The organism is Curtobacterium sp. MCPF17_021 (assembly GCF_003234605.2).
GTDB lineage: Bacteria > Actinomycetota > Actinomycetes > Actinomycetales > Microbacteriaceae > Curtobacterium > Curtobacterium flaccumfaciens.
Genome location: NZ_CP126252.1, coordinates 2,465,589 through 2,523,259, shown reverse-complemented (window position 1 = coordinate 2,523,259; position 57,671 = coordinate 2,465,589). Strand labels below are relative to the sequence as shown.

The 57,671-nt window shown below is 72.0% G+C and carries 47 protein-coding genes (2 of these 47 cut by a window edge); 26 read left to right on the top strand and 21 right to left on the bottom strand.

Annotation, left to right across the window (positions count from 1 at the left end):
• Positions 1-949, top strand: the 3' portion of a protein-coding gene (locus tag DEJ29_RS11795; protein WP_071406459.1) for a DUF8320 family protein. 101 nt of this gene lie to the left of the window's left edge; only the last 949 of its 1,050 coding nucleotides appear in the window; its start codon lies off the left edge, out of view; its stop codon occupies positions 947-949.
• A gap of 638 nt (positions 950-1,587) precedes the next feature.
• On the opposite strand, the gene DEJ29_RS11790 is transcribed toward DEJ29_RS11795, so the two are convergent.
• Both DEJ29_RS11790 and DEJ29_RS11785 read right to left on the bottom strand, forming a co-directional pair.
• Positions 1,588-1,797: an acyl-CoA carboxylase subunit epsilon gene (locus DEJ29_RS11790; protein ID WP_258366690.1), complete on the bottom strand. Its 210-nt coding sequence runs from the start codon at positions 1,795-1,797 to the stop codon at positions 1,588-1,590.
• Positions 1,798-1,841: 44 nt separating this feature from the next.
• The gene (locus DEJ29_RS11785; protein ID WP_071406413.1) at positions 1,842-3,437 is read right to left on the bottom strand and encodes an acyl-CoA carboxylase subunit beta; all 1,596 of its coding nucleotides are present in this window, start codon (positions 3,435-3,437) and stop codon (positions 1,842-1,844) included.
• Positions 3,438-3,511: 74 nt separating this feature from the next.
• Between DEJ29_RS11785 and DEJ29_RS11780 the strand changes: the two genes are divergently transcribed.
• From DEJ29_RS11780 to DEJ29_RS11770, 3 genes are all read left to right on the top strand, one after another.
• Entirely contained in the window at positions 3,512-4,312 is an 801-nt protein-coding gene (locus DEJ29_RS11780) for a biotin--[acetyl-CoA-carboxylase] ligase (RefSeq protein WP_111095378.1), read from the top strand.
• Between the two features lie 4 nt (positions 4,313-4,316).
• Positions 4,317-4,865: a PH domain-containing protein gene (locus DEJ29_RS11775; RefSeq protein ID WP_071244247.1), complete on the top strand. Its 549-nt coding sequence runs from the start codon at positions 4,317-4,319 to the stop codon at positions 4,863-4,865.
• 82 nt (positions 4,866-4,947) lie between these two features.
• On the top strand, positions 4,948-6,255 hold the full coding sequence (locus DEJ29_RS11770) for a UDP-glucose dehydrogenase family protein (RefSeq protein ID WP_071406414.1): 1,308 nt from the start codon (positions 4,948-4,950) through the stop codon (positions 6,253-6,255).
• A gap of 71 nt (positions 6,256-6,326) precedes the next feature.
• On the opposite strand, the gene DEJ29_RS11765 is transcribed toward DEJ29_RS11770, so the two are convergent.
• A complete protein-coding gene (locus tag DEJ29_RS11765; RefSeq protein WP_146248364.1) occupies positions 6,327-7,529 on the bottom strand; it encodes a glycosyltransferase in 1,203 nt (400 codons plus the stop codon).
• A gap of 48 nt (positions 7,530-7,577) precedes the next feature.
• Between DEJ29_RS11765 and DEJ29_RS11760 the strand changes: the two genes are divergently transcribed.
• Together DEJ29_RS11760 and DEJ29_RS11755 are read left to right on the top strand one after the other, a co-directional pair.
• Positions 7,578-8,801, top strand: coding sequence for a polysaccharide pyruvyl transferase family protein (locus DEJ29_RS11760; RefSeq protein ID WP_181438230.1), 1,224 nt, complete (start codon positions 7,578-7,580; stop codon positions 8,799-8,801).
• 128 nt (positions 8,802-8,929) lie between these two features.
• Positions 8,930-9,157: a hypothetical protein gene (locus tag DEJ29_RS11755; RefSeq protein WP_111095380.1), complete on the top strand. Its 228-nt coding sequence runs from the start codon at positions 8,930-8,932 to the stop codon at positions 9,155-9,157.
• Between the two features lie 6 nt (positions 9,158-9,163).
• Here DEJ29_RS11755 and DEJ29_RS11750 read toward each other — a convergent pair whose 3' ends face one another.
• Positions 9,164-10,132, bottom strand: a complete 969-nt coding sequence (locus DEJ29_RS11750) for a GH25 family lysozyme (RefSeq protein WP_111095381.1) — start codon at positions 10,130-10,132, stop codon at positions 9,164-9,166.
• Between the two features lie 136 nt (positions 10,133-10,268).
• On the bottom strand, positions 10,269-11,546 hold the full coding sequence (locus tag DEJ29_RS11745) for an acyltransferase family protein (protein WP_181438231.1): 1,278 nt from the start codon (positions 11,544-11,546) through the stop codon (positions 10,269-10,271).
• 106 nt (positions 11,547-11,652) lie between these two features.
• Here DEJ29_RS11745 and DEJ29_RS11740 point away from each other — a divergent pair, with 106 nt between their 5' ends.
• Positions 11,653-13,524, top strand: coding sequence for an ArnT family glycosyltransferase (locus DEJ29_RS11740; protein ID WP_111233383.1), 1,872 nt, complete (start codon positions 11,653-11,655; stop codon positions 13,522-13,524).
• 110 nt (positions 13,525-13,634) lie between these two features.
• Positions 13,635-14,666, top strand: a complete 1,032-nt coding sequence (locus tag DEJ29_RS11735) for a lysylphosphatidylglycerol synthase domain-containing protein (RefSeq protein WP_111029461.1) — start codon at positions 13,635-13,637, stop codon at positions 14,664-14,666.
• A 290-nt stretch (positions 14,667-14,956) separates the two neighbouring features.
• Here the strand turns inward: DEJ29_RS11735 and DEJ29_RS11730 are convergent, their stop codons facing one another.
• Both DEJ29_RS11730 and DEJ29_RS11725 read right to left on the bottom strand, forming a co-directional pair.
• Positions 14,957-16,513 carry a DUF2142 domain-containing protein gene (locus DEJ29_RS11730; RefSeq protein WP_111095383.1) on the bottom strand — a complete coding sequence of 519 codons (1,557 nt, stop codon included), beginning with the start codon at positions 16,511-16,513 and terminating at the stop codon, positions 14,957-14,959.
• A 15-nt stretch (positions 16,514-16,528) separates the two neighbouring features.
• Positions 16,529-17,017, bottom strand: a complete 489-nt coding sequence (locus DEJ29_RS11725; protein ID WP_071406423.1) for a GtrA family protein — start codon at positions 17,015-17,017, stop codon at positions 16,529-16,531.
• A 113-nt stretch (positions 17,018-17,130) separates the two neighbouring features.
• On the opposite strand from DEJ29_RS11725, the gene DEJ29_RS11720 reads away from it, so the two are divergent.
• From DEJ29_RS11720 to DEJ29_RS11695, 6 genes are all read left to right on the top strand, one after another.
• Complete coding sequence (locus DEJ29_RS11720) at positions 17,131-18,267, top strand: 5-(carboxyamino)imidazole ribonucleotide synthase (RefSeq protein WP_111022330.1); 1,137 nt, start codon at positions 17,131-17,133, stop codon at positions 18,265-18,267.
• A gap of 222 nt (positions 18,268-18,489) precedes the next feature.
• Entirely contained in the window at positions 18,490-20,145 is a 1,656-nt protein-coding gene (locus DEJ29_RS11715; protein ID WP_111095384.1) for a glycoside hydrolase family 6 protein, read from the top strand.
• A 217-nt stretch (positions 20,146-20,362) separates the two neighbouring features.
• Positions 20,363-21,460 carry a glycosyltransferase family protein gene (locus DEJ29_RS11710; RefSeq protein ID WP_111095385.1) on the top strand — a complete coding sequence of 366 codons (1,098 nt, stop codon included), beginning with the start codon at positions 20,363-20,365 and terminating at the stop codon, positions 21,458-21,460.
• A 54-nt stretch (positions 21,461-21,514) separates the two neighbouring features.
• A complete protein-coding gene (gene purE / locus DEJ29_RS11705; protein ID WP_111093363.1) occupies positions 21,515-21,982 on the top strand; it encodes a 5-(carboxyamino)imidazole ribonucleotide mutase in 468 nt (155 codons plus the stop codon).
• A gap of 40 nt (positions 21,983-22,022) precedes the next feature.
• On the top strand, positions 22,023-22,295 hold the full coding sequence (locus tag DEJ29_RS11700) for a hypothetical protein (protein ID WP_111095386.1): 273 nt from the start codon (positions 22,023-22,025) through the stop codon (positions 22,293-22,295).
• A 236-nt stretch (positions 22,296-22,531) separates the two neighbouring features.
• Positions 22,532-23,299, top strand: a complete 768-nt coding sequence (locus DEJ29_RS11695) for a family 16 glycosylhydrolase (RefSeq protein ID WP_110863316.1) — start codon at positions 22,532-22,534, stop codon at positions 23,297-23,299.
• A gap of 13 nt (positions 23,300-23,312) precedes the next feature.
• Here DEJ29_RS11695 and DEJ29_RS11690 read toward each other — a convergent pair whose 3' ends face one another.
• From DEJ29_RS11690 to DEJ29_RS11665, 6 genes are all read right to left on the bottom strand, one after another.
• Entirely contained in the window at positions 23,313-24,455 is a 1,143-nt protein-coding gene (locus tag DEJ29_RS11690; protein ID WP_111095387.1) for a glycosyltransferase family 4 protein, read from the bottom strand.
• A 190-nt stretch (positions 24,456-24,645) separates the two neighbouring features.
• Entirely contained in the window at positions 24,646-25,497 is an 852-nt protein-coding gene (gene rfbD / locus DEJ29_RS11685; RefSeq protein WP_111046857.1) for a dTDP-4-dehydrorhamnose reductase, read from the bottom strand.
• A gap of 11 nt (positions 25,498-25,508) precedes the next feature.
• On the bottom strand, positions 25,509-26,495 hold the full coding sequence (rfbB, locus tag DEJ29_RS11680) for a dTDP-glucose 4,6-dehydratase (RefSeq protein WP_071406432.1): 987 nt from the start codon (positions 26,493-26,495) through the stop codon (positions 25,509-25,511).
• The gene (locus tag DEJ29_RS11675) at positions 26,492-28,102 is read right to left on the bottom strand and encodes a glycosyltransferase family 39 protein (RefSeq protein WP_111095388.1); all 1,611 of its coding nucleotides are present in this window, start codon (positions 28,100-28,102) and stop codon (positions 26,492-26,494) included. Before DEJ29_RS11675 ends, rfbB begins: the two co-directional genes overlap by 4 nt.
• Positions 28,099-29,658 carry an ArnT family glycosyltransferase gene (locus tag DEJ29_RS11670; protein ID WP_111095389.1) on the bottom strand — a complete coding sequence of 520 codons (1,560 nt, stop codon included), beginning with the start codon at positions 29,656-29,658 and terminating at the stop codon, positions 28,099-28,101. Before DEJ29_RS11670 ends, DEJ29_RS11675 begins: the two co-directional genes overlap by 4 nt.
• The gene (locus DEJ29_RS11665; RefSeq protein WP_071406435.1) at positions 29,648-30,589 is read right to left on the bottom strand and encodes a glycosyltransferase family 2 protein; all 942 of its coding nucleotides are present in this window, start codon (positions 30,587-30,589) and stop codon (positions 29,648-29,650) included. The genes DEJ29_RS11670 and DEJ29_RS11665 overlap by 11 nt, the downstream gene beginning before the upstream one ends.
• Positions 30,590-30,674: 85 nt before the next feature.
• Between DEJ29_RS11665 and DEJ29_RS11660 the strand changes: the two genes are divergently transcribed.
• The 3 genes from DEJ29_RS11660 to DEJ29_RS11650 all read left to right on the top strand — a co-directional run bounded on the left by DEJ29_RS11660 (position 30,675) and on the right by DEJ29_RS11650 (position 33,983).
• On the top strand, positions 30,675-31,283 hold the full coding sequence (locus tag DEJ29_RS11660) for a dTDP-4-dehydrorhamnose 3,5-epimerase family protein (protein WP_111095390.1): 609 nt from the start codon (positions 30,675-30,677) through the stop codon (positions 31,281-31,283).
• A 10-nt stretch (positions 31,284-31,293) separates the two neighbouring features.
• Complete coding sequence (rfbA, locus tag DEJ29_RS11655) at positions 31,294-32,157, top strand: glucose-1-phosphate thymidylyltransferase RfbA (protein WP_111095391.1); 864 nt, start codon at positions 31,294-31,296, stop codon at positions 32,155-32,157.
• A gap of 122 nt (positions 32,158-32,279) precedes the next feature.
• Positions 32,280-33,983, top strand: coding sequence for a glycosyltransferase (locus DEJ29_RS11650; protein WP_146248367.1), 1,704 nt, complete (start codon positions 32,280-32,282; stop codon positions 33,981-33,983).
• A gap of 257 nt (positions 33,984-34,240) precedes the next feature.
• Here the strand turns inward: DEJ29_RS11650 and DEJ29_RS11645 are convergent, their stop codons facing one another.
• The 5 genes from DEJ29_RS11645 to DEJ29_RS11625 form a co-directional block, all read right to left on the bottom strand.
• Complete coding sequence (locus tag DEJ29_RS11645) at positions 34,241-35,095, bottom strand: glycosyltransferase family 2 protein (protein WP_071406439.1); 855 nt, start codon at positions 35,093-35,095, stop codon at positions 34,241-34,243.
• The gene (locus DEJ29_RS11640; RefSeq protein WP_220037348.1) at positions 35,092-36,261 is read right to left on the bottom strand and encodes a glycosyltransferase family 4 protein; all 1,170 of its coding nucleotides are present in this window, start codon (positions 36,259-36,261) and stop codon (positions 35,092-35,094) included. The genes DEJ29_RS11645 and DEJ29_RS11640 overlap by 4 nt, the downstream gene beginning before the upstream one ends.
• Before the next feature lie 74 nt (positions 36,262-36,335).
• Complete coding sequence (locus tag DEJ29_RS11635) at positions 36,336-37,511, bottom strand: glycosyltransferase family 2 protein (RefSeq protein WP_220037349.1); 1,176 nt, start codon at positions 37,509-37,511, stop codon at positions 36,336-36,338.
• Positions 37,430-38,659, bottom strand: coding sequence for an ABC transporter ATP-binding protein (locus DEJ29_RS11630; RefSeq protein WP_111095394.1), 1,230 nt, complete (start codon positions 38,657-38,659; stop codon positions 37,430-37,432). The genes DEJ29_RS11635 and DEJ29_RS11630 overlap by 82 nt, the downstream gene beginning before the upstream one ends.
• 3 nt (positions 38,660-38,662) lie before the next feature.
• Positions 38,663-39,565, bottom strand: a complete 903-nt coding sequence (locus DEJ29_RS11625; protein WP_111022341.1) for an ABC transporter permease — start codon at positions 39,563-39,565, stop codon at positions 38,663-38,665.
• A 189-nt stretch (positions 39,566-39,754) separates the two neighbouring features.
• On the opposite strand from DEJ29_RS11625, the gene DEJ29_RS11620 reads away from it, so the two are divergent.
• Complete coding sequence (locus tag DEJ29_RS11620) at positions 39,755-40,363, top strand: hypothetical protein (RefSeq protein ID WP_111038004.1); 609 nt, start codon at positions 39,755-39,757, stop codon at positions 40,361-40,363.
• A gap of 92 nt (positions 40,364-40,455) precedes the next feature.
• The gene (locus tag DEJ29_RS11615) at positions 40,456-42,948 is read left to right on the top strand and encodes a hypothetical protein (protein WP_111095527.1); all 2,493 of its coding nucleotides are present in this window, start codon (positions 40,456-40,458) and stop codon (positions 42,946-42,948) included.
• A 99-nt stretch (positions 42,949-43,047) separates the two neighbouring features.
• Here the strand turns inward: DEJ29_RS11615 and DEJ29_RS11610 are convergent, their stop codons facing one another.
• On the bottom strand, positions 43,048-44,334 hold the full coding sequence (locus DEJ29_RS11610; protein ID WP_181438245.1) for a glycosyltransferase family protein: 1,287 nt from the start codon (positions 44,332-44,334) through the stop codon (positions 43,048-43,050).
• Between the two features lie 138 nt (positions 44,335-44,472).
• Between DEJ29_RS11610 and DEJ29_RS11605 the strand changes: the two genes are divergently transcribed.
• Complete coding sequence (locus DEJ29_RS11605) at positions 44,473-46,959, top strand: glycosyltransferase (protein WP_071405761.1); 2,487 nt, start codon at positions 44,473-44,475, stop codon at positions 46,957-46,959.
• Positions 46,956-47,702: a polyprenol monophosphomannose synthase gene (locus DEJ29_RS11600; protein ID WP_111031898.1), complete on the top strand. Its 747-nt coding sequence runs from the start codon at positions 46,956-46,958 to the stop codon at positions 47,700-47,702. The genes DEJ29_RS11605 and DEJ29_RS11600 overlap by 4 nt, the downstream gene beginning before the upstream one ends.
• A 250-nt stretch (positions 47,703-47,952) precedes the next feature.
• Here the strand turns inward: DEJ29_RS11600 and DEJ29_RS11595 are convergent, their stop codons facing one another.
• Positions 47,953-49,239 carry an O-antigen ligase family protein gene (locus tag DEJ29_RS11595; protein WP_146248371.1) on the bottom strand — a complete coding sequence of 429 codons (1,287 nt, stop codon included), beginning with the start codon at positions 49,237-49,239 and terminating at the stop codon, positions 47,953-47,955.
• A 107-nt stretch (positions 49,240-49,346) separates the two neighbouring features.
• On the opposite strand from DEJ29_RS11595, the gene DEJ29_RS11590 reads away from it, so the two are divergent.
• Positions 49,347-50,699 (top strand): hypothetical protein, encoded by a 1,353-nt coding sequence (locus tag DEJ29_RS11590; protein WP_111095530.1) that lies wholly within the window; start codon positions 49,347-49,349, stop codon positions 50,697-50,699.
• Between the two features lie 13 nt (positions 50,700-50,712).
• On the opposite strand, the gene DEJ29_RS11585 is transcribed toward DEJ29_RS11590, so the two are convergent.
• Complete coding sequence (locus tag DEJ29_RS11585) at positions 50,713-52,092, bottom strand: O-antigen ligase family protein (protein WP_111095531.1); 1,380 nt, start codon at positions 52,090-52,092, stop codon at positions 50,713-50,715.
• 66 nt (positions 52,093-52,158) lie between these two features.
• Here DEJ29_RS11585 and manA point away from each other — a divergent pair, with 66 nt between their 5' ends.
• The 4 genes from manA to DEJ29_RS11565 all read left to right on the top strand — a co-directional run.
• The gene (manA, locus tag DEJ29_RS11580) at positions 52,159-53,367 is read left to right on the top strand and encodes a mannose-6-phosphate isomerase, class I (RefSeq protein ID WP_111095532.1); all 1,209 of its coding nucleotides are present in this window, start codon (positions 52,159-52,161) and stop codon (positions 53,365-53,367) included.
• A gap of 100 nt (positions 53,368-53,467) precedes the next feature.
• Positions 53,468-54,430 (top strand): UDP-glucose 4-epimerase GalE, encoded by a 963-nt coding sequence (gene galE / locus DEJ29_RS11575; RefSeq protein ID WP_110861386.1) that lies wholly within the window; start codon positions 53,468-53,470, stop codon positions 54,428-54,430.
• Between the two features lie 188 nt (positions 54,431-54,618).
• Positions 54,619-54,951 (top strand): WhiB family transcriptional regulator, encoded by a 333-nt coding sequence (locus DEJ29_RS11570; RefSeq protein ID WP_081827389.1) that lies wholly within the window; start codon positions 54,619-54,621, stop codon positions 54,949-54,951.
• Positions 54,952-55,129: 178 nt separating this feature from the next.
• A protein-coding gene (locus tag DEJ29_RS11565; protein WP_111095533.1) for a glycosyltransferase crosses the window boundary here: on the top strand, positions 55,130-57,671 show its 5' portion. The gene runs 296 nt beyond the window's last position; only the first 2,542 of its 2,838 coding nucleotides appear in the window; the start codon lies at positions 55,130-55,132; its stop codon lies beyond the right edge, outside the window.

Sequence of the window (57,671 nt, the reverse complement as noted above, 5' to 3'; positions counted from 1 at the left end):
GGTCGCCCCGATCATCGCCTGCATGGTCCTGTACGCCGCGGCCACCGGCCTCGCACTGTTCGTCCCCGGCAGGGTCCTGCCGGTCTGGACGGCCTGCTTCTCCCTCGCCACCGCCATCGTGATGCCGGTGATCGCCGCCCCCGTCCTCGTCGATGGTCGTGGTCCGGGCTCCGCCACCTGGTGGATAGCGGCCATCGGCACGCTCATGGTGGTGCTCGTCGTGCGCGGCCGGGGCCCCTTCGCGTGGGCCGGCGTGCTGTTCCTGACCGTGTACACCGTCGCCTGGGCCGGCCTCGGCTCGCTCGGTGGGCTCGGCGTGGTCGGCAGCGTCGCCTGGGTCGCGATCGCCACGGTCTTCGCCGCCGCGATGAGCCGCGCCATCCGGAACACCCGGGAACTCGTCCTCGCCGAGCAGGAGACCGCCGACTGGCAGGCCGCGCAGGACGCCCACGTGTTCGAGCGGCAGTTCCGCCTGAGTCAGACCACCCGGATGGCCCTGCCGATGCTGCAGCGCATCATCGACTCCTGCGGCGACCTCGACGACGCCGACCGCGCCGAGTGCCTGCACCTCGAGCAGGCCATCCGCGACGAGATCCGGGGCCGGTCCCTGTTGTCCGACGACGTCCGCGACGAGGTGATGCGCCTGCGTCGCCGCGGAGCGACCGTCCAGCTGCACGACGACGGCGGGCTCGACGACCTGGACGCCCCGGACATCCGGCGCATCCACGCCCGTGTCGCCGAGGCGCTCCGGCAGGCCCGCGATGCCGACAACGTCATCGTACGGACGGTCGGCGAGGGCTCCGACTCCGCGGTGACCGTCGTCGGACTCCGCCTCGACGGCGCGGCCAGCGAGTCCGCGGCGCTCGGAGCGGGGATGGACGACGACGACGGGGACGAGGACGACTCCGTCGCGCTCTGGCTGGAGATCCCGCGGCACGAGCCCGCGTAGCGCGCGGCGCGCTCGGTACAGCGCGCGGCACGCGCGTCGCGACGATGCACCACGTGATCGACGCGTGGATCGTCGCGGACGTGGTGGGGACGCGGTGCGGACGCGCGTGGAGCGCCGGGCGTGCGGGCGGCGGTGGACGCGATGGGGGACAGCCGGGAGGCCCGTGGCGGCCCCGCCACGGGCCTCCCGGCCGTCACGTGGGTGCGCCGGGCTGGCGCGCGCACGGAAGCGACCATGTCGTTGTCGTACGACGTCGACGGTGTCGTTCCGCATCGCCCGCGCCAACCGCACCGACGCCCGCCCGCACGCGCCACACGCCCCGGAAACGGGGAACGGGCCGGTCGGATACCGACCGGCCCGTTCACGACCCGAGGCTGAGCGACAACCCGAATGTCGCCCTGCCTCGCAGCGGGCGGTGGCTTCGTACCCTAGTCGGCCACCGTCCTGCGATGTCTTTCGTTGAAGGACACCGAACACCAACTACTATGCCCACGCACGAGCTGCATGTCAGTCGTCATTATGGGGGACAATTCCGGCATTTCCGGTCCGTATCCGCTGAACGTGTCCCCCGAGTGAGGGGATGCCGACCGGGAAGTGCGCCCTGCAACCGTCCCGGCCGCCCGCGCACCAGGGGTACATCAGCGGAGCGATCGGCCCCAGGCGCCCGGTCCGTGATCGAGCGGGCGGCGGAGTCCGCGGGCCGCGGCGTCCCACCCGGTGCGGGGCTCGACGACCACGGCGGCGCGTCCGGCGGCAGCGGCCTCGTCGGCCTGGCGCTGCAGCACGGCCACGACGGCGGCGAGTTCCTCGGGCGTGGGGTCGCCGGAGACCACCCGGACGTCCGCCACTGAAGCGGGCTCGTCCGAGGGTACGGCTGCTGCGTGGCGACCCATCAGAGGGGGATGTTCCCGTGCTTCTTCGGGGGCAGCGTGGCGCGCTTGCCCCGCAACGACCGGAGGGCCTTGATGACCGACACGCGCGTGGCGTGCGGCTGGATGATGCCGTCGAGCTCACCGCGCTCGGCCGCCAGGTACGGCGACGCGACGTTGTACGTGTACTCGTTCGCGAGCTTCGTGCGGACCGCGGCGACGTCCTCGCCGGACTCCTCGGCGCGCTTGATCTCGGCGCGGTACAGGATGTTGACGGCACCCTGACCGCCCATGACGGCGATCTCGGCGGTCGGCCACGCCAGGTTGATGTCGGCGCCGAGCTGCTTGGAACCCATCACGATGTACGCGCCGCCGTAGGCCTTGCGGGTGATGACGGTGACGAGCGGGACGGTGGCCTCGGCGTAGGCGTACAGCAGCTTCGCGCCGCGGCGGATGACGCCGGTCCACTCCTGGTCGGTGCCGGGCAGGTAGCCGGGCACGTCCACCAGGGTCAGGATCGGGATGCCGAACGCGTCGCAGAACCGCACGAAGCGGGCGGCCTTCTCGCCGGCGTCGATGTTCAGCGTGCCGGCCATCGCCTGCGGCTGGTTCGCGATGATGCCGACCGTGCGGCCCTCGACCCGGCCGAAGCCGATCAGGATGTTCGGCGCGAAGAGCGGCTGGACCTCGAGGAACTCACCGTCGTCGACGATGTGCTCGATGATCGTGGTGACGTCGTACGGCTGGTTCGTCGAGTCCGGGATCACGAGGTCGAGCTCGTGGTCGGCGTCGGTGGTCTCGAGCTCCGGGGCGACGTCGTAGGCCGGCGGGTCGGACAGGTTGTTGTCCGGCAGGAACCCGATGAGCGAGCGCGCGTAGTCGAGCGCGTCGGTCTCGTCCTCGGCCAGGTAGTGGGCCACGCCGGAGACCGCGTTGTGCGTCTGGGCGCCGCCGAGCTCCTCGAAGCCGACGTCCTCGCCCGTGACGGTCTTGATGACGTCGGGGCCGGTGACGAACATGTGGCTGGTCTTGTCGACCATGATGACGAAGTCGGTCAGGGCGGGGGAGTACACCGCACCGCCGGCCGCCGGGCCCATCACGATGGACAGCTGCGGGATGACGCCGGAGGCCTGGGTGTTCAGGCGGAAGATCTCGCCGTACTTGCCGAGCGCGACGACGCCTTCCTGGATGCGGGCGCCGCCGGAGTCGAGGATGCCGATGATCGGCACGCCCGTCTTCAGCGCGTGCTGCATGACCTTGATGATCTTCTCGCCGGCGACCTCGCCGAGCGACCCGCCGAAGACCGTGAAGTCCTGCGCGTAGACGGCGACGTTGCGGCCGTGGATCGTGCCGACGCCGGTGACGACCGCGTCACCGTAGGGGCGCTTGGCGTCCATGCCGAACGACGTGGTGCGGTGCCGCACGAACTCGTCGAACTCCACGAAGGAGTTCTCGTCGAGCAGCTGCTCGATGCGTTCGCGCGCGGTGCCCTTGCCCTTCGCGTGCTGCTTGGCGATGGCGGATTCGCCCGCGGCGGTCACGGCCTCGTGGTACCGGTCGCGGAGGTCGGCCAGTCGGCCGGCCGTCGTCGACAGATCGGGGGTGTCTCCTGAAGTCACCCGCTCACCCTACCGGCGGGTGCCACGCTGCCGGTTGGAGGACCCCCACGGTTCCTGCCCGTACATTTGCGTGCATGTCCACATCCCCGTCGCCGTCGTTCCCCGCCACCAGCGAGGCTGTCCGGTCGGCGGGCGCGACGATCACCACCCCCGCCGAGACCGGGTCCACGAACGCGGACCTGCTCGCCGCCGCCCCCGGGCAGCAGCACGGCAGCGTCGTCGCGACCCTGCACCAGACCGCGGGCCGGGGTCGGCTCGACCGCACCTGGACCGCTCCGGCCGGTGAGACGCTGGCCGCCAGCGTGCTCGTCCGTGCGGACCTGGACGACCACGACCGCGGCTGGCTGCCGCTGGTCGCCGGGGCGGCGATGCGCGACGCGATCGCGTCGGCGCTCCCCGCCGGCGCGGACGTCGTCGTGAAGTGGCCGAACGACGTGCAGGTCGCCGGGGACAAGGTGTGCGGGATCCTCTGCCAGGTCGCCGCCGACGGCAGCGTCGTGGTCGGGGCCGGCGTGAACCTGACGATCCCGGCTGATCGGCTGCCCACCCCGACGTCCACCTCGCTCCTGCTCGCCGGCGCGGTCGACGACGCACCCGCCCTGGCCGACGCGGTCCTGTCCGCCTTCCTGCGGTCCGTCCTGGAGGCGGTGGCCGGCCTGGTCACCGGGGGTCCCGCCGCCGAGACGGTCCGGTCCCACGTCCGCGCCGCGTGCGGCACGATCGGTCGCCGCATCCGCCTCGAGCTGCCGGACGGCACCGTCGAGGAGGCCGACGCCACCGGCATCGACGACGCCGGTCGCATCACGATCCGGGACCAGGCGGGCGGCACCAGGGGCGTCGCGGTGGGGGACGTCACCCACCTGCGGTATGCATGACGGCATGACCGCCGAGCCCCCGCCCGAACGTGTCGTCGCACGCCTGCGACCACACGCCCGTCGGCTGGTGCGCCCGGCGGTGTTCGTCGTGCTCGTCACCGCGGCCGGCGGGTTCGGCTTCGGCGTGTTCCAGGCGCAGCTGGCGTGGCTGAACGCCGTCGTCGCGCTCGTCGTCGTGGTGCTCGTCGTGTTCGGCGGCGCCGTCCCGCTGTTCCGCTGGATGTCGGAGCGGTACGTCGTCACCACGCGTCGCCTGGTCGTGGTCAACGGACTCGGCACGCGGACCCGGCGGGAGCTCCTGCACTCCCGCGGCTACGACGTGACCGTGCGGCGCCGCGGGCTGCAGGGGCTGTTCCGCTCCGGCGACGTGCTCGTGTTCCCCGGCGACGACCCCGCCGTCGTCCTCGCCGACGTGCCGCACGCCGACCTCGTCGTCGCCGTCCTGCACGACCTGGTGGAGGCCTACGAGGCCAGACGCCGGCACCGTGAGCCGGACTGGGACGAGATCGTCGGCGGTCCGGACCGTCCGCCGTGGGGCGACGTGCGGGCCTGACCCGGCCGCTGTGACCGTCGCCGCGGGCGCCGCTGCGGGTGCCGTGATGAGAGTTCGGCGAGAAACCGGTACCTTCTTCGACGTGCGTATCTCTGTGATCGGCTGCGGCTACCTCGGTGCCGTGCACGCCGCCTCCATGGCCAAACTCGGACACGAGGTCGTCGCCGTGGACGTCGACCCCACCAAGATCGAGCGGCTCGCCGCGGGCGAGGCCCCCTTCTTCGAGCCCGGCCTGCCCGAGATCCTGACCGAGGCCCTCGAGTCCGGTCGGATCCGCTTCACCACCGACATGGCCGAGGTCGCCGGTGCCCGCGTGCACTTCCTCGCCGTCGGCACCCCGCAGGGCCCCACCGGTGCCGCGGACCTGACCTACGTCAACGCCGCCGTCGCCGCGCTCACCCCGCACCTGTCCGCCGGCGAGTTCGTCGTCGGCAAGTCGACGGTGCCCGTCGGCACCGCCGCACGCCTGGCCGCCGAGGTCAGCGAGGCCGTCCCCGGTGCCACGCTCGTCTGGAACCCCGAGTTCCTGCGTGAGGGCTTCGCCGTGCAGGACACCATCGCGCCGGACCGCTTCGTCTACGGCGTGCCGGACGGCGAGGCCGGCGAACAGGCCGTCGCCGCCCTCGACGAGGTCTACGCCGAGGCGCTGTCCACCGGCACGCCCCGACTCGTCGTCAACCTGCCCACCGCCGAGCTCGTGAAGATCAGCGCCAACGCGTTCCTCGCCACCAAGATCTCGTTCATCAACTCGATGGCCGAGATCGCCGAGGTCGCCGGTGCCGACGTGACGGCGCTCGCCGACGCGATCGGCCACGACGCCCGCATCGGCCGGAAGTTCCTGAACGCCGGCCTCGGCTTCGGTGGCGGTTGCCTGCCGAAGGACATCCGCGCGTTCCAGGCGCGGGCGAACGAGCTGGGCGTCGGGGAGTCCCTGGCGTTCCTCGCTGACGTCGACGCCACGAACCTGCGCCGTCGCGCGCACGTCGTCGAGCTGGCGCAGGAGCTGCTCGGCGGGGTCGTCAGCGGCAAGCGCGTCGCGGTGCTCGGCCTGGCCTTCAAGCCGAACTCCGACGACGTCCGCGACTCGCCGGCCCTGGACATCGCAGCCCGCCTGCAGGAACTCGGCGCCGTCGTCTCGGCGTACGACCCCGAGGCCGTCGTCACCGCACGCCGCGTGCACCCCGAGCTCGACTACGTCGAGAGTGCGGCCGAGGCGCTGGGCGGGGCGGAGCTCGTGCTCGTGCTCACCGAGTGGACCGAGTTCCGGGAGCTCGACGCCACCGCCGCTGCCGCACTCGTGGCGTCGCCGGTCGTCATCGACGGCCGCAACTGCCTCGATCGTGACGCGTGGACCGCCGCCGGCTTCACGTACCGCGGCATGGGGCGCTAGCCGCGACCGACAGGAGGCCCGGTGCCGGTCCGTGGGACCGGCACCGGGCCTCCGGTGTGTTCGCCGCGTCGTCAGCCGATGGCTGCGCGCAGCACCGCCCGGTAGCGCTCGCCGATCCGTTCGGTGGAGAACTCCGCCGCCGAGACGACGGCCTGCTCCTGGTATCGCGAGCGTGCTGCGTCGTCGGTGAGGACGCGCTGCAGTGCTGCGCGGAGCGCCGGGACGTCGCCCGGGGGCACGAGCACGCCGGACACGTCGTCCTGCACGACGTCCCGGATGCCCGGCAGGTCGCTCGCCACGATCGCGGCCCCGACCGCCGCGGCCTCGAGCAGGGTGACCGGCAGGCCTTCCTGGTCGCCGTTCGCCGCGGGGATCGACGGCACCGCGACGACGGTGGCCGACGCGAGGGTCTCGAGCACCTCGGTGCGGCCCCGCTGGCCCAGGAACGTCACCGGCAGACCCGCCGCCTGCTGCTCGAGCTGGGCGCGGTACGGGCCGTCGCCGACCACGGTGAGCCGCCAGGGCACGTCGTCGCCCAGGCCACGGAGTGCCTCGATCAGGTTGCCGAAGCCCTTCTTCTCGACCAGACGACCGACGGCGACGACGTGGTGCTCCTGCGGCGCGACGCGGGCACGGGTGTCGCGGGCCGGGCCGAGGTCGACACCCATCGGGATCACGGTCGCGCGCGACTCGGGGACGCCCCACTCGGTCAGGCGCTCGCGCATCTCGGAGTTCACGGTGGTGACGTGCGCCGACCGTCCGAAGATCCAGCGCTTGAGCCGGACGAGGGGAGCCGCGCGGAGCGCGTAGATGTCCCCGCCGTGGGTCGTCACGACGACGGGTACACCCGGGGCGGCCAGGGTCGCGACGAGGGCCTGCGGGATGGCCCAGTGCGCGTGGATGACGTCGGGCTTCGCGGAGCGCACCACGCGCCGCACGGCCAGGTACTGCGCGAGCACCAGCGCGGGCACCTGCACGATGCGGGAGCGCCGCTCCTTGAGGTTGTCGAGGATCGCGCCGTCGGCCAGGTCCTCGAAGCGACGCGGGAAGTACGGGTAGCGGCGCACCGCGACCTCGCCGATGCGCTCCTTCGCGGCACCGCCCGGCACGCGGGGGGTGAGCACGAGGGTGTCGAACTCGGTGGCCTCCTGGTGGGCGAGGTCGAGCACGAACGCCGGCACGCCGTCGTCCGGACGGGCCGGGAACGTCGAGCCCAGGACGAGCAAGCGGGGGCGGTCCTGGCGGGAGCGGGCGGAGCGAGTGGTGCGGGACATCGTGCCTTTCCGGGGCTGGCGGGGGACTGTCCGGTAGGCTCTCACCCCGTGCGCGTACTGATCCACAATAGCGATTCGCCCCACAACCGCGGGGACCGGGCGATCCTCGCCGGCAACGTCGAGCTCGTCCGTCGCCGGTGGCCGGACGCCGAGATCGTGTCCCTGTCCCAGTACCCCGAGCGGGACGCCGCGTGGTTCGGGATCCGGTTCCTGCCGGTCTCGCCGTACAGCACCGGCATCGGCGACCTGTTCGCCCTGCTCCGTGCCGCCCGCGGCGCCGACGTGGTGCTCTGGGGTGGCGGCGAGATCCTGAAGGACTACACGAACAAGCTCGGCCTCGTGTACTGGTTCGGCAAGATGCTGCTCGTCCGTGCGGTCAACAAAAACCTCGTCGGGGCGTTCCAGGGCATCGGCCCGACCACCGCCGGGGTCAGCAAGCGCCTGATCCGCGCCACCGTCGACCTGTGCAGCGCGTTCGCCGTCCGCGACGACGAGTCCCGCGAGAAGCTCCTGTCCTGGGGCGTGACGACGCCGATCGTGTCGTCCTTCGACCCCGCGGTCGTCGGGACGGTCACCCCGCCCGACGCGGACGTGCTCGAACGGCTCGAGCGCACCACCGGCCTGACCGCCGAGCAGCTCGAGGGCTCGATCGGCTTCGGCGTCCGTCGCTGGTTCCACTACAAGCGCAGCGGCTGGATCCCGTTCCGGTTCCTGCCGAAGCGCTTCCGCCAGACCGGTGTCGACAGCGACAAGCTCGTGACCTACCGGCAGGCCGTCGCCGACCTCGCCGACCGTGTGATCGACCGCTGGGACGCCGACGTGGTGTTCTACCCGATGCACATGGAGGCGTCCGAGGGTGACGCCGCCTTCGCCCGCGAGGTCATCGCCCTGATGCGGCACGCCGACCGCACCCACGTGGTCGAGGCCGACGAGTTCTCGCCGTCCGAGTACGCCGGGCTGATGTCGCGCAGCCGCCTGTTCCTGGCGAGCCGCCTGCACTCGGCGATCGTCGCGACGATCGCCGGGGTCCCCGCCGCGGTGCTCTACTACGTCGACAAGGGCCGGCTGTTCTTCGAGCAGATGGGCCAGCAGGCGTACTCGAAGCCGATCGAGGCCGCGCTCGAGTCCACCTTCGTCGACGACGTGACGGCGCAGCTCGAGGCGCTCGACGCGGACCGCGAGGCGGTCCGCACGCAGCTCGCCGCGGGTGTGTCCCGGATGGCGACCGCCCTCGACGCCGACTTCGCCGAGGCGACGCGCGACGTCCGCTGACACCGTGCGCTGACACTGCGGGCGCGAACGCGCGCCCGTGACGGACAGGAGGCCCGTGGCGACACCGCCACGGGCCTCCTGTCCGTTCGTGGTGGCCGAGCGCCGGGGGCGCGCCCTAGGCTGACGACGTGACCGAGCGCCGACCCCTCACCATCACCGGCGGCGTCACCGCAGCCATCGGCGGAGCCGTCTCCGGAACCGGCGCGCTGATCCTCACCGTGTCCGCCGCGACCGGCGGGAGCTTCCCGTTCGGTGCGGCGTTCCTCGTCTTCGCGGGTGGGCCGTTCCTGCTCGTCGGCGCGGTGCTGCTCGCCGTCGCCTGGTGGCAGGGCCGTCGGTCGCAGCGACGTCCCTGACGGGCGTCAGCTCGCCCGGGAGGCGAAGCGCTTCAGGTACGTGATGTCGTTGCGGTAGACGTCCTGGTCGCCGGGAAGGGTGCCGCTGGCCGCCCACTGCCAGAAGGTCCACTTCGACCAGCTGCGTCCGAGCGTGCCGGGGGTGGTGAAGTTCTGCACCGGGTAGATCGCGACGAACAACGGGTTCTTCGAGAACTGGTTGCTGTTGTTCGTGCAGCGCTTCCACCAGTCGGTCGTGGTGTAGATCGCGGGGTACCGACCCGTCTTGGCGACGACGGTCCGGTTGAAGTCCTTGATCCAGGTGCGCATCGCGCCCCACGACTTGCCGTAGCAGGTGCCCTGGGCGGCGCTGCCGTACTCGATGTCGAGCAGCGGCGGCAGGGTCTTGCCGTCCTTGCTCCACTGGCCGCCGTGGGCGAAGAAGTAGTTCGCGGTCGCGGCGCCGCTCGCCTGGCTCGGCTGGGCGTACACGTAGCCGCCGCGGTACAGGTTGCGCTGCTTGGCGGTGGCGTACTGCTGCTTGTAGGTGGAGCTGACGTACGAGGTGCCCTCGGTCGCCTTCACGTACACGAACCGGGCGCCGTTGCGGTACGCCTGCAGGAAGTTGACGCTCGGCTGCCAGGCGCTGATGTCGAAGCCCTGCACCCGGCCGGGGGGTGGCCCGCCGGCGGTGGCGGCAGCGGCCGACGAGCTGAGGGACTGTGCGCTCACCCCGCCGCCCGAGGTCGCGTCGGGCGAGGCCGTCACGTGGGTCTCACCGGCGTGGGCGGCGATGCCGGCGCCCATGGTGTGGTTGCCGGTGCGGTCCATCTCGGCGATGGAGAGCTGCTGGGCTGCCGTGCTGGCGGCGGGGGCCGGTGTCGCTGCGGGGTCGGTCGCGGTCGCGCCGACCGCCGGGCCGCTGCCGAAGGTGATGGCCCCGGCGACGGCGGCAGCGGTGCCGAGTCCGAGGAGTCTGCTGATCGGTGCGCGCATGTGGTCTCGTCTTCCCTGTCGAGATGCCGTGGGCCTGATCTCCCACGCCGCGGTCCGAGCGATGCTACCCGGACTCGGCGACACCTGTCCGTGAGACGCACCCGGGCGGTGTCCGCTGCGGTGTCCGCTTTCGGGGTCAGCGGGCGGTGCGGGTGCCCTCGTCGTCCGTCTCGACCTCGGGCAGGCGCCCGCGCGAGGAGACCTCGCGGGTGGCGTGCTTCTGCCGGCGGTTCAGGAAGTTGCGCTCCACGAGCCACCACATCCCGACGCAGATCGCCAGGGTGATCGGGATCACCACGAAGACCATCATCAGGAACTGCCACTTCGGGTACAGGCCCATCGGCAGGAGCAGCAGGTTGCCGAGTCCGAGCAACGGGCTGTGGAAGAGGTAGATCGTGTACGACACGAGGCCGGCGAGCACGAACGGCTTCCACGCGAAGAAGCGTGCGAGCCAGGTGTGCTGCCCGGTGACCGCCTTGCGGCCCATCCAGGTCAGCAGGATGCCGGCGAAGATGCCGAGGACGACCTCGGACGGCCAGGTCTGGTGCTGCCAGTAGTCGCGGTTGCGGAAGAAGACGAGGAGCATGCCGACGAACATCGCGGCCACGAACACGCCGCTCTGCCACCGCGGACCGCCGAGCTTCGAGGCGTTCAGCTTGCCGGTCAGGTGCTCGTCACGGGCCTTGACGGTGAGCTCGGCGGCGAGCATGCCGACCGCGAAGAGGCCGACGAACCACGGGTGCATCCACGAGTAACGGCTCTCGGCGCCCATCCACATGCCGATGAGGACCAGCGAGGACGCGGTCGCCCACCCGCCGAAGACCTTCCAGAGCGGCAGGATCAGCAGCGGCATGAGGAAGTAGATCTGCCACTCGACGGCGACCGTCCACATCGGGCCGTTGATCTTGCCGATGTACTGCGGGAAGAAGTCGTGCACCAGGAAGAAGTGCGTGAGGAACGTGCCCCAGCCCATCGGCAGCTTCGTGTCCCACTGGGTGCCGCCGGGCTGCCCCATCACCGGGACGAACAGGATGATGAGCGCGAAGACGACGAGCGACGCCCAGTACGGCGGGATGATCCGTCGGGCGCGGCGCCAGATGAACTTCCAGAAGCCACCGGGCAACCGGTAGCGGTCGAACCGGGTCACGACGGGCAGCATCAGGACGTAGCCGGACAGGACGATGAACAGCGGGACGCCGAGGTAGCCCCACCCGATGAACGGTCGGAGCCACGGCAGTTCGGTCGGCCCGGTGCCGGTCGTCCCGGTGAAGAGGTACGCGTGGTAGAACACCACGGCCAGGGCGGCGAGACCGCGGAGCCCGTCCAGGTACGGGAACTCGAGCCGGCCCCCTGCGCGGGGAGCGGCCGCCGTCGGTTCGGCTGCGGATTCGGCTGCGCGGGTTTCGGTGGCCAACGAACGTCCTCGAGGTGGTCGGAGCGGGGTCCCCGGCAGTCTCCCACACGCCGAGCGGGGCCCGCGATCCGCCTCGGTGCGGTCCGACAAGCGAACGGATGTCATGATGAAGCACGTGACCGTGACGACGACCGCAGCACCGCAGAGCACCCACGAGCCCGCACGACGGCGTTCGGGGGCGGGTGCGCGACGGTACCGGCACGTCGTCGCACCCCTGATCCTCGGCGTCCTCGTGGTGATCGGGGTCGCCCTGAGCGCCGCCGTGGCGTACCACAACCGCCTCGGCGTGACGAACGTCGACGGCATCTCCTACATGGGCATCGCGCGCGAGTACGCGAACGGCTGGCTGCCCGACGCGATCAACGCGTACTGGTCGCCGCTGGTCTCGTGGATGATGGCGCCGTTCATCGCCCTCGGCCTCGGCATGCAGACGGCCTTCGCGATCGTGAACTGCTTCGCCGTGGCCGTCGTGCTCGGCATCGGCGGGTGGCTCGTCTGGTCGCAGAACCACCGCATCGTCCCCGCCGTGCTCTTCATGGTCACCGCGATTCCCGCCCTGATGAGCGCCGTGTCGGTGCAGACCCCGGACCTGCTCGTCGTCGCGTGGATCGTCGGGTTCCTCTGGGCACTCCGGTGGGCCGACCAGGCACTGCACGGTTCGACGCGTGCGCGGGTCGCCTCCGGCGCGGTGCTCGGCGTCGTGGCCGCGCTCGGGTACTTCACCAAGCTCTTCCTGCTGCCCGTGGCCGTCGGCGCCGTGATCCTCTGGCTGCTGCTGCGCGTCTGGTCCGCCCGCCGCCGCCGCGAGCCCGTCCGGCACTGGTGGACGGCCCCGGTGGCCACGATCGTCGTGTTCGCCGTCGTCATCGCCCCGTGGGTCGGCGCACTGACCCTCAAGTACGGCACGGTGACGCTCGGATCGTCGCTGTCGGTCAACATCGGTTCGAAGTTCGACGACGGCGGCCGTGCCACGGACTGGCCGTTCCTGCCGGTCCCGCCCAACGACCACGCCTTCTCGCCCAACGAGGACTTCACCCCGTCGGTCTACAAGCAGGGCCCGATGGACAACCCGGACCCCGCCGTGGTACCGCCGCCCACGCAGTCGACCACCGAGGACACCGCGCCGAAGGTCACGAAGGAGTCGGGCATCGCGGCCCGCGCCGGGTACTACCTGCACGAGCGCATGCTCGCCCTGCCGTACTACCTGCAGAAGATCAGCACCTTCGCCCCGTTCGCGGCACCCATCGCCCTGCTCTTCGCGGCCGCCCTCGTCATCGGTGTCGTGCGGTTCCGCCGCTACGCGTTCACCTGCATCGTCGCGGCGACGACGCTGGTGTACTTCGTCGGCTACGGCATGATCACCTCGTCGTCGAGCGGCGGCGGCAACGCCCGGTACTACTGGCCGCTGTTCTACCTGACGGCGATGATCGGGGCGCTCATGCTGCCGGCCGTCTGGCGGCTGGTGCGCCGTCGGGGCGTGGTCCGCACGATCGTGGCGTGCGTCGCGATCGCCGTGGTGCCGATCGCCTCGTACACGCAGAACTGGTTCGGGTCCCCGGCGCCGTTCTACCCGTCGGTCAACCGCACCGAGGCGCTGCGCGTCTTCGGGCCGACCGATGTGCCGGAGATCGTCCGGCTCGCCGACCAGATCCGGGCGAGCGGCGCGCTGCCCGAGGACGCCACCGTCATCGGCTCGAACTACCGCTCGCTCTCCTCGCTCGCGTTCCTGACCGACACGCGTGTGTACGGTCGCTCAGGTCAGGGCTACACGTACCACTCGGACGCGATGCGCAACCTGTTCATCGACGAGGGCGTGCAGTACTTCGTGCAGTTCGACCCGGCGACCGCCCCGGCCCGCGACTACTCGGTGGCCGGCAAGCTGGTCGGCACGTACAACGCGACGATCTCGTGCAGCGCGGACCGCTCCACCGACCCGGAGATCCCCTGCCGCGTGCAGATCGTCAAGCTCGCCCGGTGACGCTCGACCGGTGACGTCCCCGGCACCCGCTCCCTGCGGCAGCACCGCAGGGAGCGGCCCGCCCCAGCGTCTACCATGACCTGAGCCCGTGACCTGAGCAGGAGACCCGTTTGTCCGCAAGCACCAGCGACACCCCCGCGCCCGAGGGGAAGCGTCCGTCGAAGCGACGACGGTTCCTCGGCAAGGCGATCCCCATCGCCTTCTACGTCCTGCTCGCGGTGTTCCTCGTGCTGTACGTCCGGAGCGTCGACTGGGGACAGCTCGCCGGGCTCGACTGGCAGTGGTCGTGGGTGATCCTCGCGACGGTGATCAGCCTCGGCTTCCGGTACTGGGGCGTCGGCATCTGGTTCTACCTGCTGCGACGGCTCGGCGCGACCGGGCTCAAGGGCAGCGGCGTCACCCTGACCTACGTGTACGCGAAGTCCTGGATGGGCCGCTACATCCCCGGTGCCGCGACCTGGATCATCGGCAAGGTCTACTTCGCCTCGAAGCACGGCGTCTCGAAGGCCCGCCTCGGCGTCAGCGGCCTGCTGGAAGGTGCGCTGCAGATCGCCGCCACCCTGGCCCTGGCGCTCGTGCTGCTGCTCATCGACCCGCGGACGCACAACCTCGACCCGTGGCTCATCGTCCTGATGATCGCGGCGTTCGTGGGCTGCGTCGTCTGCCTGATCCCGCGCGTGTTCGTGTTCCTGATCGGGATCGCGCTGAAGATCCTGCGTCGCAAGCCGCTCGAGGCCGACGTCCGTCCGAACCTCGGCACGGTCCTCGGCGGAGCCGGGCTCTACGTCGCGGGTGCGGTGTTGTCCGGCACGGCGTACTACTTCATCACCCTCGGCGTGTACCCGTCGCTGAAGCTCACCGACGCGGCCTTCGTGATCGGTGCCGCGAGCATGGCCTCGGCGATCAGCATGCTGGCCGTCTTCGCCCCCGGCGGGCTCGGCGTCCGCGAGGGCGTGCAGGCCCTCCTGCTCGCGCTCGTCATGCCGGCGCCCATCGCACTGGTCGTGGTCGTCGTCACCCGTGTCTGGAGCCTCGCGGTCGACGGACTCTTCCTGCTCTGCGCCGCGGCCCCGACGTGGTTCCGGCGCAACCGCCCGACCGACGACCCCTCCGCGGTCGAGGGCGGCGTCCCCGCCGCCTGACGCGCGTCGCGCGCGTCGCTTCGTGAGCAGCAATGGTCGGGTCCGGATGACGGACCCGACCATTCCTGCTCACGGAGTGGGGCACCGGTCGCGCGTGACGACGGACGGGAGGCCCGTGCCAGCTGGCACCGGGCCTCCCGTCCGTCTCGTGGGTGCGCCCACCGCACGCCGCGCGCCGTCCGCCGAGGGGTCACGAAGTGTCGTCTGCGGCCTCGCCTGCCGACAGTTCGCGACCCCTCGGCGCCGCCTGCGGCACGTCGTGCCACCGCGGCGCTCCGCAGCCGGGCGTGTCAGCGGACGGGAACCGTCGTCGCCAGGGTCCGACGGTCGGCGCGCGCGACCTGCACGACCGACGCGACGAGCCCCACCGCGACCAGGGCCACGACGACGACGAGCACCGCGGGTGGCACCGGCCCGATCTCGGAGTACCGCAGCAGCCCGCGGCCGGTCACCGGGAACAGCGCCGCGTTCCAGAACCAGGCCGACGCCACCGCGAAGCCGTACACGCCCACCGCGGGCAGCACGACGGCCAGCGCCACCGCGGCCCAGGTGCGTGCCCGGCCGGCCGGCACCAGTCGTCGCCACGCGAGCGCGCTCAGCACGATCAGGCAGACGATCGCGGGGAAGTAGTACCGGCCCTGGGTGGCGGCGACCTCGGTGGTGGTGAGGTACGAGTGCGCGCTCGTGCGGTTCTGGATGCCGATCAGGAGCGCCGGGAACACCGCGAGGCACAGGGCCACCCGCAGGTCCGGGCCCCGGCGGAACGCCCAGCCGACGAGCACCACGAGGGCGACGAGGGTCAGGACGGCGGTGAACAGGTCGCCGATGGTCACCTGGGCCCGACCGCCGAAGCTGCCCCAGAACGTGCGCGACAGGGTGCCCCAGCTGACGTCGAGGAAGTGTCCGAGCGTGGGGCTCTCGCCCGGCGGGAAGTCCTTCGGGGGCCGCATGGCCGTGTAGCCGTTCGGCTGGATCCGGCCGTACGACACGAGGTTGTGCAGCCACCACCAGGCACCGATGCCTCCGGAGACCGCCATCGTGACGACCGTGCGGACGATCCGTTGCCGCAGGGACAGCACCCCGGCGCCGGCGAACAGCACCACCACCGCGACGAACGGCACCGCCGGCAACCCGGTGCCCTTGATCCAGACCAGGGCCCCGAGCACGACAGCCAGTGCGATCGTGGTGCGCCAGCGGGTGTCGCCGGTGAGCAGACGGGTGGCGAGCCAGACGACGATCCCGGCGACGAGCAGCACCGGGGCGTCGTTCGAGAACGACGAGCCGATCGACGCGAGCTCGGGCGTCGCGAACACGGCGAGGGCCCCGATCAGCGCGGCGCGTGGGCTGCGGGTCACCCGGCGCACCGATGCCCAGGCGAGCAGGGGGAGCGCGGTGACGGCCAGCACGTCGGCCAGGCGGAGGGCGATGAACGCGTGGTCCCAGCGGAGCTCGCCGAAGTCGACGGCCCGGAGCACGGCGGCTCCGGCCAGGTAGGCGGTCGGCGGGTGCTGGGTCATCTGGTTGACCGTCGCCGAGGGTCCTGGTGCGTTCTGCAGCAGCTCGCTCACCGTCGACCACTCGTCGGACGGCTTCGTCGCCTGCTCGACCTTCGCGGCCTGCACGGCGTTGGTGACGTGCAGCTCGCCGGGGGCAGCCCAGGCGTCACCGAGGGCGACGTGCACGGCGGCGTCGATGTGCGCGGTCTCGTCGGGGGCCTCGAACACCGGGACGAGCAACGCCCACGCCACCAGCCAGAGCCCGAAGGTCGCCGTGATCACCGCGATCGCGACACGTTCCCAGCGCGCGGTGCGGGGTGGGGCGGGGATGGTGGTCGTCTCGGCCGTCACCCCACCGATCCTAGGTCAGACGTCGTGGGGGACCCGCGGGCCGTCGGACACCGACTCGTCCGCGGCGGCCGGCTGCGTGGCCGTGCGCTCGGGGTGGTAGACCCAGACCTTGTAGAGCCAGAACCGGAAGACCGTGCCGAGCACGAGCCCGATGATGTTCGCGACGTTGTCGGCGAGCACCGAGGTGAGCCCCATCGCGTAGTGCGACACCCCGAGGCAGGCGAGCGCGATGACCATGCCGCCGAGCGACACGACGACGAACTCGATGCCCTCGCGGGTGGCCACGGCGCGACGCTGCTCGCGGAACGTCCAGTACCGGTTGCCCATCCAGTTCACGAAGATCGCCACGACGGTGGAGATGACCTTCGCCCAGAACGGCCCCGAGTGGACGTCCTCGGGGTTCAGGACGGTGATGCGCAGCACGTTGAACACCGTGGTGTCCACGACGAAGCCGACGGCACCGACGACGCCGAAGCGTGCCAGCTGGGCGATGAGGCGCCGCACGAGCCCTCCAGGATCCGTAGAGTTGTGACCGGTCGTGCAGAGCACGACCCGAACAGCGATTGTAGACAACGCGTTCCCACCGCACGGTGGGAGCGCCGGAAGGATCACACAGCATGGCGTTGCGCGTCGGGGTCATCGGTGGGGGACAGCTGGCACGGATGATGGTGCCGGCCGCGGTCGAACTGGGGATCGACATCCGGGTGCTCGCCGAGGGGCCGGGCATGTCCGCCGCGATCGCCGCCACCGCCGAGGGCGACTACCACGACGCCGCCACGGTGCTCGAGTTCGCCCGACAGGTCGACGTCGTGACCTTCGACCACGAGCACGTGCCGCAGGACGTCCTGCGCAGCCTGGTCGACGCGGGCGTGTCGGTCCATCCCGGACCGGACGCGCTGGCCGTCGCCCAGGACAAGATCACCATGCGTCGCCGGCTGAGCGAACTCGGACTGCCGGTGCCCGACTGGGCCGCCGTGCAGGGACCCGACGACCTCCGAGCATTCCTGGCGGACCACGGTGGCCGTGCCGTCGTCAAGACGCCGCGGGGCGGGTACGACGGCAAGGGCGTCCGGGTCGTCTCCGACGCGTCCGACGTCGACGACTGGTTCATCGCCGTGGCCGAGGCCGGCGGCGACCAGGCCCTCCTGGTCGAGGAGCTCGTCCCCTTCACCCGCGAGCTCGCGCAGTCCGTGGCACGCCGTCCCTCCGGGCAGGTCGTCGCCTGGCCGCTCGTCGAGACCGTGCAGCGCGACGGGGTCTGCGCCGAGGTCATCGCACCGGCCCCGGACAGCGCCGGCCGGATCGCCGACCTGACCGAGTCGATCGCCGTCCGCATCGCGGAGGAACTCGGTGTGACCGGTGTGCTGGCGGTCGAGTTGTTCCAGACCGACGACGAGCGCATCCTCATCAACGAACTCGCGATGCGTCCGCACAACACCGGGCACTGGACCATCGACGGCGCCACCACGAGCCAGTTCGAACAGCACCTGCGCGCCGTCCTCGACCTGCCGCTCGGGGCCACCGGCTCGTTCGCCCCCGCGTCCGTCATGGTCAACGTGCTCGGCGGACCCGCGGACGGCGACCTCGCCGCCCGGTACCCCGCAGCGCTCGAGGCCTTCCCCGAGGCGAAGTACCACTTCTACGGCAAGGCGCCCCGGCCCGGCCGGAAGATCGGGCACGTCACGGTGCTCGGCGACGACGTCGACGACGTCGTCTACCGCGCCCGCGCGGCCGCGGCGCACTTCGACGACTGAGACGGTGTCCGCGACACCGGGTCGCGTCCTCGACGTGACCCGCTGACGGACGGGAGGCCCGTGGCGACCCCGCCACGGGCCTCCCGTCCGTCACGGTTGCGGGACACACTTGTCGGCCGCTCTGCGGACACCCCCTCGGGTGGCACCCGGTCGGGAGGCTGGCGGGGGCCGGGAGCGCGTGTTCCCCTGGAACGGTCCGTGCCCACCGTCCAGGGAGTCCCCATGCGCCGCCGTCCGCGCCGCGCCGCCGTCTGCGGCGCAGCCATCGCCCTCGTCGCAGCCGTCGCCGGCCTGCTGCCGACCGCGACCGCGTCCGCGGCGACCTCGGCCTCGACCATCCGCTCGGCCACGTCCGCGTCGCTCTACGGCGCCGGACCGTACCGGTCGCCGACGAGCGAGGCCGCGAAGGCGCAGGCCGCCCTGGCCGCCACCGACCCGGCCGGGGCCGCTGCGGCGAAGACCATCGCCGGTTACCCCGTCGCGACCTGGCTCGGCGACTGGAGCCAGGGGACGCAGCTGACCAAGACGATCAGCACCGCCCTCACCGGTGCCGAACAGTCCGGCACCACCCCCGTGTTCGTGCTCTACGCGATCCCCGACCGTGACTGCGGCGGGTACTCCGCCGGCGGCTTCGACGAGGGGTCCTACGACGCCTGGGTCGACCAGGTCACCGCGGCGCTGGCGGGACACCGCGCAGCCGTCATCGTCGAACCGGACTCGCTCGCGATGCTCAGCAACGCCAAGTGCAGCACCGCGCTCGACGAGCAGCGCTACCGGATCCTGTCCCGCACCGTCGCCGGGCTGACCGCCGCCGGGGTCCCCGCCTACCTGGACGCCGGCAACTCGAACTGGGTGCAGCCCGCGCTGATGGCGTCCCGGCTGAACAGCGCGGGCGTCCAGCAGGCCCGCGGGTTCTTCACGAACGTCGCGAACTACTACCCGACCGCCCAGGAGCAGGCCTACGCGCAGAAGGTGTCCGCCGCCACCGGGGGCTCGCACTACGTGATCGACACCTCACGCAACGGGCAGGGCTGGCGCGGCACCTGGTGCAACGGACCGGGTGCCGGGCTCGGCACCTCGCCCCGGGTGGTGTCCGACGGCACGGCGCTCGACGCCCTGCTGTGGGTCAAGACCCCCGGCGCGAGCGACGGCACCTGCAACGGGGCCCCGGCCGCCGGCAAGTGGTTCTCGACCTACGCACAGGCCCTCGTCGCGAACGCACGCCTGGGTGTGCCCGCCGCCGACCTGACCCCCCGCGGGACGCTCGAGGCCGTCGCCGGCACCGGCGGCGGCGTCCGCGTGTCCGGGTGGGCCTACGACGAGGACGACCCCACGCAGCCCGTGCGGGTCCGGGCCACCGTCGACGGTGTCCCCGCAGGCGTCACCACCGCCGGGCTCGACCGGCCGGACGTCGACGCACGCTCCGGGGTCGGCGCGACCCACGGCTTCGACGTCGTGGTGCCCACCGCGGCCGGCGCTCGCCGCGTCTGCGTCACCGCCGTGAACATCGGCGCGGGGTCGGACACCCCGCTCGGTTGCTCGACCGCCCGCGCCTACCGGCACGACCCGTACGCCGAACTGGAGTCCGCGAAGGCCGTGACCCGGGGCATCGCGGTGCGCGGCTGGGCGTTCGACGGCGACGCGGTGGCCTCGGCGAGCCGGGTGGCGATCACCGTCGACGGCAAACGGGTGACGTCGCTGGACGCCGGTCGGAAGCGCGCCGACGTGGACGCGACCTGGGGCTCCGGTGGGTCGCACGGCTTCGCGGGCACCGTCCGGGCTGCGGTCGGCAAGCACAGCGTCTGCGCGATCGTCCACAACACCGGGAGCGGCGCGGACCGCAAGGCGTCGCCGTGCCGGACGGTGACGGTGCGCTGAGGGGGCGGAGCCCGTGCGGCGTCCGCCGTGCGGCCTTCGCCGTGCGGCGTTCGCCGTGCGGCGTTCGCCGTGCGGCGTTCGCCGTGCGGCGTTCGCCGTGCGGTGCGAGGTTCCGTCGTCGGCGGGAGGCTCTGCGGCTCGCACCGCGCACGGAACCCCGCACCGTTCGTGACTGACCTCGCACGGTGCGAGGTGCCAGGTGCGAGAGGATGGGCGCATGCCGCGTGATCTCGTCCGCCGGGCCGCCGCACGCCTGCGTCGCGCCGTCGCAGGTGCCCCGCCACAGCCGACATCCCTGCCCGTCCTCGGCTACGTCGTCGCGGGCGGTGGCGGCGCCCACCCGGCCTCGGCACACGTCCGTGTCGTCCGCCGCACCGAGCACCTGGCTGCGAGCGGCACCGCCGAGGTGCGCCAGGTGGACCCGGCAGCGTTCGTCGACGGCTCCGACCAGGCGCCGTACGCTGCACTCCTGGTGCAGCGGGACATCCTTCCCCGTGCCGACGTGCAGCCCTTCCTGGCGGCAGCCGCCTCCCGGGGCATCCGCGTCGTGGCCGAGGTCGACGACGACTTCTTCACCGAGTCCGGACGAGCACGTCTGGCCCGCGCCGAGTACGACCCCGACCGGCTCGCCTCGATCGACGCCCTGGTGCGCGGTGCCGACACCGTCGTCGTGAGCACGCCCGAACTCGCCGACGTGGTCCGTCCGGTGGCGCGGGACGTCGTCGTCGTGCCGAACGCCCTCGACCCGACGATCTGGACTGCCGGCCCCACCGCGGACGACGACGAGCGGACCGCGGGGGAGCACCGCGTGCTGTACATGGGCACGCTCACCCACGCCGCCGACCTCGAGCTCCTGCGTGACGTCTTCGCCGACCTCACCACCGCCGACGGCACCCCGATCCGGCTCGAGGTCATCGGGGTGACCGACGAGGGCGGTGCCGACTGGTTCCGCCGGGTCGAGGTCCCCGACGGGCACTACCCGGCGTTCTCCCGATGGCTCGTGGCGCACCGGGAGCGCTGGCGGGCGGGTGTCGCACCGCTCCGCGACGAGGAGTTCAACCGCGCGAAGAGCGACCTGAAGTTCCTCGAGTACACCGCGCTCGGGCTGTCCGCCGTGGTGTCCGACCGCCCGTCCTACGCCGTCGCACGGGCCCACGGGGCCGTGGCCGTGCCGGACGACGTCCAGGCGTGGCGGGACGCCGTCCGGACCGCCGTCGACCGTGGCCGGGCGGACGAGGGGGCGGCCCGCTGGGTCGCCGAGGAGCGCACGATCGGCCGTGACGGCGACACCTGGCGACGCGTGCTGCTCGGCTAGGCTCGTCGCGTGACCGACACCGCCGCACCCGCACAGCCGCTCGTCTCGATCATCATGGGGTCGGACTCCGACTGGCCGACCATGCGGGCCGCGGCGGACATCCTGACCGAACTCGGGATCCCGTTCGAGGCGGACGTCGTGTCGGCGCACCGCACCCCGGACAAGATGACCCGCTTCGCCCGCGGCGCCGCCGACCGTGGCATCCGGGTCGTCATCGCCGGGGCCGGCGGAGCGGCACACCTGCCGGGCATGGTGGCCTCGATGACGACGCTCCCGGTGATCGGTGTCCCGGTGCAGCTCGCGCGTCTCGACGGCCTCGACTCGCTGCTCTCCATCGTGCAGATGCCGGCGGGGATCCCGGTCGCGACGATGGCGATCAACGGTGCCGCCAACGCCGGTCTGCTGGCCGCGCGCATCATCGGTTCCTCGGAGCCGGCCGTCGCCGCTCGCCTGGCCGAGTACGCCGACGGGCTCGAGCGCCTGGTCGAGGAGAAGGCGGCGCGCCTCCGCGACTCGCTCTGAGGCCGCCGCTGCGGGGTCCGAGCCGCGCTACGGTAGCGGGATGCGTCGCGACGTCCCCGTCCTCGTCCTCTCCGCGGTCGCCGTGGTCGCCGCGGTGGTCTGCGTGGTCGCTGCGGGCGCGGCCGGTCCGATGAACCCCGTGGCGGGGTGGTTCCGTGGGGCGGGCCCGGACGTCGTGGCGACGAAGTCGCAGTTCGACTCGTGGTTCGCGGCGCTCCACGTCGCCGAGGTCGCAGGGGTCGTGGCCGTCGTCGCGGTGATGGCCACCGTCGTGGTCGCGCTCGTCGCTCGGCGTCGTCGCGCCCGCCCCTGATCGGGCGGCACGACGACGTTCCCTGGTCGATCCGACGGGTGACCGGTCGCGCCACGCGCACTGACCAGGACTTCTTGCCCGACGGCTGATCCTCGCGCAAGCCCCGTGTACTGGGGGTGCGCTGAAGTGTCAACCCCCAGGCGCAGATTGTGGACAGCAACTACCGTGAACGCCGGGCAGTCGAGATCCGATGGCCCGGCACCCACGGGAACGGGTGCGAACAGTCACGTCAGGGAGTGACCGACCTCATGCAGAAGCGCACCACCAGGAGGGCCGCACTCGCCGTCGTGCTCCTCGGAGCAGCACTCGTCGCCGGACCGCTCGGTCAGGGGACCGCAGCGACCGCCAGCTCGGCACCGCTCGGCGACGTCGGGAACTTCAAGCAGACCTTCCGCGAGCAGTTCAGCACCGCGGCCAGTGCGAAGGGCGCCTTCGCCAAGAAGTACGCCAACTCGTGGCAGCCGTACCCGGACGGGACCGGCGGCATGTACTACTCGGGCTCGCAGATCAGCTCGCACAACGGGTACATGGACGTCAAGCTCGACGGCAAGCACGGCGCCGCCGGTACCTTCGGCACGCCGACGGGAGCCTGGGGCCACAAGGGCGGCAAGTTCATCGTCCGCGCCAAGGCCACGGGCGGTGCCGGCAACGGCGCGGCCTTCATGCTCTGGCCGTCGTCCGACCGCTGGGCCGACGGGGAGATCGACTACCCCGAGGCCAACTTCGACCAGCAGCCGATGCTGCACCACCACTCGATGATCGCGGGCCAGGAGGCCAACGCGACGAGCCTGAGCACCGGCGTCTCGTGGCGTTCGTGGCACACGTACTCCATCGAGTGGGTGCCCGGGAAGTCCGTGCGGTACCGCCTCGACGGCAAGGTGATCAAGACGATCACGACCCACGTGCCGAAGACCGCGCACCGCTACATGTTCCAGGTGGGCGACTGGGGCGACGCGGGGCACCTGTACATCGACTGGGTCAGCACCTACACGTACAAGGGCTGACGCGCTCCTGCCGTCAGAGGTCGGCGTGCAGCTGCCAGGTCTCCGCGGCGGAGTCGGACCAGTCGTACATGCGTGCACGGTCCGGCCCCGCCACGGCCAGCCGGCTGGAGAGCTGCGGGTCGTTCACGACCTGGTAGACGGCCTGTGCAATCCGTGCGGGGTAGGACTCCCGCGGTGACCGGGCGACGGTGACGCCGGCGTCCGACGCGACCTCCGCCACGGCGGGGTCGTCGGAGTGGATCACCGGGGTGCCGAAGCTCATCGCCTCGATCACGGGCAGGCCGAAGCCCTCGGCGAGGCTGGGGAACACGAACACCGTCGCACGGTCGTAGACCACCGCGAGGTCCGCGTCGTCGATGCGGCCGAGGACCTTCACCCGGTCGCGCGACAGGCCCGCGCGCTCCGCGGTGCCGTACACGTCGACGTCGCCCCAGCCGTCCGGGCCGGAGATGACCAGGGGCACGTCGCTGGGGGCGTCGGGGTGGGCCATCGCCTCGATCAGGGACGCGAGGGCCTTGCGCGGCTCGAGCGTGCCGACCGCGAGCACGTAGCGGTCGGGCAGGCCGAGGCGCTCGGCGCGCAGGTCGGCGTCGACGGGCAGGCGGAGGCGTCCGCTCGGGGCGCCGCCGATCACGCGGAGCCGGTCGTCGAACCGGTGGATCTCGTTCAGCGCACCCGCCACGGCGTGGGTCGGCACCACGACGGCGTCGGCGTGCTTCCACGCCCGCTTCACCATCGCCTTGTGGAAGTGGACGCCGCGCGGTGTGAGGGTCTCGGGGTTGGTCCACGGCACCACGTCGTGCACGGTCACCACGGTCTGCCGGCCCGGGTCCTGGAAACGGTCGTGCTTGACCAGTGGTGCGAGCACGCTCGGCGCGTGCACCATGCCCTTCGCGATGCCGCCCACGAACCCGCCCTGCCAGGCGAGCGACAGCTCACGACGCGGCAGCGGCAGTCGCTGCAGGTCGGACAGTCCGGGCAGGAGCGTCCGCAGGTGCGCCATCTCGTCGGACCCGACAGCGGAGACCACACCCGCGACCTCGCAGCCGCTCGGCGCGTGCTCGACGAGGTGTCGCGCGAGCTCCTCGGCGTAGCGCCCGATGCCGCCCGGCACGGGCGCGACGATCTGGTCGACGATGACGTGGAGGGTGGTCATGGTGCTGTGCTCCTCGTCGTGGTTCGTGGACCCGTGGTCAGGGGGCCGAGGGCCGGCCCCGCGCTCGGCTGCCCGACACTACCAGGGTGGTCCCGGCGCCCCCTGGGCGCGGTCGGTGGTCGGACAGGAGGCGCGGGTCGGGTCCGCGGTGTGCGGAACCCGACCCGCGCCTCCCGGGCGAGAGCCGTGCCTACGCGGTCAGCGCACCCGCCGCGACCGCAGCGTGCAACGCGTCGCGCCAGTCGCGCATCGGCGCGAGTCCGGCGCGCGACCAGCCGTCGTGGCCGAGCACGCTGTACGCCGGGCGCGGCGCCGGCCGGACGAAGGCGGCGCTGTCGGTGGGCAGCACGCGCTCCGGGTCGAGCCCGAGTTCGCGGTAGATGGCCTGCGTGAAGTCGAACCAGGATCCCTGGCCGGCGTTCGTGCCGTGGTAGATGCCCGCGGGGGCGTCCCCGTCGACGAGCTCGACGATCCGCGCGGCGAGGTCGCCCGTCCACGTCGGCTGGCCGACCTGGTCGGTGACGACGCTGACGGTGTCGTGCGACCCCGCGAGCCGGAGCATCGTCGCGGCGAAGTTCGGCCCGTGTGCGCCGTAGATCCACGCGGTGCGGACGACGTACGAGGTGTCCGGGGCGATCGCGCGCACGTACGCCTCGCCGGCGGCCTTGGTGCGGCCGTAGGCGTTGATCGGGTCGGTCGGGGCGTCCTCGGCGTACGGCGCGGTGCCGTTGCCGTCGAAGACGTAGTCGGTCGACACGGTGACGAGCTTCGCGCCGTGGCGGACCGCGGCCTCGGCCAGGAGCTTCGGCCCCGTCGCGTTGACCGCGTGGGCGTCGTCCTCGTGGTCTTCCGCGTCGTCGACCTTCGTGTAGGCGGCCGAGTTGATCACGACGTCGTGCCCGGCGACGGCGGCGTCCACCGCGGCCGGGTCGGTGATGTCGAGGTCCGCCCGCGACAGCGCGGTGACGTCGCGGCCGGCGAGTGCGGCCTGGAGGTCCTGGCCGAGCATGCCGGCGGCGCCGGTGATGAGGTACCTGGTCACGGTGTGCCGGTTCAGCTCAGGGCCGCACGCTGCTTGAGCGGCTCCCACCAGGCGCGGTTGTCGCGGTACCACTGCACGACGTCGGCCAGGCCCTGCTCGAACGGCACGAGCGGCTCGTAGCCGAGCTCGGCCTGGATCTTCGAGATGTCGACCGAGTAGCGCAGGTCGTGGCCGAGACGGTCGGCGACGCGGTCGACGTACGACCAGTCCTTGCCGGTCGCGTCGAGCAGCAGCTGCGTGAGCTCCTTGTTGGTCAGCTCGGTGCCCCCGCCGATGTTGTAGATCTCGCCGGCGCGGCCACGGGTCAGGACCATCGCGATGCCACGGGTGTGGTCGTCGACGTGCAGCCAGTCGCGGATGTTGTTGCCCTCGCCGTACAGCGGCACGTGCACGTCGTCGATGAGGTTGGTGACGAAGAGCGGGATGACCTTCTCGGGGAAGTGGTACGGCCCGTAGTTGTTCGAGCAGCGCGTGATCGAGAGGTTCAGCCCGTGCGTGCGGTGGTAGCTGCGGGCGAGCAGGTCGCTGCCGGCCTTCGACGCCGAGTACGGCGAGTTCGGCTCGAGCGGGCGCTCCTCGTCCCACGAGCCCTCGCTGATGGAGCCGTAGACCTCGTCGGTGGAGACGTGCACGAACCGCTCGGTGCCGTGGCGGAGGGCGGCGTCGAGCAGGCGCTGGGTGCCCACGACGTTGGTCTCGACGAAGATGCCGGAGTCACGGACCGAGCGGTCGACGTGGGACTCGGCGGCGAAGTGCACGATGGCGTCGACGGTCGGGACGACCTCGTCGAGCTTCGCGGCGTCGCGGATGTCGCCGTGCACGAAGGTGTAGCGGGGGGAGTCGGCGACCGGGGCGAGGTTCGCTTCGTTGCCGGAGTAGGTCAGTGCGTCGTAGACGACGACCTCGGCGCCCTCGAGGCCGGGGTACGCGTCCTCCAGCGTGCGGCGGACGAAGTTCGAGCCGATGAAGCCGGCTCCTCCGGTGACGAGGATCTTCACGAGTTCTCTTTCCTGACGGTCGGTTCGTGGGTCGGCGGCGATTCTAGCGGGCCGCTGGTGGGGTCGGCGGGCTCGGCGGCGTCGGCGGGCTCGGCGGCGGTGGCGGGTGCTCCCGGCTCGGCGACGGTCCGCCACACCAGGACGACGGTCGCGACGGCGGCGGCCGCGAACACGATTGCGACCAGCAGGATCGCGAACGGCCCGGCGACCGCGCCGCCGGCCATCGCGGAGATCCCGCCGGGCGTGATGCGGAACTGCGTGTTCTCCCACCCGCCGCGGTAGGTCAGGCCGATGCCGTACGTGCCGATCGCGAGCGAACCGACGACCGCGAGCCGGGCCAGGCGTCGGCGGAGCTCCGGACGGACGACGAGGGCGTGCCACGCGACCGCCTGGGCGAGCACGAGCGCGACGACCGCGACGAACAGGAACCGGCCCTGCAGCCCGTTGCCCTGGTGCGTGCCGAGGTAGTTCCGCCAGTTGTAGGCGAGGGTGGCGACGAGGACGACCGTCGGCCAGACGAGCAGGATCGTGGTCACCCGGCGGCCCGGAGCCCGGCGGGCGTACGACCACCCGATGACGGCCAGTCCGACGACCGCGAGCGTGTCGATGACCATCGCCGGCAACGGCCACTGGTTCGCACCGAGTGCGCCGAAGAACGAGGCGGTCAGACCGTCCCACTGGCGCCCGGCGAACGCCCCGGGGTTCGCACCGCCCGGCGGGTACGGCTGCACGGTCGTGACGGCGCGCAGGGCGTCGGGCAGGAGCGTCCCGCTCACGAGCAGCGTCCGCACCCACCACCAGCCGGACACGGCGACGGCAGCGAGGACGACCACGCCGGCGTGCAGGCCCCGGCGGCCCCACGTCCGGCCCGGTGCCAGGGCGGACACGAGGACGACGAACGGGATCGCCAGGAGCCCCAGCGCGTTCAGGGCCGCCAGTCCGGTGACGGCGACGGCGAGCCCGGCGGTGGTCCACCACGAACGGTCGCCGGTCAGCACGCGTGCGCTCAGCCAGATGAGCACGGCGCCGAGCAGGACGACCGGTGCCCACACCGTGACGCCGGAGGTGACCTGCGCCAGCTGCGGGACGGCGAAGAGCAGGACCGGGGCGACGAGTGCGGTGCGGGGCGAGCGGGTCACCCGACGGACCGTCGCCCAGACCAGGACCGGCAGCGCGGTGACGAGCAGCACGTCGAACACGCGGAGCACGAGCACCGAGGTCGCCCAGTCGTGCGAGCCGAACCGGATGACGCGCAGGATCCCGGCGGCCACCAACCAGTACGTCGGCGGGTTCTGGGACATCGGGTCGATCGCGGGGGAGTCCCCGGGCACCGCCGCCAGCAGCGCGTCGACCGTGGGGCGGTCGACGGCCGGTGCCGGGTGCTCGACGATCTGCCGCACGGCGGCGAGGTAGTGCATCTCGCCGCCGTGCGGCCAGCCGAGTCCGAGCGCGAGGCGGAACGCGGCGTCGACGTGTGCGGGCTCGTCGGGTGCCCCGAAGGCCGGGGTGACCAGGGCGAAGGTCAGCAGGAAGGCGAGCCAGGCCAGCGTCACGGTGCCGAGCAGGACCCACTCGTGCCGGCCGACGAGCGGTCGCGGGGCGCTCACGCGGGGACCTCCGGACGGCGCATGAACCGGACGAGCAGCACGGCGGTGAAGGTCAGAGCGACCGCGGCGACGGCGACGAGGGTGAAGTTCGTGCCGGCGGGGGCCATGCCGTAGCGGTCGAACCGGCCGACCGCGAACTCGTCGACCCAGAAGGCGGCGTCGCGCCCGAAGGCCCGCAGCGCGTAGACGACGCCGTACAGCGCGATGGCCATCGCCGCGATCGACATCCCGACGGCGAGCCGGGTGGTGCCGGCTGCCGTCACGGTGACCCGGCGCCAGGCGAGGGCGCTGAGGGCGATGAGGGCGATGAGCGTGGGGTAGTAGTAGCGCCCCTGGGTACCCGCGACGATGGTGCTCCGGACGTACCCGCCCCACCCGCTCTGCAGGTGCAGGGCGATGAGGATGACGGGGAACGACGCCAGCACGATCGCCGGGCGGAGCGACGGGCCGCGGCGGAAGCCCCAGACGACGATGCCGACGAGCGACGCGATGGTCAGCCCGTCGATCAGGACCTGGGCGAGCTGGAACTGGGTGAGACCACCGACGCTGCCCCAGAAGGTCCGGGTGACGCCGTTCCAGTAGTCGCGGAGGAACACCTCGGGGCTGGCGGCGGTGCCGGCCGGGAACGGCATCGGCGGACGTGCGCCGGCCATGCCGTCCGGCTGGATGTCGCGGTACACGAGGATGTTGCGCAGCCACCACCAGCCACCGACGACGGCGGCGAGCCCCAGGGTCCACAGCGTCCGGAGCGCGTTCCGCCAGACGGTCGCCCGGGTGCAGCCCGCGGCCATCACGGCGATGCCCACGAACGGGATCGCGGGCAGCGCGGTGCCCTTGACGAGCAGCATCGCGCCGAGCAGCAGCCCGATCCAGATGGTCGTGCGCACCCGCAGGTCGCCCGTGAGCAGTCGCACGACGAAGTACACGAGCGCGCCGGCCAGCGGCAGCATGAGCGCGTCGTTCGTGACCGAGGTGCCGATCGAGGCGACCTCGGGCAGGGCGAACACCGCCGCACCGCCGACCAGGGCGGCCCGTGGTGACCGCGTCAGCCGACGCACGGTCGCCCACGCCAGGAACGGCAGCGGCAGGACGAGCAGGGCGTCGAACAGTCGCAGCACCATGACGGCGAGGTCCCAGCGGAGGTCCTCGAAGTGCACCAGCTGCAGGACCCCGGCGGCCAGGGCGTAGTACGTGGCGGGGTGCTGCGACATCTGGTCGATGCTCGTCGGGTGCACGCCCGGGAACTCGCGGAGCAGCTCGCCCCACGTCTGGTTCACGTCGGTCGACTGCCGCATGTTGCTGATCTGGGTGTCGTGCACCGCGTTGAGGTAGTGCATCGCACCGGGTGCCGGCCAGCCGTCACCGATCGCCAGGTGCAGCACGGCGTCGACGTGGGTCGGCTCGTCCGGGGCCTTGTACGTCGTGGTGACGACGGCCCAGACCGCGAGGACGGCGGCGAACGCCACCGTCAACGCGATCACGAGGATGCGCTCGCGCCGCCCGACCGCGGGTCGGACGTCGGAGCGCGACACGGCCGGTGCCGTGTCAGTCGCCATACCGCTGCAGTTTCTGCAGGTCGAGCTGCTCCTCGGCCAGCGTGCGGTTGAGGCGGGTGAGGTCGGCCACGACGCCGATGACTATGGACAGGAGCGCCGTGATGAGCAGGACGACACCGAGGATGATCGACTGCAGGTGGTTGCCGCCGGTCTGCATCGCCAGGAGCACAAGGTAGCGGATGAGCGGCCAGAGTCCGAGCGCACCGAGCACCGCGGCGACCCAGAGGAACAGGGCCATCGGCCGGTACATCAGGTAGACGCGGGCGATCGCCGAGCCGGACTCGAACATGTGCTGGAAGATGTTGTTGAAGAGCCGCGACTCGCGGGTCTTCGGGTTCGTCGTGATCGGCACCGACGCGATCGCCAGGCGCTTGTAGCCGGCCTGCACGATGGTCTCCATGCAGTAGCTGAAGCGCGTCACGATGTTCAGGCGGATGAGCGAGTACTTCGAGTACGCGCGGAACCCGCTGGCCGCGTCGGGCAGGTCGAGCCCGGCAGCGCGGCTCGCGACCCACGAGCCGAAGCGCTGCATGACCTTCTTGAAGCCGGAGAAGTGCTCGATGGTGCGCGTCTGCCGGTCGCCGATGACGATCTCGGCTTCCTTCCGGAGGATCGGCTGCACGAGCTCGGCGATCTGCGCCTGCGGGTACTGGTTGTCCCCGTCGGTGTTCACGACGATGTCCGCACCGTGCAGCAGCGCGTAGTCGACGCCGTCACGGAACGAGCGGGCGAGGCCCATGTTCGTGGTGTGGTGCACGAAGTGCTTGACGCCGTGCTCCTTGGCGACCTCGACGGTGCGGTCGGTGCTGCCGTCGTTGATCACCAGGATCTCGATCTCGTCGATGCCGTCGATCTCCCGCGGGATGGAGTCGATGACGCTGGCGAGGGTGTTCTCCTCGTTGAGGCAGGGGATCTGGACGAATAGCTTCACGGGCTCGCTTGGTCTCGTTTCGGGAGTCGGCAATGCGCAGAACCATGACAGCCTATGCGAACTCACGGCTTGCTAGGCTTCCCCGGTGCAGATCCGCGAACTGAAGATCCCTGGCGCGTGGGAGTTCACGCCCGTCCAGCACGGCGACGCACGAGGAGCATTCCTCGAGGCGTACCGCGCCGACGTGCTCGAGGAGACCGTCGGTCACCCGCTCGACCTCCGCCAGGTGAACATGTCGATCTCCGCGGCCGGTGTCGCCCGCGGGATCCACTACGCCCTCGTGGCACCGAGCCAGGCGAAGTACGTCACCGCCGTGCGCGGGGCGTTCATCGACTACATCGTCGACATCCGCGTCGGGTCCCCGACGTTCGGCCAGTGGGACTCCGTCCGGATCGACGACGTCGACCGCAAGGCCGTCTACCTGTCCGAGGGGCTCGGCCACGCGATCGTCGCGCTCGAGGACCAGTCGACCGTGAACTACCTGGTCAGCGCGCACTACAACCCGGAGCGCGAGAAGGGGATCACGATCCTCGACCCGACGGTCGGGCTCGACCTGCCCGAGGGCCTCGGCGAGCTGGTGCTGTCCGAGAAGGACACCAGCGCCCCCACCCTCGAGGAAGCCGCGGCACAGGGCCTGCTGCCGACGTACGACGAGTGCGTCGCGTACACCGAGTCGCTCCGGACGAAGAAGTAAGGGGAAAGCGATGAAGGGCATCATCCTCGCCGGCGGTTCCGGCACGCGCCTCTGGCCGATCACCAAGGGCATCAGCAAGCAGCTCATGCCGATCTACGACAAGCCGATGGTCTACTACCCCCTGTCGACCTTGATGATGGCGGGCATCCGACAGGTGTTGGTCATCACGACGCCGGAGTACAACGACCAGTTCCGGGCCCTGCTCGGCGACGGCTCGGCGTTCGGCATGGAGATCCAGTACGCCGTGCAGCCGTCCCCGGACGGTCTGGCGCAGGCCTTCGTCATCGGCGAGGAGTTCATCGGCGACGACAGCGTCGCCCTCGTCCTCGGCGACAACATCTTCCACGGCACCGGCCTCGGCACGAACCTCCGGAAGAACACCGACGTCCAGGGCGCGACGATCTTCGCTTACCACGTGGCCGACCCGAAGGCGTACGGCGTCGTGGAGTTCGACGACGACTTCACCGCCGTCTCCATCGAGGAGAAGCCGGCCGAGCCGAAGTCGAACTACGCCGTCCCCGGCCTGTACTTCTACGACAACAAGGTCATCGAGATCGCGAAGACGATCGAGCCGAGCGCCCGCGGCGAGCTCGAGATCTCCACGGTCAACGAGCGCTACCTCGAGGCCGGCGAGCTCGGCGTCCAGGTCCTCGACCGCGGCACCGCGTGGCTCGACACCGGCACGTTCGAGTCGATGATGCAGGCGTCGGAGTACGTGAAGGTCATCGAGGACCGTCAGGGCTTCAAGATCGGCTGCATCGAGGAGATCGCCTGGCGGAACGGCTGGATCGACGACGCGCAGCTCGCCGAGCTCGCCGCGCCGCTGGTCAAGGGCGGCTACGGCGTCTACCTGCAGCGACTCCTCGGCGTCTAGCTCCGCACGTGACCCCCGCCCCCGGTTGGTTCGGTCGACGCCGCCGTCCGGATGCGACGGCCTCCGGCCACCCCGGCCAGGAGGCCCGTCCCGCGTCCGTGACGGCGGCGTCCGTCGTTCCCGTGACCGGGTTCCCGGACCCGCTGCCGCGGCTCGACCAGGACGTCACGGTGCTCGTCACGACCCGTTCGGACCGGCACGCCGAGGTCGGCCGGCTCGTGTCGGTCGCCCGTGGTGCCTTCGGTCGTGGGGTCGACGTCCGGGCCGTGAGCTACGTCGCGGACGCGTCGCCGGTCGACCCGTTCGGCCGTCGCCTGCCGTGGGTCCGACCGGAACCCGTCGGCGGCCTCGGCTCGGCGATCAACGCCGGGGTCGCAGCCGGTGTGGGCCGGACGCTCGTGGTGGTCGACACCTCGGTGTCGGTCGACGTGCCGGCGCTGCACGCCCTCGCGGCGGCGGGCTCGGTCGCGCAGGCCCGGGTCCGGATGCCGGACGGCACCTTCCGCTCCGGCGCTCGGCTGCTGCGGCCCGGTGCCCTGCCGTGGTCGGACGACCGCGTCGACGCCGTGACCGACGTCGACACCGTCTTCGCGGCGGACCAGCCGGTGCTCTCGGTGCCGGGGGCGGCGCTGGTGCCGGCACCGTGCCTCCCGGACGAACGCATGACCCTGACGGCCTGGAGCCGCGCGGTCGCCGATGCCGATGGCGGAGCCGTGCGCGTCGTCGGCGAGGCGACTCGCTCGGTCGAGGCCGGTCGGACCGTCGACGCCGCGACCGTCGACGCGTTCACCGCCTGGCGCGACCGCGCGTCCGAGGGCGACGGTGTCGTCACCGGACCGCCCCTGCCGCCCTGGGGTGCCCGGCCGGTGGCCCCGGCCGCGCGCGTGACCGGCGGTGACGCCGAACACCTCACCTGGTCGCTCAAGATCGCTGCGCCCGCCGGGCCGGAGGGCGACGGCTGGGGCGACGTGCACTTCGCCGCCGAGCTCGCCGGGGCACTCGAGCGGCTGGGGCAGCGCGTCCGGATCGACCGACGCGACGCCCACGTGCGGGCCGACGATGCCTCGGACGACGTCACGCTGGTGATCCGGGGCCTCGACCGGGTGCCGCCGAACCCGGCGTCGGTGAACCTGCTCTGGGTGATCAGCCACCCCGACGACGTCGCCGACGCCGAACTGCGGTCGTTCGACGCGGCCTTCGCGGCCGGACCGGTGTGGGCAGCCGCCGCTGCTGCGCGTGCGGGCGTGCCGGTCCGGACCCTGTTGCAGGCGACCGAGCCGGCGGTGTTCCACCCGGGCGCGCGCACGGCGACGAGCCCCGATGCCGACCACGCGGTGTTCGTCGGCTCGACTCGCGGTGCCGCGCGACCCATCGTGTCCGACGCGGTCGCGCTCGGTGCCGACCTGCGCGTGCACGGTCCGGGGTGGGACGAGGTCGTCCCCGCGGAGTCACTCGGCGAACCGTCGCTGACCCGGGCCGAGGTCGCGGCGGCCTACGCCTCGGCGCGTGTGGTGCTCAACGACCACTGGCCCGACATGGCCGCCGGGGGCTTCGTGTCCAACCGGGTGTTCGACGTGCTGGCGTCCGGGGGAGTCGTCGTGACCGACCCGGTGGCCGGGCTGTCCGACGTGCTGGACGTCCCGACCCTCGAGGTGGCGGGCTCCCGCGACGAGCTGGCCGACCTGCTCGACCCGGCGCGCTCGTGGCCGTCGGCTGCCGAGCGTGCCGCCGTGGCCGAGCGCATCGCCGCCGAGCACTCCTTCGACGCCCGCGCTGCCGTGCTGCTGGCGGCGGCCCGCGCGTCGCGCGCGCGCCTGCACCCCTGACCCGCCGACGCCGTCGCCACCCGCTGCCCGCGTCCCCGCCGCGCGACGCTCCGCACAACCAAAGTGTGTTCGAGCCGCGCAATCCCGCGGTTCGCGTGCACTTCGGTTGTGCGGAACGCGGTCGAACCGGGGCCTCCGAACCCGCGACCGATGTGCGCGCCCCGCTGCGGTCGTTGCGCCCCGAGGAGTCGGGGCGCGATGCCCGTGCGGGGGCGCGACGGCAGACCCCGCGCGCAACGACCCCGACCGAGCGGCAGCTACTTGCGCGTGACCCAGCGGGCGCGGAGCGACAGGCCCGCGTGCAGCACGACGCGCAGGGGCCAGAGCCACCACGCCCGGTACTTCCGCGACAGGAACCGGTAGGCGCTCCGGTGGTGCTCGATCTCCATCCGGCGCCGGTTGGACGACGTCGAGTGGGCTCCGGTGTGGGTGACGACCGCCGAGGGCACGTACACGTTCGCTCGACCCGACCGTCCGACGCGCTGCCCGAGGTCGACGTCCTCGAAGTACATGAAGTACGACTCGTCGAACCCGTCGAGCTCGCGGAAGAGCGACGTCCGGATGAGGAAGCACGCACCGGAGAGCCAGCCGGCCTCGCGCTCGACGACCTTCGTGGTGGACCAGTACCGCTGGCTCCACGGGTTCGCCGGCCAGAACCGCGAGAACGCCGCGTGGCCGAGGCCGGTCCGGAGCGAGGGGAGCTGCCGGGCGGACGGGTAGGTCTCGCCCTGGTCGTCGAGGATCCGGGGGCCGAACGATCCACCGGACGGCAACCGGTCCGCGGCGGCCACGAGTTCGTCGATCGAGCCCTCACCGAGCACGACGTCGGGGTTCGTGACGAGCAGGAACTCCGGGCGGACGTCCGGCAGCACGTCGTCGAGGGCGCTCAGTGCCGCGTCGATCCCGCCGCCGTAGCCGCGGTTGCCGCCGGAGGACACCACGACGGCGCCGTACGACTCACCGATCGCCCGGAGCGCGTCGATGTCGGCCGAGCCGTTGTCCGCGATGACGACGGCGACCGGGTCCTTCGAGGCACCGGCCACGCTCGCCAGGAACGGCCGGATGGTCTCGCCGGTGTTGTAGGTGACCGTCAGCACCGCGACCCGGATCACCGCGCACCCCCGGCGACGGACTCGTAGGCCTCGACGTGTACGGCTGCCGTGGCCTCCCAGGTGAACGAGGACGCCCGGGACACCGAGGCTGCACGGTGCGAGGCAACGAGCGCGGGATCGTCCAGCAGCGCCGTCATCGCGGACGCCAGCGCGGTCGCGTCGGGCTCGCTGTAGACGGCCGCGTCACCGCCGACCTCGGGCAGCGACAGCCGCCGGGTGGTCAGGACGCACGCGCCGGAGGCCATCGCCTCGACCACGGGCAGCCCGAAGCCCTCACCGAGGGACGGGTAGACGACGAACTCAGCACCGCCGAGGAACCCGGCGAGGTCCTCGAGGGGCAGGTAGCCGGCCTCGATGACGTGGTCGGTGGGCTGCAGGGCGTCGAGCCGCGCGATGGCCGCCTCGTCCCAGCCGCGGGCCCCGGACAGCACGAGCCACGGGGTCTCCGCACCCGGGTGACCGTCCGACCCTGCAGCCGCACGCGCGGCGCGCACCGAGGCGTACGCGTCGAGCAGCGCCGTGACGTTCTTCCGCGGTTCGATGGTGCCGAGGAACGCGATCCACGGGGCACCCTCGGGCAGGGTGGCGGCGATCCGGGCGTCCTCGACCGCGGCGACGTCGGGCTCGTGGAACACCGTGCGGTCGACGCCGAGCGGTGCGACCCGGACGTCGGCGCGGATGCCCCGCACGACCCGGGCGGCCTCGGTCGCGGTCGCGGCGCTCGGCACGATGACGACGGGTCGGGTGCGCAGGGACCGGCGGCTCCACCAGGTGAAGAAGGTGCGCTTCAGGCGCGAGTGCCACTCGGGGTTCGAGAAGAACGTGGCGTCGTGCAGCGTGACGACGGACCCGCCGCGCCAGCTGAACGGGAACGTGTAGTGCGGGGAGTGCAGCACCTGCGCCCCGAGCCGACGGCCGAGCGCCGGCAGCCCGGTCTGCTCCCACAGGAACCGGAGCGGCACCGAGTCGGTCCAGCCCGGCGCCGTGTGCACGGTCGCGTGCGGCGCGACGGCGGCGAAGTGCGGAGCGTGCACGGGGCGGACGACCAGGTGGACGTCGAGCGACGGGTCGGTCAGGTGGGACACGACCCCCTCGACGTAGCGTCCGACGCCGCCGAGCGCCTGCGGTACCGCGGTCCCGTCGACGAGGACGGTGAGCTGCGGCACGCGTGGTTCCTTCCGGGCGGGGACGTCGTGGCCGGGGCCGTCGACGGGGGAGTGTCCAGGATAGCCCGCTGCACTCATGCGCCCGGGTCCACGCTGCGGCGCGGGACGGACGCGCGCCGGGTCTCGCGCAGCCGGCGCGCGAGGTGGACCGGCAGGGTCCCCACGACGTCCGCGAACGCCGTCAGGACGAGCCGCGCCTCCCGGCGGGTGCGACCGGAGGCCAGCCCACGCAGACCGCGCACCAGGGTGCGGACGCTCGCCCGCACGACGGTCGGCCACGGAGCGTGCCAGAGCGCGACGACGATGCGGTTGCGCGCGTTCCGGAAGACGAACAGGTCGCTCTGCACGCCGGACGACGCCGAGTGGTCGTGCTCGACGACCGCCTCGGCCGCGTGCTCGACGCGCCATCCGCGGCGGTGCAGCCGCCAGGCGAGCTCGGTGTCCTCGTAGTACATGAACAGGGACTCGTCGAGCAGGCCGACGTCGTCCAGCGCCGTGCGCCGGAGCGCGGACGCGCCGCCGGAGAACCCGAAGACGTCGACGTCGGCGACCCGGTCGACGGGCGCGAACCAGTCGCGGTCCATCCCGTTGCCGTCGCGGTCGACGCGGACGCCGGTCGAGTTGAGCCGGACCTCGCCGTCCGCCGACGGCGTCCAGCGACGGCCGTCGTGGTCGCGCAGCACGCGCTGGCCGGGGGCGGGCTCCACCCCGGCCGGGAGGCCCGTCCAGCGTCCGGCGAGCACGATGCGGCCCGTCACCGCGGCGACCTCGGGCCCGGCGTGCGCCAGGTGGTCGCGGAGCGCCGCGACGAAGCCCGGTGCGGGCACGGCGTCGTTGTTCAGGAGCACGACGACGTCGGCGTCCGTGTGCCGGATGCCGGCGTTGGCACCGGCCGCGAAGCCGCCGTTGTCGCCGCGTGCGACGACGGTGGCGTCCGGCAGGGCACGGCGGAGCACCGCGACGGAGTCGTCGGACGACCCGTTGTCGACGACGATGACGTCGTCGGCCGTGCCCTCGTCGAGCACGGCGCGGACGGCCGCGGTGGTCAGGTCGGCGCGGTTCCAGTTGACGACGACGACCGCGGTGCGGAGCGTGCCGTCGGTCCGGGGCGCGGAGTCACCACGGGGCGTGCCGTCGGCGCTGGTCCCGGTGTCGCCGTCGTCCGGGGTCAGTCGAGCTCCTCGATCGAGGGTTCGGCGTAGACCGTGCCCACGGCGTGCTCGAACCCGGGGACCTCGAACGAGTCGCACTCCGGCATGTCGTGCAGGTGGCGCCCGGCCGAGTCCATCATCGACACGTTGATGAAGTACTTGCCGGTGCCGAACGCGGTGTCGGCGATCCGCAGGCGGAGCTTCCGGCGACCGTGCAGCGGCTGCAGTTCGAGGCCCATGATGCCGGTGGTGGTGCCGTAGACGACCTGGCCGCCGGCGTTGTTGATCTGGACCGCGGCCTCCCAGTCGGCGATGCCGTCCAGGTGCTCGAACTCCATGTCCACGACGAGGTCGTCGCCCGGCATGACCTCGGCGCGGGGCTCCTTGCCGTCGACGCGCACGCTCGCGCCGATGACCTTGCCCCGGCCGACGGCGACGTCGGTGCTGAGCTCGCCCTGACGGCGTTCCTCGAGCACCTCGCGGAACATGCTCACGGCCTGGACGGGGTCACCGTCGTGCAGCACCTTGCCCTTGTTGAGCAGGACGACGCGGTCGCACATCTCCTGCACCTGGCTGAGGGAGTGCGTGACGATGATGATCGTCTTGCCGGCCTCCTGGAAGGTGCGGATGCGGTCAAGGCACTTGCGCTGGAAGGCCTCGTCACCGACGGCCAGGACCTCGTCGACGAGCAGGACGTCGGGGTCGGTGTGCACGGCGACGGCGAACGCGAGCCGCACGTACATGCCCGATGAGTAGAACTTCACCTGGGTGTCGATGAAGTCCCCGATGCCCGAGAACGCCAGGATGTCGTCGAACTTCTCGTCGGTCTGCTTGCGGCTCAGGCCGAGCAGGCTCGCGTTGAGGTAGACGTTCTCGCGGCCGGACAGGTCGGGGTGGAACCCGGCGCCGAGCTCGAGCAGGGCGGCGAGGCGACCGCGGCGGGACACCGTGCCGGAGGTCGGCTGGATGATGCCGCCGATGGCCTTGAGCAGGGTCGACTTGCCGGAGCCGTTCTGGCCGATGAGCCCGACGGTCGAGCCGGCCTGGATCGACACCGTGACGTCGTCGAGGGCCCAGAAGTCCTGGCGGTGCTTCCTCCCGGCGCGGCCGAGCGTGACGATGCGCTCGCGCAGGGTGTTGTCCTTGCGGACCGTGAAGCGCTTGCGGACGTGGTCGATGACGATGACGTCGGGACGCTCGGCGGTCTCGCCGGCGGTCGACGGGGCGACGGGGGTGCTGATGGCCATGGTCTAGAGCTCCTGCGCGAAGTTGCCCTGCAGGCGGGAGAAGATCCGCTGCGCACCGATGAGGCAGAGGAGGCCGATCACGAACGCGATCCCCAGCCGGAGCATCAGGTGGTCCGGGTACGTGACGTCCGCCGGGTCGTGCAGCCAGATCGCGTTCTGCAGGCCGAGCACCGACAGGGTCAGCGGGTTGTTCGTGTAGAGGGTGAGGAGCCAGTCGGCGTTCACGGTGGCGACCACCCGCGAGTACGAGTAGACGATCGGTGAGGCCCAGAGCAGGACCATCAGGCCGACGTCGATGACGAACTGCACGTCGCGCAGGTACACGTTGAGCGCGGACAGCACCAGGCCGATGGCCGCGCCGTACACCAGGATCACCGCGAGCGAGGGGATCAGGTAGACCAGACCCTCGTGCCACGGGAAGACGCCGATGACGACGGTCGCCGCCAGGAGGATCGCGAACTGGATGGTGAAGTTCACCAGGGCCGCGCCCACACTGGCGAGCGGGAAGACCTCGCGCGGGACGTAGACCTTCTTGATCAGCCCGGAGTTGCCGACGATCGAGCCGGTCGACCCGGCGACGATCTCGCTGAAGAGCGTGTAGGCGGTCAGGCCGGTGAAGACGTAGATCGCGAAGTTGTCGATGCCGTTGGCGGCGCCGAGGACCTTGCCGATGACGAAGTAGTAGATGAGCAACTGGGTCAGCGGGCGCACGAGCGTCCACACGAACCCGAGTGCCGAGTCCTTGTACCGGGCCTTCAGGTCACGCCGGACGAGCATGCCGAGCATCTCGCGCTGCCGGAAGACGTCGCGCAGCTCACGGAAGGTCCCGCGGAAGGCGCTCGTCGGAGCGCCGATCACGACGAGGGGTTCCTTCGCGAGCGCGGTCATGCGGGCTTGGTCGACCATACGTCTCTTCGTTCGTGGGGGCAGGACCGGAACAGCATACTCACCGGGCCCGCGGGACGGGGTTGGGCGACGGTCGTCGTGCACCCCGAGTGGGGGTGATTCCGGCCGATCCAACCCTCAACCTTCACTTTCGAGTTACCGTTGTTGCAACCCGGACCCTTGTCAACATCCACAGGACGGCCCGTCAGCATGCTCCTCGCATCCAGGCCGATCGCTGCGTTCGCGGTGGTCGGTGCACTCAGTCTCCTCTTGGCCGGTTGTTCCGGTGGTGGCGACGACGCCACCCCGTCGCCGTCCGCGTCCGTCTCGCGCACCCCGAGTGCGACCCCGACGGACGACGACTCGGCGACCTCGGTCCCCACCGACGCGGCCTCGACGCCGACCGACGGTGGGTCCGACGACGGTGACGGCGACGACGCCGGCGCCTCCGACGACGACACCCCCGGTGCGTTCCCGGGCAGCGGCGCGACGAACCAGCCGGACACCGACCCGTCGGAGTACCCGGCCACGTCCGTCGTCACGTTCGCCGGCTGGGACACCGGCTCGAAGACCCTCCAGGCCGGTGGCCTGGTCTCCGGTACGACCGACACGAGCGGGAAGTGCACCTTCACCGCGACGAAGGACGGCGTCACGCGCACCGCCACGAGCACCGCACAGGCGAGTGCCTCGTCGGTGAACTGCGCGCAGGTGTCGTTCCCCGCGGCGAAGGTGTCGAGCGGCACCTGGTCCGTCACCCTGACCTACGCCGTCGGCTCCGCGTCGACGACGTCCGACCCCCTGACCGCCGAGGTCCCGTGATGCGCACCCCCCGCACCCCCCGCACCACCCGTTCCCCCCGTTCCCCCCGAGGAGCCCGCTCCCGTCGTTCCCTCCGGAGCTCCCTCGCCCTGGTGGCGGCCTTCGCCGTCGCGGTGAGCGGCCTGACCTTCGGCACGGTGCTGGCGGAGCAGACGACGACCCAGTCGGCGTCGGCCGCGGTCGCCTCGGACTTCGACCCGGGCAACATCATCAGCGACGCGAACTTCTACAACGGCTCGGCGATGAACGCCGCCGCCGTGCAGTCGTTCCTGACGAGCGTCGCGCCGAACTGCCGGAAGTCGTCGAGCGGCCCCGCCTGCCTCAAGGACTTCTCGCAGAAGATGAGCTCGATCGGCGCCGTCTCCGGCCGGTGCAGCGCGATCGCCGGCGGCACCAAGTCGGCCGCGACGATGATCGCCCAGGTCGGTGCCGCGTGCGGCATCAGCCAGAAGGTGCTCCTCGTGCTCCTGCAGAAGGAGCAGGGCATCGTCACGACGTCCTCGCCGACGTCCTACATGTACCTGCACGCCACCGGCTTCGCGTGCCCGGACACCGCCCCGTGCGACCCGGCGTACTTCGGCTTCGGCCAGCAGGTCTACGCAGCGGCCCTGCAGTTCAAGCGGTACCAGGCGTCGCCGACCTCGTGGGCGTACCAGGCGGGCCGGACGAACTCGATCCTGCTCAACCCGAACGCGGCCTGCGGTCGGAAGTCCGTCTACATCCAGAACCAGGCCACCGCGAGCCTGTACATCTACACCCCGTACACCCCGAACGCCGCGGCCATGTCGAACCTCTACGGTTCCGGTGACAGCTGCTCCGCCTACGGCAACCGCAACTTCTGGCGCATGTACACCGACTGGTTCGGTGCTGCGGCCGGCGGCGGCAACCCCTACGGCGACGTCGACTCCGTGACCGCGACCTCCACCTCGTCGATCACGGTCACCGGCTGGGCGGCCGACCCGGACACCACCAACGCCCTGCGCGTCGCGTTCTACGTCGACGGCACCGGCGCGAAGACCGTCACGGCGGACACGACCCGGAGCGACCTGGCCGGCACCCTCGGCGCGAACAACACCCGGCACGGGTTCTCGGCCGAACTGACCGGGCTGAGCCTCGGCAAGCACTCCGTCTGCAGCTACGCCATCAACCAGGGTCGCGGGGCGAACACCCTGCTCGGCTGCTACACCCGCACCATCACGAGCGCGGCGCCCAAGGGCGTCCTCGACTCGGTGACCGGCGGCGTCGGCACGATCTCGGCCACCGGCTGGGTCCTCGACCCCGACTCGTCCAAGCCCGGCTCGTGGAAGATCCTCGTCGACGGCGTGAGCAAGGCGACGGGCACGGCGGACAAGACCCGCACCGACGTGGCGAAGGTCTACCCGGGCGTCGGCAGCACCCTCGGCTTCTCGAAGACGATCGGCGGCATCAGCGCGGGCTCGCGCGCCGTGACGCTGTACGTGATGGACAAGCCCGGCACGAAGTACGTGAAGGTCGCGTCGAAGTCGGTCGTCGTGGACGCCCCGACCACCGGCAAGACCGGCAAGACCGGTGCCGTGCGCGGCTCGTACGACTCCGTCACCGGCGGCGTCGGCACGGCCACCGTGCGGGGCTGGGCGATCGACCCGGACGTGTGGGACCCGGTCAAGTTCAAGATCCACGTCGACGGGGTGAGCACGAACAGCGGGGTCGCGGACGCCACGCGCACCGACGTCGAGGCGACGCACCCGACGTGGGGCTCCGATGTCGGCCTGACGCTCCGGCTCACCGGCCTGAAGGCGGGCAAGCACACCGTGCGCGTCTACTTCCAGGACCTGCAGGGCGGCAAGTACGTCAGCTTCGGCACCAAGTCCGTGACCGTGACCGCCGCGTCGACCGCCGAACCCGACGCGTCGGGGACGACCGGCAAGACGGGCAAGACCGGTTCGCTCAAGGGTGCGTTCGAGTCCGTGGTCGGTGGCGTGAACAGCGCCACGGTGCGCGGCTGGGCGATCGACCCCGACGTCTGGGACCCCGTCGCCTACAAGATCCACGTCGACGGTGTCGCCATTGCCCCCGGGACCGCGAACGCGAAGCGGACCGACGTCGAGGCCGTGCACCCCGCGTGGGGCTCCGACGTCGGCCTCTCGCTGAAGATCCCCGGGCTGACCGCCGGCACGCACAGCGTGCGCGTGTACTTCCGGGAGCTGCCGAGCGGCACGTACAAGAGCTTCGGCACGAAGAGCGTGACGGTCACCGACCCGCCGACCACCGGCAAGACGGGCAAGACCGGCTCGGTCAAGGGCCTGTACGAGTCCGTCACCGGCGGCACGGGCACCATCACCGTGGCCGGCTGGGCGATCGACCCGGACGTCTGGGACCCGGTCAAGTACAAGATCCACCTGGACGGCGTGGCCGTCTCGCCCGGAACGGTCAACGCGACCCGCACCGACGTGCAGGCCGCGCACCCGGACTGGGGTTCGGACGTCGGGCTGTCGCGGAAGCTCACCGGGGTGAAGAAGGGCACGCACACCGTGCGCGTCTACTTCCAGGACCTGCCGAGCGGCACCTACAAGAGCTTCGGCACGAAGACCGTCACGGTGCAGTAGACAGTCACCGTGCAGTAGACGGTCGCCACACGACGGACGGGAGGCCCGGTACCAGCTGGTACCGGGCCTCCCGTCCGTCTCCGGTCGCGTCGACCGCCGTCAGCGGCGCACGCGCCGCGCCATCAGGCCCACGCCGTGCAGCAGCCGGTACTCGGGGGAGCGCGTGAGGCCCTCGAAGCGGGCCGCGATCTGGTCGCGCTCCGCCTCGGCCAGGCGGCGGGCGGTGTCGTACGCGCCGACCTTCTGCTCCGACTCGACCAGGCGCGCGTTGATGTCGTGCACGCCGGCCAGGTGGACGTCGCGGTCGTGCTCGGTCTGCCGGAGCGTCTCGCGCTGGGCGGTGGCCCACCGCAGGAACGCGCCACGCTCGCCGCTCCGGCCCGAGGCGGCGGAGACGGCGGCATCGAGCGACGGACCGACCTGTTCGGCGCGGCTGCGGAACGAGTGTCGCTCGACCACGACGGCGCGGAGCCGGGCGACCAGGGCGGTGCGCTCGTCGCGGGGCATCGCGAGCACGCGCTCGAGCGAGTCGGCGTCGTCGAACACCGGCACGTCGGACAGGCCGAGTTCGTCGAGCCCGAGCGCGCAGTCGGTGACGGGCAGCGCCCCGGACGCGAGCGATTCGTACAGGCGGGAGTTCAGGGTGCCGTACTCGGCGGCCGGCTCGATGACGTCGTCGACGACGAAACCGGCGGCGCGGTAGACCTCGGGCAGGGCGAAGTAGGGCACGGCGGGGCGGAGTTCGACGCCCGCGGAGGCCTCGACGTGGTCGACGTTCGCGGCGAACCAGACGATCGGTTCGGCCGGGGCGACCTCGGCCAGGACGTCCTGCACCCGGCGGCGGACGCCCCAGAAGTTGACGGTGGTCACGGCGCGGTCCGTGCGCTCGCGCGGTGCGGGGGCGTCGGTCGTGAACAGCTCGGTGTCGACGCCGATCGGCACCACCTCGACGGGGCCGGAGTACGCCGCCGCGATCGCGTCGCGGGCGATCCCGGACGAGGTCCAGACCGCGTCGAACTCGTCAAGGTACGGCAGGGCTGCCCACTTGGCGGTCCAGTTCCGCACCCACGCCACCAGGGCGGTGCCGGCGGGGACGTACCCGGGCACGAAGGACTCGATCATGCTGACCACGACGGCGGTGTCGGCGGGGAGCTCCTCGCCCCAGCGTTCGAGCGGCCACATCGCGACGCCCCAGCCCTCGGCCCGGAGCGCCCGCGCCAGCCCGAGCGCGACGAACAGGTCGCCCTTGCCCTCGGCCGGGTCGGCGGTCGACACCGCGAAGCGGATCGTGCCGCGGGGGCCCTCGGCGTGCTCGTCGGCCGCGAGGGCCGCGTAGTCCTCGCGGAGGGGAGAGGACATGGGGGTGCTCGGGATCACTGCGGTCACGCACGCCATTCTGCACGAATCCGCAGCGGCGGCAGGGAGTCCCTGGGCGCGCCTTGTAGGGTGTCATCGGCCCGCGGCACCCCGTCGGCCGACCCATCGACCCGCGCCCGGTGCGCGGCAGCTGCTGGAGGAACTCGCGTGACAGAGCGCAAGCCGGGAGTCGTGTCCGTCATCCTCGTGAACTACAAGGGCACGGACGACACCCTGACGAGCATCGCGGAACTCCGCAAGCAGGACTGGCCGCAGGACAAGCTCGAGGTGATCGTCGTCGAGAACGGTTCGGGCCCCGAGCACCTCGGACGTCTGAAGGCCTCGAGCCTCGACTTCACCCTGATCGACGCGGGTGCGAACCTCGGGTTCACCGGGGGGTGCAACCTCGGCGTCGAGAAGTCCTCCGGCGAGGTCGTGGCGTTCCTCAACAACGACGCCCGCCCGGACACCGGTTGGGTGCGCGAGGCGATGGCCACCTTCGCCTCCGGTGCCGACATCGGCGCCGTCGCCTCGAAGGTCCTCGACTGGGAAGGCGTCAACGTCGACTTCACCGAGGCCGCGATGACCTGGTACGGCATGGGCTACAAGCCCTTCGCCGGGTCGCCGGACACCGGCCGGTGGGAGAGCGAGACCGACGTCCTGTTCGGCACCGGCGCCGCGATGTTCATCCGCGCCGAGCTCTTCGAGCAGCTCGACGGCTTCGACGACCGCTACTTCATGTTCTACGAGGACGTCGACCTCGGCTGGCGGCTCAACCTGCTCGGCTGGCGCTTCCGGTACCAGCCGAAGTCGGTCGCGTTCCACAAGCACCACGCGTCGATGAACAAGTTCGGCGACTTCCGCGAGACCTACCTGCTCGAGCGGAACGCACTGTTCACGCTCTACAAGAACCTCGGTGACGAGCAGCTCGCCGCGGCACTGCCCGGTTCCCTGGCACTCGCCGTCCGCCGTGCCGTGGGCCGTGGGGAGCTCGACTCCACCGAGCTCGACCTGCGCAACCCCGGCGACGACAGTGTCCCGACGATCCCGGTGCCGAAGACGAGCATGGCGGGCATCTACGGCGTCGACCAGTTCGTCGAGCAGCTGCCGTCGATGACCGAGTCCCGCCGCCAGATCCAGGCGACCCGCGTCCGGTCCGACCGTGAGCTCCTCCGCCTGTTCGGCAACCGCGACGAGCCCGCGTACCCGATCGAGAACTACCTGGCCGGCTACGACAAGATCGTGCACTCCCTCGGCGTGCTCGAGGTCGGCACTCGTCGCCGCGTCCTCATCATCACGGGCGACTCGATCGGCGCGAAGATGGCCGGTCCGGCGATCCGTGCCACCCAGATGGCCAAGCAGCTGGCGTCCGAGCACGACGTCCGCGTGGTCAGCCTGACCCGTTCGTCGCCGATCGACCCGTCGTACGAGGTCGTCACGGTCCCGCACCGTCACCCGCGCCAGATGGTCGAGCACGAGGGCTGGGCCGACGTCATCATCGTGCAGGGCCACGCGCTCCGGCTGTTCCCGGTGCTCGAGTCGACCAGCAAGATCCTGGTCGTCGACGTCTACGACCCGCTGCACCTCGAGCAGCTCGAACAGGGCCGCAGCGACGACGTCGACAAGTGGAACCGCCAGATCCTCGACGCCTCGGACACGCTGAACCACCAGCTCGAGCTCGGCGACTACTTCATCTGCGCCTCCGAGCGCCAGCGGATGTTCTGGCTCGGGCAGCTCGCCGGCTCCGGCCGTGTGAACGCCCGCACGTACTCGCGCGACGCCGACCTGCGCTCGCTCATCGGCGTCGTGCCGTTCGGCCTGTCCTCGACGCCGCCGGTCCACGACCAGCAGCGCGTCAAGGGCGTCGTGCCGGGCATCGGCAAGAACGACAAGCTCGTCGTCTGGGGTGGTGGGATCTACGACTGGTTCGACCCGATCACCCTGGTCCGCTCGATCGCCCAGCTCGCCGAGCGCCGCCCGTCGGTGAAGCTCTTCTTCATGGGCGTGCAGCACCCGAACCCCGACGTCCCCGAGATGGACATCGTCGCGAAGGTCCGCGCCGAGGCCGACGCCCTCGGTCTCACCGGGAAGCACGTGTTCTTCAACGACCAGTGGATCCCGTACGAGGAGCGCGGCGCGTACCTGCTCGAGGCCGACGCCGGCGTCTCGACGCACTACGAGCACCTCGAGACCACCTTCTCGTTCCGCACCCGCATCCTCGACTACCTGTGGGCACGTCTGCCGATCGTCACGACGGCCGGCGACTCGTTCGGCGACCTCGTCGCAGAAGAGAAGCTCGGCATCGCGGTGCACGAGCAGGACATCGACGGCCTGGCCACCGCGCTCGAGACGGCGCTCTTCGACAAGAAGGCCCGCACCGAGTTCATCGGCAACGTCGACCGCGTGCGCGAGCAGTTCACGTGGGAGAACGTCCTGGCCCCGCTCGTCGAGTTCTGCCGGAACCCGATCCGCGCTGCGGACAAGTCGGTGCGCGACACCGCGTCGTCGATCGAGCCGCACAAGATGCGCGTGCGCGTTCCGGAGCGCAAGAAGCTCTCCGGCGTCCGCTACGACCTCGGCCGTGCCGTGCACTACCTGCGCACCGAGGGTCCCCGGAGCGTCGCCGGCAAGGTGAAGCGGCGCCTGAACCGGTGACCCCGGGGGAGACCACCGCCCTCGTCATCGTCCCGACGTACGACGAGGCCGAGAACATCCGTGCGATCACCGCCGCCGTGCTGGCGGCGGTACCCGGTGCCCACGTGCTCGTCGTCGACGACGGCAGCCCGGACGGCACCGGGGACATCGTGCGGTCCCTGGCGGCCGCGGACGACCGGGTGCACCTGCTGCAGCGCTCCGGCAAGCTCGGGCTCGGCACGGCGTACGTCGCCGGCTTCCGGTGGGGCCTGGAGCGCGGGTACCCGCTGCTGGTCGAGATGGACGCCGACGGCTCGCACCCGGCCGACCGGTTGCCGGCCCTGGTCGACGCCGTGACCGCGTCCGACGACGTCCTGCTCGCCATCGGGTCCCGCTGGGTCCCCGGTGGGTCGGTCGTCGACTGGCCGCTCCGGCGCCAGGCGCTCAGCCGCGGGGCCAACACCTACGCCCGCCTGGTGCTCGGGCTCGACGTGCGGGACATCACCGCCGGCTACCGCGTGTACCGCTCGTCGGCCATCGCGCGGATGGACCTCGGGTCGGTGGATTCGAAGGGGTACTGCTTCCAGGTCGACATGACGCTGCGCGTGGACGCCCTCGGTGGCCGCATCGTCGAGGTGCCCATCCGCTTCCGTGACCGCGTGCACGGCGTCTCCAAGATGAGCCGGTCCATCGTCCTCGAGGCCATGCTCCGCGTCACCCAGTGGGGCGTGCAGCGCCGCCTCGGTCGACGCACGCGCCCGTAGGGCGCTCGCTCGCTCGCTTCGTGAGCAGGAACGGTCGGGTCGCCTCCGCAGAAGCGACCTTTCCTGCTCACGATGCGCGGGCCCGGAACGCTGGGCGTGACGGCCTGGAGGCGCGGTGCGGGGCCGCAACGGGCCTCCCGTCCGGCGGTGGGTCGCGCCGCACCGCCGCTTCGTGAGCAGCAACGGTCGGGTCGCCTCCGCAGAGGCGACCGTTCCTGCTCACGAAGCGCCTCGGCGCGCAGCGCCCGCGCTAGACGCGCGGCAGGTGCCGGCGCCACGAGCGGCGCCGCGCGGCGATCACGAGGACCGTCACGAAGAACATCAGGCCCGCGCCGTGCAGCAGGTAGCTCTCCGCCGTGCTGGTGACGGCGAGCAGCACGAGCACGGCGGCCGGCCACACGTACGCCACCCCGGGGAACGTCGTCGCCGTCACCCAGGCACGCGCGAACGCGAGCAACGCGGTGATGCCCAGGATGAGCGTGCCCGCGAACCCGATCTGCAGCCAGGCGTCCACGAAGGCGTTCAGGCCCGAGGTGAACCGGACGCCGGAGGGGTCGATGAGCGTGACGTAGGGCACGACGGGCTCGGTCGGCCACGTGCCCACCCAGCCCCAGCCCTGGATCGGGTAGCGCTCCACCAGGACCCGGATCTGCGACCACAGGTCCGTCCGGGTGGCCGTGCCGCCGGCCGCCCCGATCTCGGCGAGCAGACGGTGCCGGGCGAGCACCCCGACGGCGAGCGTCAGCAGGACGACCGCACCGAGGACGCCGTTGACCACCGGTCTGGTCGCCGGTCGTGCGTGCCGGAGTGACCAGAGCGCCAGCGCGGTGACGGCGAGCGCGATCATCGCGAGCCCGGTGATGGGGGACTGCACGAGCATCAGGGCGATGACGGCGAGCGAGGTCGAGGCGATCGCGCGCCAGACAGTGACCGACCGGGTGAGGAACTCGACCACGAAGGTGACCAGGGCCATCGCGGCGATGAAGCCCATGAAGTTGCGGGTGCCACCGATTCCCTGGATCGGGCCGCCGTACGCGATGTCACCGCGGATGCCGAACGCCGGGAACGGGACGTCGAGGACCAGGCCGGACAGGACCTCGAGTCCGAGGGCCGTCACGAGCAGGATCCGGAAGGCGTCGCCCGAGGCCCGGATCACCTGCACCAGGTCGCGGCCGAGGGCCAGGTACAGCCCGAGGCCGATGAAGCACACGGTCTGCACCAGTCCGCGGAGCGCCACCCAGGAGTACTCGCTCCAGAGCACGCTCAACGCGCAGTAGCCGACGAAGGCCAGCAGCGAGAGGGGGAGGACCCCGTGCCACTCGATCCGGTAGCGCTGGCCGAGCAGGCTCAGCCCCGCGAGCACGAACAGCGTCACGAGCACCGCCCAGGTCCCCGCCCGGCCGACCAGGGCCTCGACGGTGGGCTGCCCGAACCCGAACAGCACGATGACCGTCGCGAGCGCCTGGCTGAACCGTCCACCGGCCGAGAAGCCGATCCAGGCGGAGAGGTACCGGCGCCCGAGCACCTGTCTGCTCACCCGGCCGTCCGTCACGCGTCCATCTTGGCGCACGACCTTGTGACGAGCACACCGGATCGCGGTGTGGCTGTATCGACGATGCGCGATGACCGAACTATCCTCACCGGATGGACCTCGCGCGCAGGGTCGCCGGCGTCCCCCTCGTCGCGGTCGTCGTCGGCCTGCTCACGACCGCCCTGGCCTGGTACCGGCTCGGCCCGGTGCCGCGGAACACCGTCTGGGCCGAGGACGGCGGCGTGTTCCTGCGCGAACGGATCGCGATGGGGCCCGTCGACACCCTGCTGCACCCCTACGCCGGGTACGTGCACCTGCTGCCGCGCCTCATCGTCGACCTCGGGTACGCGCTGCCGCCCGAGCGGTACGCGCAGGTGGTGGCGCTCGCTGCGTGCTCGGTCGTCGGCGGGGTCTGCGCCCTGGTGTTCGTGCTGTCCCGCGACGTCGTCCGCCCGTGGCCGTTGCGGCTGGTGCTCGCCGCCGTCCCCGTCGTCCTGCCGCTCGCCCCGTACGAGATCAGCGGCAACGCGGCGAACCTGCACTGGTTCCTGCTCGTCCTGGTGCCGTGGGTCTTCGCGTGGCGTGCTCGGTCGTGGTGGGCGGCCGGGGCACTCGCCGTGGTCGCGGGTGCGGCCGTGCTCACGGAACCGCTCACCGCGCTGTTCGCGCCCCTGCTGCTCCTCGCCTGGACGCCGCGTGGACGTGCGCCCGGACCGGCCGGCCGGTGGACCGCGCTGCCGGTCACGCTCGTCGTGGTCGTCGCCCTGGCGGTGCAGGGCGTGACGACCCTGACGAGTCCGCGCGCCCTCGCCACGGGGTCGCCGGCGGCGCGCGACGTGCTCGCGGGGTACCTGCTGCGTCCCGTGGCGGGTGCCTGGGACCCGGACCTCGGTGCTGTGCTGACGGCGGTGGTCGAGCACGGCTGGGCGGTGGTCGTGGTGCCCGCAGCCCTGCTGCTCGTCGTCCTGGTGGCGGCCGTCGTGGTCGGGCCGGCCCGCACCCGGTGGATGGTCGCAGCCCTCGCCGTCGGCTCCGTCGCGGTGTGGTGGGTGGCCCTGCTCGCCAACGGCGGTGACGGTCTCCGCTGGTCGGCGCCGGTCGCCGCGATGGCCGCCGTGCCGCCGCAGCGCTACGCCGCGGCCGCCGGCCTGCTGCTGGTGAGCGCCGCGGTGGTCGCCGCCGCCACGCTCGTGGACGCCCGCAGCTGGTCGCGTGCTGCCGGACGGACGGGAGGCCCTGGTCACCTCGTCGGCGCGCTGGCCGGTTGGAGCGTGGTCACCGCCGTCGTCGCGTCGGCGGTCCTGCACGTCGCGCCGACGGACACGCGGCGGAGCGACGGGCCGGTGTGGGCGGGGCAGCTGCCGGCGGCGGTGGCGGCGTGCGACGCCGACCCGACGCTCGAGGTCGCCCGGGTGAAGTCGAACCCGTGGTCGTCCCCGGTGTCGTGCTCGTGGCTGTCGCGCTGAGGGAGCGTGCGGGTCAGCGCGTGCCGGCCCAGCGGAACTCGCGCTTGGCGGGCGGCGTGCGCGGACCGTCGCCGGTGGACACCGGTTCCTCGCCGGTCAGCACGATGCGCGTCTTGATGGCGAGCAGGGCGAAGAGCACCCAGTTCCCCTGGTAGAGCAGGCGGGACTCGGCGACGGACTGCACGAGCAGGGCGACGACGACCAGGAGCGGCAGGAGCGACACCGGGTCGAACGACCGCGGACGCAGCGCGGCGTCGTACCCGATGCGGGTCGCGCAGGCCCACGAGCGGGACAGCGTCGTGACCACGTAGATCGCGAAGAGCACCAGGCCGATGATGCCGGTCTGCATCCAGACGTCCAGGTAGGCGTCGTGGGCCTGCAGGTACGTGACGCCCTTGCGCTGCGCCAGGTCGGCGAGCGTCGGGATGCCCGGCCACCAGTACCCGATCCAGCCCCAGCCGCCCACGGGGTGCTGGTCGATCAGGCCGAGCACCTTGGCCCAGATCTCCCCGCGCCCGGTGGCGTCCGAGCCCTTGCCGAGCAGCTCGGACACCGGGCCGCGCAGCACGAACGCGGCGACGGCGGCGACGACGGCACCCACGGCCAGCAACAGGTAGCGCGGGGTGCGGCGCTCGGTCGGGACACGGCGTATCCAGACGGCGGCCAGTGCGACCACGGCGACCACGAGTGCGGCGGCGATGACCGTCGACGAGCGGGTGAGGACGAAACCGAGTGCCGCGACGACGAGCCAGCCGATCGCCTGGTTCCGGCGGATCCGACCCTCGGCGAACTGCACAGCGACCACGATCGCGACCAGCAGGGCCACCATCGCGAGCAGGTTGGCGTTGCCGGGCAGCCCCTGGATCCGGCCCCCGGTGAAGAGCTCGGCGCGCGAGAAGTAGAAGGCGTCGGGGACGTCGCGGTCGCCGTAGTCCGTCCAGATCGGGGCGATCGGGTGCCGGACGAACACCGCGACGGCGGCCTCGAACAGGAGCGAGAGCATGAGGACCCAGCGGAGCGCGAGGCTCAGGGCGTCGGTGATCCGGCGCCACGTCAGGGTCGAGGCGATCGTGAACGCGACGGCCGCGCAGATCACCTGCACGGTCAGGCTCGAGATCGTCGCGAAGCGCCAGTGCGACCAGACCAGGGTCACCAGGCACCAGCCGAGGAACGCCCAGAGCGCCCAGGGGGTGCGGACGAGCGGTGGCTTCGCCCGGACCAGGATCGTGATGCCCCACGCCGCGACGAGGGCCCAGAGGACGCCGGCCCCGACCCAGGTCAGGGTGTTCGGGACGGCGTCGCCCGCGAACAGCACGAACAGCGTCGTCGCCCCGAAGGCGAACGCCTCGCGCTCCGGTACGGTCCCGCGCGCCAGCGGCCAGGTGTTCGTCACGACGCCAGGCTACCGGCCGGTCGCCGTTCGCAGGACTCCACCGGCAGCGCCGGTAGGCTCTGGCCCATGTTCCTCGGCATCACGAACACCCCCCGCGACTACGCCTGGGGCTCGGTCACCGCGATCCCGGAGCTCCTCGGCCGCACCGTCACGGGTGCCCCGCAGGCGGAGCTCTGGCTCGGCGCCCACGCCGGCAGCCCCAGTGTCATCGTCAACCCGGCCATGGTCGGCGGGGCCGACACGCTCCGCGACTGGATCGCCGACGAGCCGGAGACCGCACTCGGTCCGGACCGCACCGGCCTGCTCTTCCTGCTCAAGGTGCTCGCGGCTGCGGCACCGCTCTCGCTGCAGGCGCACCCGACCCCGGAGCAGGCGGAAGCGGGGTTCGCCCGCGAGGAGCGCGAGGGGATCCCGCTCGACGACCCGGCCCGCAACTACAAGGACCCGTTCCCGAAGCCCGAGCTCGTCGTCGCGCTGAGCGAGCGGTTCGAGGCGCTGAGCGGCTTCCGCCCGGTCGAGGAGACCCTGGCCGAGGTCCGCGTGCTCGACGCCGGCACCGGACGCCTCGGTCCGCTCGAGGTGCACCTGCTGCACGGGCTCGAGGACACCGTCCGCTGGCTCGAGACCGCCGACGAGTCCGCGCTCGCCGTGGTGCAGGCCGCGAGCGACCTGGCCGTCTCGCTCGACGACGACCTGCTCACCCCGAACACCGCGACCGTCCGCGACCTGGCGACCAGCTGGCCCGGCGACCCCGGCATCGTCGTGTCCCTGCTCATGCACCGGGTGACGCTCACCGCGGGGCAGGCCATGTACCTGCCCGCCGGCAACATCCACGCGTACCTCGACGGGCTCGGCATCGAGCTGATGGCGCCGTCGGACAACGTGCTGCGCGGCGGGCTCACGCCGAAGCACGTCGACGTGCCGGAGCTCCTGCGGGTGCTCGACTTCACCGCGTACCCGGCACCGGTCCTCGAGCCCGAGCGCCTCGCCCCGGGCGTCGACCGGTTCGCGCCGGACGGCGTCGGCTTCGCGCTGCTGCGGGTGGACGGCGACGGTCGCCCGGTGGGACTGAGCACCGGCGGGGTCGCCCCGCTCGTGGGGCCGTCGATCGCGATCTGCACCGAGGGCGTCGTCACGCTCGTCGGCGCGCAGTCGGCGACCCTGCTCCGCAAGGGCGAGTCGTGCTTCATCACCCCGGACGAGGGCGACGTGACAGTCGAGGCGGACTCCTCCGACGGCATCACGTCGACCGTGTTCATCGCCACCGGCGCCTAGGGGCGCGGACCGGCACCGGGACCGGCGCGGGGCCGCACGCCGTGGCGTGGACCCGCACACCGCCACCGGGGCGTCGCCGACGTCCGCTAGCGTGGCGACCATGAGTTGGCTGGTCACCGGCGGTGCCGGGTACATCGGGTCCCACGTCGTCCGAGCACTGCGCTCGGCCGGCATCGACACGGTCGCGTTCGACGATCTGTCGAGCGGTTTCCGCGCGTTCGTCCCGGACGACGTGCCGTTCGTCGAGGGCACGATCCTCGACGGCGAGCTCGTCGCACGCACGCTGCGCGAGCACGAGGTCACCGGCGTGGTCCACGTCGCGGGGTTCAAGTACGCCGGCGTCTCGGTCGAGCGCCCGCTGCACACCTACGAGCAGAACGTCACCGGCATGGCGACCCTGCTGCGCGCGATGGCCGAGACCGGCGTCACCAAGGCGGTCTTCTCGTCCAGCGCGGCGGTCTACGGCACGCCGGACGTCGAGACCGTGGTCGAGTCCACCCCGAAGAACCCGGAGTCGCCGTACGGCGAGTCGAAGCTCATCGGCGAGTGGCTGCTGCGCGACATGGAGGTCGCCGCGGGCTTCACCACCACGTCGCTCCGGTACTTCAACGTCGTCGGTTCCGGGGAGCCCGACCTGTACGACGCCAGCCCGCACAACCTGTTCCCGCTGGTCTTCGACGCGCTGCTCGCCGGCCGGACCCCGCGGATCAACGGCGACGACTACGCCACCCCGGACGGCACCTGCGTCCGCGACTACGTGCACGTGGCCGACCTGGCGCACTCGCACGCGGTGGCCGCGCGGAAGCTCGAGGCCGGGGAGCCGCTCGAGCGTGCCTACAACCTCGGCAGCGGCGACGGCGTGAGCGTCCGGCAGATCATGGACGCGATGGCGGCGGGCACCGGGATCGCCTTCGACCCCGAGATCGCACCGCGGCGCCCCGGCGACCCGGCCCGCATCGTCGCGACCGGCGAAGCCGCCGCCCGTGACCTCGAGTGGGCCATGCGGCACTCCCTGGACGAGATGGTGTCGAGCGCCTGGGAGGCCCGTCGCAGCGCCTCCTGAGCGCCTGAGGACGAGTCAGTTGTCCCCCGGAAGGCCCACCCGAGCGGTGCGACACGCCCAAACGGGGGACATGACACGCTGGAGCGGTCAGTGCCTTCTATGATCCGCGACTTGACTCAGGCGAATGACACCGCTGTAATTACAGGCAACGGCCGCAAGAGTTGGGGTTCGTTGTCGAGGCGGCAGGGGTGATCAGGGTGAACGGTTCCGAGTTCCACGCCGGAGTTCCGGAGGACTGGCACGTCGATCCCGTGGCGCTCGGCGTCCCGGGTGTCCGACGTCCGGAGACCGACGACGAGGAGAACCCGCTCGCCTGGCAGGTCGACTCGCTCTGCGCGCAGACCGACCCCGAGGCGTTCTTCCCCGAGAAGGGCGGCTCCACGCGCGAGGCGAAGAAGATCTGCACCTCGTGCGAGGTCCGGGCACAGTGCCTCGAGTACGCGCTCGAGAACGACGAACGCTTCGGCATCTGGGGTGGCCTCTCCGAGCGTGAACGCCGCAAGTTGCGGAAAAGGGCGTAGGAGCGTTCACGGCGCGCCAGCGCCGTGCGACTGCGCCCCTGAGGAGCCTGCGACGAAGGCGCCGGAAGGCGACCACCTCCGCCCGCCCCGCACCGCGCAGTGAGCGCATCCAAAGGTTCACGGCGCGCCGCCGTCCGCAGCCGACACCGCGCCTCCAGACCGTAGAGTGACGCCCGTCATGCAGCCCAGAGTCACCGCGATCCTCGTCGCCGCCAACGGGGCGGCCCACCTCGACCGGACCCTGGACGCGCTCGCCGCCCAGACCCGCCACCCCGAGAACCTGGTGGTCGTCGACGTCGGCACGACCGACGGATCGACCGCCGAACTGTCCTTCGGCGGGTCCGCGCAGCTCGTCCGGCTGCCCGCCGGCACCGCGTTCGGTGACGCCGTCCGCCAGGGCGAGCGCAGCGCGCCGCCCGCGGCGACCGACGAGCCGGTCGACGAGTGGCTGTGGGTCCTCGGCCACGACAACGCGCCGGCACCGACCGCGCTCGCCGACCTGCTGTCCGCCGTCGAGATCGCGCCGTCGGTCGTCGTCGCCGGTCCGAAGCTCGTCGCCGACGACGACCCCTCGCTCATCCGCGCCTTCGGCGAGAGCATGACCCGCTTCGGCCGGTCGATCGTGCTGGTGCAGGACGAGCTCGACCAGGGCCAGCACGACCGCAACACCGACGTGCTCGGTGTCGCCGCGGGCGGCATGCTCGTGCGCCGCTCGGTCTGGAACGAACTCGGCGGCTTCGACCCGGCGCTGCCGGACGTCGACGCGGCCCTCGACTTCTCGGTGCGGGTCCGCCTCGCCGGACACCGTGTCGCCCTCGTGCCGGAGGCCAAGGTCACCAGCGCCGGACCGATCGAGGAGTTCGGCCGCAAGCGCGTGTCCGAGGCGCGGCGCGTCCGGATGCACCGGCAGGCGCAGCTGCACCGCCGGATGACCTACGCGCCCGCCGCGCTGGTCTGGCTGCACTGGCTCACGCTCGTGCCGTTCGCGATCGGCCGCGCGCTCGGTCACCTGGTCGCGAAGCACCCCGCCGCCGTGGTCCCCGAGCTCTCCGCCGCGTTCGCCGTCGCGTTCGGCGGCGGCACGGGGCGTGCGCGCAAGAACCTCGCCCGCACGAAGAAGCTCGGCTGGGCCGCCGTCGAACCGCTCCGTGTGAGCTGGCGTCGGGTGCACGAGCACCGCACCACCTCGCGGGACGTCGAACTCGCCCGGGCCGAGGACGCCCCGATCGCCCGGGCGTCGTTCCTGAGCGACGGCGGCATCTGGGTGGTCCTGGCCGCCGCGGTCCTCAGCGTCGTGACGCTCTACCCGCTGCTCGGGTCGCCGGCCCTGACCGGCGGGGGACTCCTGCCGCTCTCCGCGACGCCGGGACAGCTCTGGCAGAACGTCGGGTACGGCTTCCACTCGCTCGGCACGGGCTTCACCGGCCCGTCCGACCCCTTTGCCGCGGTGCTCGCCGTGCTCGGCTCGATCGTCTTCTGGTCGCCGTCCACCGCGGTCGTGCTGGTCATGCTCGTCGCGTTCCCGCTGTCCGCACTGGGGGCCTGGTTCGCGGTCCGCAAGGTCACGACCCGCACCTGGGTGCCGGTCATCGGTGCTTCGCTCTACGCGATCGCCCCGTCGCTCGTGGGCGCGGTGACGACCGGACACCTCGGCGCCGTGATCGCGCACCTGGTGCTGCCGTGGCTGTTCGTCGCCGTGCTCGAGGCGCACCGCTCGTGGGCCTGGGCCTCGGGAGCGTCGCTCCTGTTCGCCGTCGTCGCCGCCTCGGCACCGTCGCTGCTGCCGGTCCTGCTGGTCGGCTGGCTCGTGGCGCTCCTGGTCGGCTGGCGCCGGGCCCACCGTCGCCTGTTCATCCCGGTGCCGACCGCGGTGCTCTTCCTGCCGCTGATCCTGGCGCAGGCCGCACGCGGCAACCTGCTCGCCGTGTTCGCCGACCCGGGTGCGCCGTCCGCGACCCGGGCGCCGTCCGCGCTCCAGCTGGCCATCGGACAGCCCTTGCCCGACTGGAGCGGCTGGCTCCCCGCGACGTCCGGACTCGCGCTGGTCGCCACGGTCCTGCCGATCGTGATGGCCGTCCTCGCGCTCCCCGTGGCCGCCGCCGCGATCGGGGCGATGCTCGGCCACCGCTGGGCGGTCGCGGGCTCGGCGCTCGTCATCGCGCTGCTCGGCTTCGCCACGGCCTTCGCCGCCACCCACGTCACGGTCACCGGTGTCGGTTCGACCACCACGATCGTCTGGCCCGGCAGCGGTCTGTCCGTGTACTGGCTCGCCCTCGTGGTCGCGGCCTGCATCGGCATCGACGTCCTGCCGAAGGCCGCCCCGGTCACCGGGCTCGTCGCGACCGTGCTCGCCGGTGTGGCCGTAGCTCCGGCCTTCGCGGCGTTCTACCTCGGCACCGCCACGATCGAGCCGACCACCGGCCGGGTGCTCAGCGCCTACGTGAACGCCGAGGCCCAGGCGAACCCCGACGTCGGCACGCTCGTGGTCGTCCCGCAGGACGACGGTTCGCTCGCCGTCACGCTCGAGCGCGGGCAGGGCTCCACCCTCGACGACCAGTCGACGCTCGACGCGACCGCACTCCGGCTGAGCGAGTCCGGCGCACGGCTGACGACGCTCGCCGGCAACCTGGCGAGCCGCAGCGGGTACGACCCCCGGCCGGCGCTCCGCGAGCTCGGCGTGAGCTTCGTGCTCATCGACGACGCCGCTGACGACCCCGAGG

Coding starts and splice junctions, on each gene's coding strand:
- DEJ29_RS11780 (WP_111095378.1), top strand. CDS start 3,512: ATGTCCACATCCCCGTCGCCGTCGTTCCCCGCCACCAGCGAGGCTGTC.
- DEJ29_RS11775 (WP_071244247.1), top strand. CDS start 4,317: ATGACCGCCGAGCCCCCGCCCGAACGTGTCGTCGCACGCCTGCGACCA.
- DEJ29_RS11765 (WP_146248364.1), bottom strand. CDS start 7,529: ATGTCCCGCACCACTCGCTCCGCCCGCTCCCGCCAGGACCGCCCCCGC.
- DEJ29_RS11750 (WP_111095381.1), bottom strand. CDS start 10,132: ATGCGCGCACCGATCAGCAGACTCCTCGGACTCGGCACCGCTGCCGCC.
- DEJ29_RS11740 (WP_111233383.1), top strand. CDS start 11,653: ATGAAGCACGTGACCGTGACGACGACCGCAGCACCGCAGAGCACCCAC.
- DEJ29_RS11720 (WP_111022330.1), top strand. CDS start 17,131: ATGGCGTTGCGCGTCGGGGTCATCGGTGGGGGACAGCTGGCACGGATG.
- DEJ29_RS11715 (WP_111095384.1), top strand. CDS start 18,490: ATGCGCCGCCGTCCGCGCCGCGCCGCCGTCTGCGGCGCAGCCATCGCC.
- DEJ29_RS11710 (WP_111095385.1), top strand. CDS start 20,363: ATGCCGCGTGATCTCGTCCGCCGGGCCGCCGCACGCCTGCGTCGCGCC.
- purE (WP_111093363.1), top strand. CDS start 21,515: ATGGGGTCGGACTCCGACTGGCCGACCATGCGGGCCGCGGCGGACATC.
- DEJ29_RS11700 (WP_111095386.1), top strand. CDS start 22,023: ATGCGTCGCGACGTCCCCGTCCTCGTCCTCTCCGCGGTCGCCGTGGTC.
- DEJ29_RS11690 (WP_111095387.1), bottom strand. CDS start 24,455: ATGACCACCCTCCACGTCATCGTCGACCAGATCGTCGCGCCCGTGCCG.
- DEJ29_RS11670 (WP_111095389.1), bottom strand. CDS start 29,658: ATGGCGACTGACACGGCACCGGCCGTGTCGCGCTCCGACGTCCGACCC.
- rfbA (WP_111095391.1), top strand. CDS start 31,294: ATGAAGGGCATCATCCTCGCCGGCGGTTCCGGCACGCGCCTCTGGCCG.
- DEJ29_RS11630 (WP_111095394.1), bottom strand. CDS start 38,659: ATGGCCATCAGCACCCCCGTCGCCCCGTCGACCGCCGGCGAGACCGCC.
- DEJ29_RS11625 (WP_111022341.1), bottom strand. CDS start 39,565: ATGGTCGACCAAGCCCGCATGACCGCGCTCGCGAAGGAACCCCTCGTC.
- DEJ29_RS11620 (WP_111038004.1), top strand. CDS start 39,755: ATGCTCCTCGCATCCAGGCCGATCGCTGCGTTCGCGGTGGTCGGTGCA.
- DEJ29_RS11590 (WP_111095530.1), top strand. CDS start 49,347: ATGGACCTCGCGCGCAGGGTCGCCGGCGTCCCCCTCGTCGCGGTCGTC.
- manA (WP_111095532.1), top strand. CDS start 52,159: ATGTTCCTCGGCATCACGAACACCCCCCGCGACTACGCCTGGGGCTCG.
- galE (WP_110861386.1), top strand. CDS start 53,468: ATGAGTTGGCTGGTCACCGGCGGTGCCGGGTACATCGGGTCCCACGTC.